67 protein-coding genes, 1 tRNA gene and 1 pseudogene (1 of these 69 running past the window's edge) are annotated in these 57671 nt (G+C 37.1%); 15 read left to right on the top strand and 54 right to left on the bottom strand.

Annotated features, from left to right (window positions below; translation table 11 throughout):
- The 5 genes from J5V48_RS03900 to pyrI all read left to right on the top strand — a co-directional run.
- Window positions 1-657: the final stretch of an ATP-binding cassette domain-containing protein gene (locus J5V48_RS03900; protein ID WP_219937251.1), read on the top strand. 1110 nt of this gene lie to the left of the window's left edge; 657 of the gene's 1767 nt are visible here — the last part of the coding sequence; its start codon lies off the left edge, out of view; the stop codon is at window positions 655-657.
- Window positions 644-1741: an ABC transporter permease gene (locus J5V48_RS03895; RefSeq protein WP_219937250.1), complete on the top strand. Its 1098-nt coding sequence runs from the start codon at window positions 644-646 to the stop codon at window positions 1739-1741. The genes J5V48_RS03900 and J5V48_RS03895 overlap by 14 nt, the downstream gene beginning before the upstream one ends.
- Window positions 1738-2823: an ABC transporter permease gene (locus J5V48_RS03890; protein WP_219937249.1), complete on the top strand. Its 1086-nt coding sequence runs from the start codon at window positions 1738-1740 to the stop codon at window positions 2821-2823. Before J5V48_RS03895 ends, J5V48_RS03890 begins: the two co-directional genes overlap by 4 nt.
- Before the next feature lie 175 nt (window positions 2824-2998).
- On the top strand, window positions 2999-3922 hold the full coding sequence (pyrB, locus tag J5V48_RS03885; protein ID WP_219937248.1) for an aspartate carbamoyltransferase: 924 nt from the start codon (window positions 2999-3001) through the stop codon (window positions 3920-3922).
- A gap of 1 nt (window position 3923) precedes the next feature.
- Window positions 3924-4424 (top strand): aspartate carbamoyltransferase regulatory subunit, encoded by a 501-nt coding sequence (gene pyrI, locus J5V48_RS03880; RefSeq protein ID WP_219937247.1) that lies wholly within the window; start codon window positions 3924-3926, stop codon window positions 4422-4424.
- 116 nt (window positions 4425-4540) lie between these two features.
- Here the strand turns inward: pyrI and J5V48_RS03875 are convergent, their stop codons facing one another.
- The 4 genes from J5V48_RS03875 to rlmD form a co-directional block, all read right to left on the bottom strand.
- Window positions 4541-6514, bottom strand: coding sequence for an EAL domain-containing protein (locus J5V48_RS03875; protein ID WP_219937246.1), 1974 nt, complete (start codon window positions 6512-6514; stop codon window positions 4541-4543).
- Between the two features lie 433 nt (window positions 6515-6947).
- On the bottom strand, window positions 6948-7355 hold the full coding sequence (locus J5V48_RS03870; RefSeq protein WP_219937245.1) for an HI0074 family nucleotidyltransferase substrate-binding subunit: 408 nt from the start codon (window positions 7353-7355) through the stop codon (window positions 6948-6950).
- Window positions 7342-7632 carry a nucleotidyltransferase family protein gene (locus tag J5V48_RS03865; protein ID WP_219937244.1) on the bottom strand — a complete coding sequence of 97 codons (291 nt, stop codon included), beginning with the start codon at window positions 7630-7632 and terminating at the stop codon, window positions 7342-7344. Before J5V48_RS03865 ends, J5V48_RS03870 begins: the two co-directional genes overlap by 14 nt.
- A gap of 16 nt (window positions 7633-7648) precedes the next feature.
- A complete protein-coding gene (gene rlmD, locus J5V48_RS03860) occupies window positions 7649-9046 on the bottom strand; it encodes a 23S rRNA (uracil(1939)-C(5))-methyltransferase RlmD (RefSeq protein WP_219937243.1) in 1398 nt (465 codons plus the stop codon).
- Between the two features lie 106 nt (window positions 9047-9152).
- On the opposite strand from rlmD, the gene J5V48_RS03855 reads away from it, so the two are divergent.
- Entirely contained in the window at window positions 9153-9665 is a 513-nt protein-coding gene (locus J5V48_RS03855; RefSeq protein WP_219937242.1) for a glycine zipper domain-containing protein, read from the top strand.
- A 207-nt stretch (window positions 9666-9872) separates the two neighbouring features.
- Here J5V48_RS03855 and J5V48_RS03850 read toward each other — a convergent pair.
- Together J5V48_RS03850 and dnaG are read right to left on the bottom strand one after the other, a co-directional pair.
- A tRNA-Ile gene (locus J5V48_RS03850) sits at window positions 9873-9949 on the bottom strand.
- 261 nt (window positions 9950-10210) lie between these two features.
- Entirely contained in the window at window positions 10211-12034 is a 1824-nt protein-coding gene (gene dnaG, locus J5V48_RS03845; RefSeq protein ID WP_219937241.1) for a DNA primase, read from the bottom strand.
- Between the two features lie 154 nt (window positions 12035-12188).
- On the opposite strand from dnaG, the gene J5V48_RS03840 reads away from it, so the two are divergent.
- On the top strand, window positions 12189-13070 hold the full coding sequence (locus J5V48_RS03840) for a symmetrical bis(5'-nucleosyl)-tetraphosphatase (RefSeq protein WP_219937240.1): 882 nt from the start codon (window positions 12189-12191) through the stop codon (window positions 13068-13070).
- A gap of 2 nt (window positions 13071-13072) precedes the next feature.
- Here the strand turns inward: J5V48_RS03840 and J5V48_RS03835 are convergent, their stop codons facing one another.
- From J5V48_RS03835 to rplU, 4 genes are all read right to left on the bottom strand, one after another.
- The gene (locus J5V48_RS03835; RefSeq protein WP_219937239.1) at window positions 13073-13555 is read right to left on the bottom strand and encodes a dihydrofolate reductase; all 483 of its coding nucleotides are present in this window, start codon (window positions 13553-13555) and stop codon (window positions 13073-13075) included.
- An 8-nt stretch (window positions 13556-13563) separates the two neighbouring features.
- Window positions 13564-14712 carry a GTPase ObgE gene (gene obgE, locus J5V48_RS03830; protein ID WP_219937238.1) on the bottom strand — a complete coding sequence of 383 codons (1149 nt, stop codon included), beginning with the start codon at window positions 14710-14712 and terminating at the stop codon, window positions 13564-13566.
- 104 nt (window positions 14713-14816) lie between these two features.
- Window positions 14817-15080 carry a 50S ribosomal protein L27 gene (gene rpmA, locus J5V48_RS03825; protein WP_219937237.1) on the bottom strand — a complete coding sequence of 88 codons (264 nt, stop codon included), beginning with the start codon at window positions 15078-15080 and terminating at the stop codon, window positions 14817-14819.
- Between the two features lie 18 nt (window positions 15081-15098).
- Window positions 15099-15410, bottom strand: a complete 312-nt coding sequence (rplU, locus tag J5V48_RS03820; protein WP_219937236.1) for a 50S ribosomal protein L21 — start codon at window positions 15408-15410, stop codon at window positions 15099-15101.
- Window positions 15411-15705: 295 nt separating this feature from the next.
- On the opposite strand from rplU, the gene J5V48_RS03815 reads away from it, so the two are divergent.
- Window positions 15706-16674, top strand: coding sequence for a polyprenyl synthetase family protein (locus J5V48_RS03815; protein ID WP_219937235.1), 969 nt, complete (start codon window positions 15706-15708; stop codon window positions 16672-16674).
- Window positions 16675-16767: 93 nt separating this feature from the next.
- Here the strand turns inward: J5V48_RS03815 and J5V48_RS03810 are convergent, their stop codons facing one another.
- From J5V48_RS03810 to J5V48_RS03785, 6 genes are all read right to left on the bottom strand, one after another.
- Complete coding sequence (locus J5V48_RS03810) at window positions 16768-18069, bottom strand: adenylosuccinate synthase (protein ID WP_219937234.1); 1302 nt, start codon at window positions 18067-18069, stop codon at window positions 16768-16770.
- Window positions 18070-18134: 65 nt separating this feature from the next.
- Window positions 18135-19112, bottom strand: a complete 978-nt coding sequence (hflC, locus tag J5V48_RS03805; RefSeq protein ID WP_219937233.1) for a protease modulator HflC — start codon at window positions 19110-19112, stop codon at window positions 18135-18137.
- Between the two features lies 1 nt (window position 19113).
- Entirely contained in the window at window positions 19114-20301 is a 1188-nt protein-coding gene (gene hflK, locus J5V48_RS03800; protein WP_219937256.1) for an FtsH protease activity modulator HflK, read from the bottom strand.
- Between the two features lie 25 nt (window positions 20302-20326).
- Window positions 20327-21670, bottom strand: a complete 1344-nt coding sequence (hflX, locus tag J5V48_RS03795) for a ribosome rescue GTPase HflX (protein ID WP_219937232.1) — start codon at window positions 21668-21670, stop codon at window positions 20327-20329.
- Between the two features lie 16 nt (window positions 21671-21686).
- On the bottom strand, window positions 21687-21947 hold the full coding sequence (gene hfq, locus J5V48_RS03790; protein WP_219937231.1) for an RNA chaperone Hfq: 261 nt from the start codon (window positions 21945-21947) through the stop codon (window positions 21687-21689).
- A gap of 192 nt (window positions 21948-22139) precedes the next feature.
- A complete protein-coding gene (locus tag J5V48_RS03785; RefSeq protein ID WP_219937230.1) occupies window positions 22140-23357 on the bottom strand; it encodes an extracellular solute-binding protein in 1218 nt (405 codons plus the stop codon).
- A 135-nt stretch (window positions 23358-23492) separates the two neighbouring features.
- Here J5V48_RS03785 and J5V48_RS03780 point away from each other — a divergent pair, with 135 nt between their 5' ends.
- Window positions 23493-23888: a lysozyme inhibitor LprI family protein gene (locus J5V48_RS03780; protein WP_219937229.1), complete on the top strand. Its 396-nt coding sequence runs from the start codon at window positions 23493-23495 to the stop codon at window positions 23886-23888.
- Here the strand turns inward: J5V48_RS03780 and J5V48_RS03775 are convergent.
- The 7 genes from J5V48_RS03775 to J5V48_RS03745 all read right to left on the bottom strand — a co-directional run bounded on the left by J5V48_RS03775 (window position 23883) and on the right by J5V48_RS03745 (window position 32440).
- The gene (locus J5V48_RS03775; RefSeq protein WP_219937228.1) at window positions 23883-25451 is read right to left on the bottom strand and encodes a carboxylesterase family protein; all 1569 of its coding nucleotides are present in this window, start codon (window positions 25449-25451) and stop codon (window positions 23883-23885) included. The two genes, J5V48_RS03780 and J5V48_RS03775, sit on opposite strands and share 6 nt — an antisense overlap.
- A gap of 23 nt (window positions 25452-25474) precedes the next feature.
- Entirely contained in the window at window positions 25475-26431 is a 957-nt protein-coding gene (gene miaA, locus J5V48_RS03770) for a tRNA (adenosine(37)-N6)-dimethylallyltransferase MiaA (RefSeq protein WP_219937227.1), read from the bottom strand.
- The gene (mutL, locus tag J5V48_RS03765) at window positions 26421-28304 is read right to left on the bottom strand and encodes a DNA mismatch repair endonuclease MutL (RefSeq protein ID WP_219937226.1); all 1884 of its coding nucleotides are present in this window, start codon (window positions 28302-28304) and stop codon (window positions 26421-26423) included. The genes miaA and mutL overlap by 11 nt, the downstream gene beginning before the upstream one ends.
- A gap of 4 nt (window positions 28305-28308) precedes the next feature.
- Window positions 28309-29844, bottom strand: a complete 1536-nt coding sequence (locus tag J5V48_RS03760) for an N-acetylmuramoyl-L-alanine amidase (RefSeq protein ID WP_219937225.1) — start codon at window positions 29842-29844, stop codon at window positions 28309-28311.
- Between the two features lie 127 nt (window positions 29845-29971).
- The gene (tsaE, locus tag J5V48_RS03755; RefSeq protein WP_219937224.1) at window positions 29972-30469 is read right to left on the bottom strand and encodes a tRNA (adenosine(37)-N6)-threonylcarbamoyltransferase complex ATPase subunit type 1 TsaE; all 498 of its coding nucleotides are present in this window, start codon (window positions 30467-30469) and stop codon (window positions 29972-29974) included.
- On the bottom strand, window positions 30456-31997 hold the full coding sequence (locus J5V48_RS03750) for an NAD(P)H-hydrate dehydratase (protein ID WP_219937223.1): 1542 nt from the start codon (window positions 31995-31997) through the stop codon (window positions 30456-30458). The genes tsaE and J5V48_RS03750 overlap by 14 nt, the downstream gene beginning before the upstream one ends.
- 2 nt (window positions 31998-31999) lie before the next feature.
- On the bottom strand, window positions 32000-32440 hold the full coding sequence (locus J5V48_RS03745) for a hypothetical protein (protein WP_219937222.1): 441 nt from the start codon (window positions 32438-32440) through the stop codon (window positions 32000-32002).
- A gap of 212 nt (window positions 32441-32652) precedes the next feature.
- Between J5V48_RS03745 and ppgK the strand changes: the two genes are divergently transcribed.
- Window positions 32653-33396: a polyphosphate--glucose phosphotransferase gene (ppgK, locus tag J5V48_RS03740; RefSeq protein ID WP_219937221.1), complete on the top strand. Its 744-nt coding sequence runs from the start codon at window positions 32653-32655 to the stop codon at window positions 33394-33396.
- A gap of 57 nt (window positions 33397-33453) precedes the next feature.
- Here ppgK and J5V48_RS03735 read toward each other — a convergent pair whose 3' ends face one another.
- The 30 genes and pseudogenes from J5V48_RS03735 to J5V48_RS03590 all read right to left on the bottom strand — a co-directional run bounded on the left by J5V48_RS03735 (window position 33454) and on the right by J5V48_RS03590 (window position 50844).
- Window positions 33454-34479, bottom strand: a complete 1026-nt coding sequence (locus tag J5V48_RS03735; RefSeq protein WP_219937220.1) for a DNA-directed RNA polymerase subunit alpha — start codon at window positions 34477-34479, stop codon at window positions 33454-33456.
- A 77-nt stretch (window positions 34480-34556) separates the two neighbouring features.
- Window positions 34557-34949, bottom strand: coding sequence for a 50S ribosomal protein L17 (gene rplQ, locus J5V48_RS03730; protein WP_219937219.1), 393 nt, complete (start codon window positions 34947-34949; stop codon window positions 34557-34559).
- 25 nt (window positions 34950-34974) lie between these two features.
- The gene (locus tag J5V48_RS03725; protein WP_219937218.1) at window positions 34975-35964 is read right to left on the bottom strand and encodes a DNA-directed RNA polymerase subunit alpha; all 990 of its coding nucleotides are present in this window, start codon (window positions 35962-35964) and stop codon (window positions 34975-34977) included.
- A gap of 47 nt (window positions 35965-36011) precedes the next feature.
- A complete protein-coding gene (rpsD, locus tag J5V48_RS03720; RefSeq protein ID WP_219937217.1) occupies window positions 36012-36635 on the bottom strand; it encodes a 30S ribosomal protein S4 in 624 nt (207 codons plus the stop codon).
- Between the two features lie 28 nt (window positions 36636-36663).
- Complete coding sequence (rpsK, locus tag J5V48_RS03715) at window positions 36664-37074, bottom strand: 30S ribosomal protein S11 (RefSeq protein WP_219937216.1); 411 nt, start codon at window positions 37072-37074, stop codon at window positions 36664-36666.
- Window positions 37075-37087: 13 nt separating this feature from the next.
- The gene (gene rpsM / locus J5V48_RS03710) at window positions 37088-37444 is read right to left on the bottom strand and encodes a 30S ribosomal protein S13 (RefSeq protein WP_219937215.1); all 357 of its coding nucleotides are present in this window, start codon (window positions 37442-37444) and stop codon (window positions 37088-37090) included.
- A 199-nt stretch (window positions 37445-37643) separates the two neighbouring features.
- The gene (gene rpmJ / locus J5V48_RS03705) at window positions 37644-37757 is read right to left on the bottom strand and encodes a 50S ribosomal protein L36 (protein ID WP_021890128.1); all 114 of its coding nucleotides are present in this window, start codon (window positions 37755-37757) and stop codon (window positions 37644-37646) included.
- Between the two features lie 24 nt (window positions 37758-37781).
- On the bottom strand, window positions 37782-39092 hold the full coding sequence (gene secY, locus J5V48_RS03700) for a preprotein translocase subunit SecY (protein WP_255557706.1): 1311 nt from the start codon (window positions 39090-39092) through the stop codon (window positions 37782-37784).
- A 243-nt stretch (window positions 39093-39335) separates the two neighbouring features.
- Window positions 39336-39764: pseudogene (rplO, locus tag J5V48_RS03695) on the bottom strand (50S ribosomal protein L15); the annotation flags it as partial.
- Window positions 39765-39767: 3 nt separating this feature from the next.
- Window positions 39768-39953, bottom strand: a complete 186-nt coding sequence (gene rpmD, locus J5V48_RS03690) for a 50S ribosomal protein L30 (protein WP_219937212.1) — start codon at window positions 39951-39953, stop codon at window positions 39768-39770.
- Between the two features lie 3 nt (window positions 39954-39956).
- Window positions 39957-40463: a 30S ribosomal protein S5 gene (rpsE, locus tag J5V48_RS03685; protein ID WP_219937211.1), complete on the bottom strand. Its 507-nt coding sequence runs from the start codon at window positions 40461-40463 to the stop codon at window positions 39957-39959.
- Between the two features lie 9 nt (window positions 40464-40472).
- Entirely contained in the window at window positions 40473-40826 is a 354-nt protein-coding gene (rplR, locus tag J5V48_RS03680) for a 50S ribosomal protein L18 (RefSeq protein ID WP_219937210.1), read from the bottom strand.
- Between the two features lie 14 nt (window positions 40827-40840).
- A complete protein-coding gene (gene rplF / locus J5V48_RS03675; RefSeq protein WP_219937209.1) occupies window positions 40841-41374 on the bottom strand; it encodes a 50S ribosomal protein L6 in 534 nt (177 codons plus the stop codon).
- A gap of 12 nt (window positions 41375-41386) precedes the next feature.
- On the bottom strand, window positions 41387-41773 hold the full coding sequence (rpsH, locus tag J5V48_RS03670; RefSeq protein WP_219937255.1) for a 30S ribosomal protein S8: 387 nt from the start codon (window positions 41771-41773) through the stop codon (window positions 41387-41389).
- A 17-nt stretch (window positions 41774-41790) separates the two neighbouring features.
- Window positions 41791-42096: a 30S ribosomal protein S14 gene (gene rpsN, locus J5V48_RS03665; protein ID WP_219937208.1), complete on the bottom strand. Its 306-nt coding sequence runs from the start codon at window positions 42094-42096 to the stop codon at window positions 41791-41793.
- Between the two features lie 14 nt (window positions 42097-42110).
- Window positions 42111-42662 carry a 50S ribosomal protein L5 gene (gene rplE, locus J5V48_RS03660; protein ID WP_219937207.1) on the bottom strand — a complete coding sequence of 184 codons (552 nt, stop codon included), beginning with the start codon at window positions 42660-42662 and terminating at the stop codon, window positions 42111-42113.
- Between the two features lie 25 nt (window positions 42663-42687).
- Complete coding sequence (rplX, locus tag J5V48_RS03655) at window positions 42688-43017, bottom strand: 50S ribosomal protein L24 (RefSeq protein WP_219937206.1); 330 nt, start codon at window positions 43015-43017, stop codon at window positions 42688-42690.
- Between the two features lie 20 nt (window positions 43018-43037).
- Window positions 43038-43406 carry a 50S ribosomal protein L14 gene (gene rplN, locus J5V48_RS03650; RefSeq protein ID WP_219937205.1) on the bottom strand — a complete coding sequence of 123 codons (369 nt, stop codon included), beginning with the start codon at window positions 43404-43406 and terminating at the stop codon, window positions 43038-43040.
- Between the two features lie 301 nt (window positions 43407-43707).
- Complete coding sequence (gene rpsQ / locus J5V48_RS03645; protein WP_219937204.1) at window positions 43708-43974, bottom strand: 30S ribosomal protein S17; 267 nt, start codon at window positions 43972-43974, stop codon at window positions 43708-43710.
- Window positions 43975-43986: 12 nt separating this feature from the next.
- Entirely contained in the window at window positions 43987-44187 is a 201-nt protein-coding gene (rpmC, locus tag J5V48_RS03640) for a 50S ribosomal protein L29 (RefSeq protein ID WP_219937203.1), read from the bottom strand.
- A complete protein-coding gene (rplP, locus tag J5V48_RS03635; protein WP_219937202.1) occupies window positions 44187-44600 on the bottom strand; it encodes a 50S ribosomal protein L16 in 414 nt (137 codons plus the stop codon). The genes rpmC and rplP overlap by 1 nt, the downstream gene beginning before the upstream one ends.
- A gap of 14 nt (window positions 44601-44614) precedes the next feature.
- Window positions 44615-45400, bottom strand: a complete 786-nt coding sequence (rpsC, locus tag J5V48_RS03630; RefSeq protein ID WP_219937201.1) for a 30S ribosomal protein S3 — start codon at window positions 45398-45400, stop codon at window positions 44615-44617.
- Between the two features lie 2 nt (window positions 45401-45402).
- Window positions 45403-45744 (bottom strand): 50S ribosomal protein L22, encoded by a 342-nt coding sequence (gene rplV, locus J5V48_RS03625; protein WP_219937200.1) that lies wholly within the window; start codon window positions 45742-45744, stop codon window positions 45403-45405.
- 14 nt (window positions 45745-45758) lie between these two features.
- Window positions 45759-46031 (bottom strand): 30S ribosomal protein S19, encoded by a 273-nt coding sequence (rpsS, locus tag J5V48_RS03620; protein WP_219937199.1) that lies wholly within the window; start codon window positions 46029-46031, stop codon window positions 45759-45761.
- 20 nt (window positions 46032-46051) lie between these two features.
- Window positions 46052-46867 (bottom strand): 50S ribosomal protein L2, encoded by an 816-nt coding sequence (gene rplB, locus J5V48_RS03615; RefSeq protein ID WP_219937198.1) that lies wholly within the window; start codon window positions 46865-46867, stop codon window positions 46052-46054.
- Entirely contained in the window at window positions 46867-47181 is a 315-nt protein-coding gene (rplW, locus tag J5V48_RS03610) for a 50S ribosomal protein L23 (protein ID WP_255557704.1), read from the bottom strand. The genes rplB and rplW overlap by 1 nt, the downstream gene beginning before the upstream one ends.
- Complete coding sequence (rplD, locus tag J5V48_RS03605) at window positions 47181-47792, bottom strand: 50S ribosomal protein L4 (RefSeq protein WP_219937197.1); 612 nt, start codon at window positions 47790-47792, stop codon at window positions 47181-47183. Before rplD ends, rplW begins: the two co-directional genes overlap by 1 nt.
- Before the next feature lie 16 nt (window positions 47793-47808).
- Window positions 47809-48447, bottom strand: a complete 639-nt coding sequence (gene rplC, locus J5V48_RS03600) for a 50S ribosomal protein L3 (RefSeq protein ID WP_219937196.1) — start codon at window positions 48445-48447, stop codon at window positions 47809-47811.
- Window positions 48448-48465: 18 nt separating this feature from the next.
- The gene (gene rpsJ, locus J5V48_RS03595) at window positions 48466-48777 is read right to left on the bottom strand and encodes a 30S ribosomal protein S10 (protein WP_219937195.1); all 312 of its coding nucleotides are present in this window, start codon (window positions 48775-48777) and stop codon (window positions 48466-48468) included.
- A gap of 282 nt (window positions 48778-49059) precedes the next feature.
- Window positions 49060-50844 carry a phosphoethanolamine transferase gene (locus J5V48_RS03590; RefSeq protein WP_219937194.1) on the bottom strand — a complete coding sequence of 595 codons (1785 nt, stop codon included), beginning with the start codon at window positions 50842-50844 and terminating at the stop codon, window positions 49060-49062.
- Between the two features lie 69 nt (window positions 50845-50913).
- Between J5V48_RS03590 and J5V48_RS03585 the strand changes: the two genes are divergently transcribed.
- A complete protein-coding gene (locus J5V48_RS03585) occupies window positions 50914-51540 on the top strand; it encodes an epoxyqueuosine reductase QueH (RefSeq protein WP_219937193.1) in 627 nt (208 codons plus the stop codon).
- A gap of 53 nt (window positions 51541-51593) precedes the next feature.
- Here the strand turns inward: J5V48_RS03585 and pyrE are convergent, their stop codons facing one another.
- The gene (gene pyrE / locus J5V48_RS03580) at window positions 51594-52235 is read right to left on the bottom strand and encodes an orotate phosphoribosyltransferase (protein ID WP_219937192.1); all 642 of its coding nucleotides are present in this window, start codon (window positions 52233-52235) and stop codon (window positions 51594-51596) included.
- 365 nt (window positions 52236-52600) lie between these two features.
- Between pyrE and J5V48_RS03575 the strand changes: the two genes are divergently transcribed.
- The 4 genes from J5V48_RS03575 to J5V48_RS03560 all read left to right on the top strand — a co-directional run.
- Window positions 52601-54163 (top strand): competence protein CoiA family protein, encoded by a 1563-nt coding sequence (locus tag J5V48_RS03575; RefSeq protein WP_219937191.1) that lies wholly within the window; start codon window positions 52601-52603, stop codon window positions 54161-54163.
- On the top strand, window positions 54138-56234 hold the full coding sequence (locus tag J5V48_RS03570) for a GumC domain-containing protein (RefSeq protein ID WP_219937190.1): 2097 nt from the start codon (window positions 54138-54140) through the stop codon (window positions 56232-56234). The genes J5V48_RS03575 and J5V48_RS03570 overlap by 26 nt, the downstream gene beginning before the upstream one ends.
- Complete coding sequence (locus J5V48_RS03565) at window positions 56221-57213, top strand: hypothetical protein (protein ID WP_219937189.1); 993 nt, start codon at window positions 56221-56223, stop codon at window positions 57211-57213. The genes J5V48_RS03570 and J5V48_RS03565 overlap by 14 nt, the downstream gene beginning before the upstream one ends.
- 180 nt (window positions 57214-57393) lie before the next feature.
- A partial coding sequence (locus J5V48_RS03560) for a hypothetical protein (RefSeq protein WP_219937188.1) occupies window positions 57394-57671 on the top strand: 278 nt, incomplete at its 3' end.

The raw sequence follows: 57671 nt of genomic DNA, 5'->3' as shown, positions 1-57671 counted from the left end.
CTTTTAGGACCAAACGGTGCTGGTAAGACAACTACCTTTAGAATGATCTGCGGTTTGCTCACTCAGACTGAAGGTGAAATTCTTGTAAATGGCTTTGACCTGTCTAAAGCTAAAAACGATGCTAGAAAAACCATAGGATATGTCTCTCAGAAATTCTCTTTATATCAGAATCTAAGTACAAAAGAGAATCTTGTATACTTTGCTAGAAGCTATGGTCTTAAAAGAGATGTTCAAAAGAAGAGAATTGAAAAAATCGTTAAGGATTTCTCTTTAGAAAAGTTTTTAAACACCAAAAGTGGAGAACTGCCTTTTGGTGTTCAAAGACAGCTTTCTATGGCTTGTGCTCTTTTACACCATCCCAAAATACTTTTTCTTGATGAAGCTACATCAGGAGCAGATCCTCTTGCAAGACGAAAATTCTTTGATAAAGTCCTTGAACTTTCATCTTATGGTACAAGTGTCATTGTAACTACACACTTTATGGAAGAGGCTGAATACTGTGACAACTTCCTGATTCAGGATAGAGGTAAGATCCTGATTTTAGGAACTCCTGATGAAACATGTACAAAGAATGGAAAGAGGATCAGTGTAAAGCAGGCATTTGTAGAGCTTATAGAGCACAACCGTGACAAGGAAGATGAAAATGAACAAGCTTAAATATCTTCCAATTCTGATTTACAAAGAGTATCTGCAGATCTTAAAGGATAAATCTGTATTCATACTCAGTTTTGCTCTTCCTTTGCTACTAGTATTAATCTACGGCAGTGCCATAAGAATGGAGATTAAACCTGTATCTGTATGCATTGTTACTCAAGAGCAGAACTCGCTTACTGACAGAATTGTAAAAGAGTTTTTACTCTCTGATTATTTTGTTACACAAAATACCCCTGATTTTATTAAAGCAAATGAAATGTTCAAAGATGAACACTTCAAGGTACTTATACATATCAGAGGTGGTAAAAAGAAAGATATTTCTCCTGGAATTGAAATTGAAGTTTATCTAAACGGGGTTGAATCACAGCTTGCATCAATTTCTCTTAACTATATCAACCAGACAATAAAAAGCGCCTTTACAAAGGCTGGTTTGAGTACTAGTGGATATAGCGTAAATATCAGGAATATGTTCAATGAGGCTAACGAATCAGTCTGGTTCTTAATGTCCGGCCACTATGTAAGTATTCTGACTCTTTTGTGCATGTTCCTTGGAAGCTTTGTAATATCAAGAGAGTGGGATAGAAAAACCATTGAAACACTGTGTGCCACAAATGCAAGTGCTACAGAAATTGTTCTATCAAAAATTATCGTTTACTATGTGCTAACTGTTTTTTCTATCTTCATACTTCTTGTAACAGGACAGTGGCTGTATAAAACACCTATAAGCGGAAGCATTATTCTGTCTTTTGTCTCACTGTTTGTATATGCCTTTGAAATGCTGTGCTTTGGTATATTTCTTTCTGCAAAAATAAAAAGTCAGTTCAACTGTGCTCAGATAGCAGTGGTAATCGGTTTTCTTCCTGCTGTTATGTTATCAGGTCTCATATTCGATCTAAGAGCAGTAACACCAATTATTTCTTTTATAGGCCATATTCTACCTCCAACCTATCAGGTAAAGGCAATGAGAATTCTGTTTCTCTCAGGAGGTCAAAGCCTATATATAATGTTTAATATTCTGTTGCAGTTTACTATTGCAGTTATTCTCATAGCACTTACTGTAAGACAGGTTAAAAAGGACTGCAAATGAAAGCTGTAATTGAAGAAAGCATACTGAGAATATATGCATTGATAGTTAAAGAATTCCTTACCATTCTCAAAGATAAGAGCTCAAGAGTGATCCTCTTTGCCCCAATCATTGTTCAGTGCTTTATTTTCGGTTACGGTGCATCATATCACCTTGAACATGTTCCTTATGCTCTATACTGCCAGGATAATTCAAAAGAGGCTTTTTCTCTTTTAATGAAGATCAAGCATACTCCTAAATTTGAGCAGATAGCTGTATGTGATGATATGCATTGTCTGACAGATAAAATAGATTCTCAGGAGGCATTATTAGGCATTTATATACCAGAAAACTTTTCTAAAACTAAAAATATAGATATTCTAACTGATGCAAGAAATACAGCTTCTGCTAATACGGCTGCATCCTATGTAACACAAATTATTGATGAGAATAACAGTAAAAACAGTATTCTAAACTTCAGATATCTGTTCAATCCAAACAACTATACAAGATATACTATCCTTATAGGAATGTGTCTTGGCTTATCCGTAATTCAGGTTCTTTTACTCTCAGCTTTAAGTGTCTGTAGAGAGAAGGAGGATGGAACATATGACATGATGCTTATGACTCCATCTAAAACATATGAACTTTTACTAGGAAAAGCTATTGCACCTGTAGCAATAGCAACCGTACAGTCAATTATTCTTATTCTGATATGTAATTTCTATTTTGCAATAGAAATAAAAGGAGATGTATTCTCTTTGCTCTGCCTGATTGTTCTTTTTGATCTTGCAATTGTAGGACTTGGACTTGCTATTTCCACACTGTGTAAAACCACCATGCAAGCTCTTATTTCTGGGTTCTCATGCTGCCTTGTGCTTATCCTTACATCTGGACTTTTAACCTCTATAGATGGAATGCCAGACTGGTTTAGAATAATTGCCAAGATGAATCCTGTTCACTATGGAATATATGCAATCTGGAATATTTATCTTGAAGGAAAAAGTATCTTCGATATTTTAGACTTGCTTATACCGCTTGCAGTTCTAGGTGTAATAACATTCTCAATTGCAGCATATTTATTCAGACATAGAATAGATAACTGAGAAAAGGATGCTCAAAGAGTGCTGTCAAGAGCACACATGAAAAATATAGATCGCCATTTTCTTTTTTTAAAGTGTATAATGCAGCTTTCAGGAACAGAATAAAAACGCAATATGCTCCTGAAAAGGCATCTGCGTCCCAGTTCTTATCGATATCAATCCGAGCAAGGGACAAAATATGACCAATCCACTTTTCCAAAAAGATATCATCTCAATATCTGAGTTTTCCAAAGAACACATCGAGCTTATTTTAAAAACAGCTTTCGATTTAAAGAAAAATCCAAGAAACGATTTATTAAAAGACAAACTTATCGGCGTTACCTTCTTTGAAGGTTCTACAAGAACAAGACTGTCTTTTGAAACAGCAATTCAGAGATTAGGCGGTAGAGTTATCGGTTTCTCTGATGCATCAAACACATCATTAGGAAAGAAAGGTGAAACATTCTGTGATTCAATGAGGATCATCACCTCATATGCAGATGCTCTTGTTATTAGACACAATAAAGAAGGTGCTGCAAGACTAGCAGCAGATATTTCACCTGTACCTGTTATCAACGCAGGTGACGGTTCAAATCAGCATCCATCACAGACCATGCTTGATTTATTCAGTATTAAAGAAACACAGGGCAGATTAGAGGATATTTCAATCGCTTTTGTTGGTGACTTGAAGTACGGAAGAACCGTTCATTCTCTTGCTGAGGCTTTATCTTTATACAATGCAAGAATTTATCTTGTATCCCCAGAGTCACTTGCAATGCCACAGTATATCCTTAACGATTTAACTGCAAGAGGCATTACCTTCTCTGTTCATGAGACTTTAGAAGAGGTTATTCCAAATGTGGATATCCTTTACATGACCCGTGTTCAGAAAGAACGATTTGATGAAACTGAATATCAGCATCTTAAATCAAAGTTTATTTTAACTCCTGATGTTTTAGTTAACGCACGAGAGAATATGAAGATCCTTCATCCTCTACCACGTATTGACGAAATCGTAACATCAGTTGACAAGACACCATATGCCTATTACTTCAATCAGGCAGCAAACGGTGTATTTGCTCGTGAAGCTATCCTATCATTAGTTCTTAATAAGGAGATTTAAGATGTCTAACGCACATATTGATAACAATAAGTCAAAGCTCCTAGTTGAGGCTATTGCAAACGGAACTGTTATTGATCATATTGCTCCTGGTCAGGCAATCAATATCATCAGAATGTTCAAATTCTTAGGAAAGAACAATCAGTTAACAGTTGGTTTCAATTTAAGATCAGGTGATCTTGGCAAGAAAGATATCATCAAGATTTCTGATGTTGAGTTTTCACCTGCTCAGACTGAGCAGATTGCTGTACTTGCTCCTAATGCCACTATCAATCACATTAAGGATTTCAAGGTAGTAGACAAGTACAAACTACGTCTTCCTCATGAATCTGTTGGTGTTTTCAAGTGCCCTAACAGCAACTGCATCACCAATGAAGAGGACGATGCAACTCCACGCTTTAAGATCACAACAGATGAAAACGGTAAGGTTCTTATGAAGTGCCGCTACTGTGAAAGAGTATTTGAAAGAGAGATCCTTCTTGAGAATAATGGTCTAGAGCCATAACAGTAGGTAGGAAAAGACTTTTACACTGATATTAAGACCTTGATTAAATCAAGGTCTTTTAGTCTATAGACTTTATACTCTTCTCTGCTATTTTCTACGCATATCTTCTGATTAGTTTAATTAGCAGGAGTAGGATTAATGTCTGTTGTAACATCAAGCAATGATACATACAGTTCATCAACAGTCTGATTGTGTCTTTCCACGAACTGTAAGAATTCATCTTCAGGAATAGGTTTCGAGTAGTAGTATCCTTGCAGGAATTCTACTCCATGGGCTCTTAGATCTTCTGCCTGAGAAGCAGTCTCAATACCTTCTGCCACAATTGATAAACCTAATGTATGCATCATCTTGATACAGCCAAATAGAATGGTCTGAGCCTGAATATTTCCTTCTTCAAAGGCTGGCCAAATCAATGATTTATCAATCTTAATCAGATCGTATTTGATAGAAGCAATCTGATGGAAATTAGAATATCCTGTACCAAAATCATCCATGGAAAACTTATAGCCAAAGCCTTTTAGCTTTTCCATATTATCAAGCACAATTTTACCTGACTGAACCATAGCAGTTTCAGTAATTTCAAGATTTATCATGCTTGGATCGATACCAAAACTCTTTACCTTCTGATGCAGGGTATATGGAATATCAGGATCAGAAATCTGAAGACCTGACAGGTTTACTTCAATATATTTAATACCGCGCTCTTTTAGATGAGAATCTCTTATATATCTGCATACTTTATAAAATACCTGGTCGCCTAATTTTCCAATTAAGCCCTGTTTTTCTGCTATGGGAATAAATACCTCAGGAGAGATAAATCCAAGAGTGGTTGAATCCTTGAGTCGAACCAATGCTTCAGCTGAGTCACACTTTCCTGTAGCAGTATTAATAATTGGCTGATATACAACATAGAAGCCATCTTCATATACAGCTTTCTGAACGAGCTTTTCAACAGACTGAAGATAATTCTTCTTATTTACTGTATCAAGATTTACCATCATTACAGAATGATCAGTCTGTGTATCTGACTGGTTTCTACAGAAGAACATAATAGGAATAAGCTCTTCTAGGTTTTTACATAATTTAGGACACTCAATTGCAAATACTGAGAATGATGGAGAAATAGGAACATTAGGAATAGCTAAACTCTTGTCTGATACCTTATATTTTGATGCCCACTCGTTGATTTCTGATTCGTCAAAAATAATGAAGCTGAATCCGTATTCAAAAGTTCTAAACAGGTTTCTGTTCTTAAAATCCGGAATTGTTTTAACAGCACCTTCGATACAATCTAGACATGTTTTTTGAGAAAAGTTATTTTTAATAGCATCCACATTCTGCAAAGCAAATGTTACTACATAAAACTGCTTCTTTTCGGCAAACAGATCTCTTACTGACATATCAAAAGAGTATCTTGAGAACATTCTCTGTATGTCCTTGTCAGTATATTCCTTTGAATTTTCAAATGCGATGTATATATATAGAACGGTAATCGCAACAACAAGGCAAACGAGAGTAACCTGAGGAATAAAGAACTTAATAATGATTAGAGAAAATACAGTGCAAAGAGCAAAGACCATATCAAATCTTATAGAAGTTTTCTGTCTACGCTCTGATCGTAAAACTGAAATAAGACAAAGTAAGAAATAGCTGATTATAACTGCATAAGTGCAGATCACCATTGAACCAAATGTATTTAGACCATCTCTACCTACATGGTAGAAGATATCTCCATAAAGAACTCCTACAAGGCCTAAAACAAGAGGTATTGCTCTTAGGGTAAACTGAATAACATTATAGTTTTTTGCAACTTTACATTTGATATCGATATAGACATATATATAAAAAGACAGCAACATCATTGTAAATATATACAACTGATGCAGGAACCTGGTCATTTTCATCGAGAAAACGTCTGCATGATAAACAGCATATATACAGACTATCTCAAGAATAATCTCTGCAATTGAGAAAACAACATATTCTTCAAATAGCTTCGTGGAGAGGATCCTTAAGCGTCTATACTGGAAGAATTCAATTGCAACAAAGAGAACCAAGATTAAGGCTACTATTTGAGCTCCATAGATCATTTAGTTCTCCTATTCTATTTATTTACACATACCCTCATTAAAGAATTTTACAGTATCAATCATAGAATAGAATTATACAAGCCTCACAATTTTTACATAAAATCCTTTGTCATATAAGGCATAAAGCCAATTTGACATATAACTCAACAAAAGGTTTAAAGGTTGATATCGTAGAGTATTAGAAAAACTTTTTAAAACTGCTCAAAAAGAATATATCAAGAACTGCTGCTTTTCTACTAACAAGTAGTGTGCTATTTAGGTAACTTCTAATAATGTTAACTACCAATATCCATGAGCATTCAAAACACTTCACAGATCAGTAGATTATGTAAGGTATAAGTTCTCAAATCTAAAGGACTATTTATCTTTAATCGATTAACAGCTATCTACATCCATTGAATTTTTAGATTCTTATGAATCTACAAAAAGAAAATCAGCTAAATTCTGCAATCTTTGCAATTTTTATTTTTAAGGTTTCTTCAAGATTATTAAATGCAGAAATAAATTTATCACGTATTAAAGATACTAACTCATCTGCATCATCTTCATTGTACACATGAACAGAGCTATTTCTTTTTTTCAACATCAGCAACCATGATTCAGAATCAGAAATAAACCCAACCTTGTATGCTAGTTGAAGGATCTCTCTTGGTGAACCGACATCTGCACCTTCAACACCGTGAATTCTTAATACTTCCTGAAGAGCCTTCCATGAAAGTTCAAAAGTCAGATTAAACTGTGCAATCACACCTGTTCTGTATATTTCATTTTCAAAAGTCAGCTCAAAATCAGCTTTTTTTAACACCTTTAAACAATTGGAGAAATTTTCAAACTTTTTCATAAATTACAACTCCGTCCTTTTCAATCTCCAATTTAAGTTTATCGGAAATATTACTACTTGCATCAATAATATCAAAAGTTATTAGAGAATCGACTTTATCCATTATGTTCCAATAAAATAAATCGAAGTTTCCTCCATATACAGCAAGATCAATATCACTTCTTTGAGAATTTGTTCCTCTTGCTCTAGAACCAAAAAGAATAACTTTATCTACCGAACTTATTTCAGCAAATTTTGTTATATCCTTTAATACAGATTCAGGAATATCTTTTTTCATAAAAATTTTAAACCATTTACATATTTTGTCGGTAAAGTAAGACAACAGTTTCTACATGTGATGTATATGGAAACATATCAAAGCCAATCACTTTTTCAATTGCATATCCGTTTTTGCAAAGTGTCTTTATATCTCTGCTAAGAGCTTTTAATGAGCAGAAAATATAGCTTAGTTTTACACCTGGTTTTAAAGAACATAAAGCAAGGCTAGCATCTTCACCTATACCTACTCTTGATGGATCACATATAAGTGCATCCACATTTTTATTTGTAAGATCTTTAATACACTTCTTTATATCTGAACATATAAAGGAAACATTGCGTACATTATTCTCCTGTGCATTGATCTTTGCAGCCTCTATTGATTCTTCAACAATCTCAACACCTGTAACATGAGAAAAATGGGAGCTTAACTGAAGAGTCATTGTTCCTACACCGCAGCACAGATCTAAAGCATTTGACTCTCTGCTTTTGCTGTCTTTTATAGCCGTTTTGCAGTAATCAACAGCACACTGATACAGCTTTTGTGCAACAGGATAGTTAACCTGTAAAAAGGTTCTTGAATCAGCTTTAAAGTTAAATCCAGACAGTGGCAGATCAATTTTCTGTTTTTGACCTAAAGAAATTACCTTACCATCGATAACCTTATTACTGTCATTATCATGCAGATTTACAAATATTGCCTCGATGTGGAATTTCTCACAAAGAGTCTTATATGCATCCATTATCTGCTGCTCTGGCAGCCTGCTGACACTTAAGGCACATAATCTTGCAACCTTTGTATCTCTTAACGTTAGGGAACGGACAAGACCTGATTTACGCGCCTCATCATAAGCTAGGATATTGTATGAATTGAATAGATCGCAAAGTTCACATGAAAACTTACTGAACCATTCTGGTTCAAACTGACATTCACGTACTTCCTCTACCTGATGGGAACGTGGTTTATAAAAGCCCTGAATAATCCTTCCTGACAGATTTGCAAAGTATCTTATACTTTTATATCTGCAAGGTTCATCAAATGAGGATGGAACAATCTTTATATCTTCCTTATAGTCAATATCAGCATCTTTAAGGGCATCTTTTATCATCTGAGCCTTACGTCTTAAAGTAGCTTCATATTTCATAGCACCAAAAGCATAAACACTAAGATTTGAAAGTTCACCTTCATGCTCTTCTCTGTCTGATGATTTGCTTATATATTCAAGAACTGTTGCAGGTCTTCTTTTTGAGCCGTTTGCAAATGGAGGCAAAATCTTAGCTTTTACAGTTTCTCCATCTAGTACATTATCAAGATAGATCTCATAGCTATCAATATATGCAATACCTACACCGTGCTCATCTATTTTCACAGCTGTAAGTTCTACAGGAGAGTCGTACTCTTTAAATGGGATCTGCTTTTGTTTTCTGCTCATAATATAAACTCTTTGCTTTTACTGAACACATATTAGCAAAACGTCAGTGCATTTAAAAAAAAATAAGCTAATATTACAAAAAATAATTACTGTTATTGAGGTTTCTATGAAATTCTATTCAGCACTTTTACTAAGTGGCTCTATATTAGCAATGTCACTTACTGGATGTACAAATCCAACATCAAAAGCTGGAACAAGAAGCACCTATTATGAAGGTGTGATTGAAGACATTGAGATTATAGATATTGATACAAATCAGATGGACAATGGCAATAACACCATTATAGGTGCAATTGCAGGCGCAATCATTGGCAATATGGTTAATAATCACTCAACAGGTACCATAGTAGGAGCAGGCCTTGGTGCTGTTGCTGGTAATGCTGTATCAAAGGCAACTAACAGAACTGATGGTGTAAGACTTACAGTTGAGACTGATAATGGCCCTATGATTATTGATATGCCATTCTCATGCAAATACAAGGTTGGCAAGAAGGTTCGTCTTGTATCAGATGGCGACAAGGGAACCATTATGGTTGAGACTAACGGAAAATACAAAACTGCAACACAAGACAGCTATAACACCTGTCCTACAGTTTACGAAGAAATCAAATCTAACTAACTTGCTCCTATCAGTACGCAGTATGAAAGTGCTGCGTTCTCTCCTAAAAAGAGCCTATCATAATCAATTCATATCAAAGTCAAATAAGCACATTAGTCTTTCTTGAATAGCATTCAGACAATAGAATATACGCAATTGGTATGCACTAAAAGCAATGCCTTAAAACTAGTGATTTGTGATTTTTAAATACAGATTTGAATTTGAAGGTGGTGGCCCATTCCTGATTTGAACAGGAGACCAAACGATTATGAGTCGTCTGCTCTGACCAACTGAGCTAATGGGCCTTAAACGCAAACATTTTACATTTAAGTATTTTTTTCGTCAAGCAAAAAACGCTTTAAATACAAAACTCTGCAACAATAAAGTTGAATTTAACAACAAGAATGTGTTGTTTATTGAAAAGCTTATGCTTTAGAAACATCCAAAACACACTCAATATGCTCTTGCCAGGATGACATTTATCTGATTTCTAATCGAGGCGGTAAAGAGCTGAAAGAGGCAAAGATTAAAGCCAAACATGTTCTTCTTTCAAAGTCTATTCTTCCTTATGAACGAAAGACCATTTTATTCTGTATTAATGAGTACTTTGCAAGTGCTTCATTATCACCCTGATTCATTTTTATTTTCAGCTCTTCAGCTTTATCTTTTAATGGTTTTGATATTACCTCAATTAAAAGCTGAACAAAATAATCCACTCTGTCATTAAATGGGATATCACTTCCATCTTGATGTGTAATAAGAAGAGGAGCACTAATCAGTTTGCGCACAGTAGAAGCATATTCGCTTTCTCTAGTATATTCTATAAGCTCTGATGGTGTTAAATCTCTCTTAGAACTTATAAGTTTTATAAGATACTCTAATTCTCTAGTTCCTCGTATTTGAAGAGAAGAGCACAGAGTTAAAAAAGACTCTAGTTTGAATTCATATAATACGGTGGAGACAATTGTTGGCTGCTGACAGATAAAAGCAATCAGTCGTCTCATTGGGGTATTCAGAATATTCTCCTGATCTTCATGTGATTTTACCTCATCCTTAAATATATTTGTATCAGATGTTTCACCATCAAGTGATGTTTTGAGCATATCATAAAGCTGATTCTCAGCAATTCCTGATGTTGCAGATAATAGCTTTAGAGCAACCGATCTTAAAGCTAGAACCGGGATCTTACTGATATATTTAATTGTTTCTGAAACAAATAGTGCAAGTCCATTCGGATCGGAAAGATTATATTCTGTTGACAGATGAGCAACTAAAAACTCAGGATAGGTAATAGCATTATCAAGATAAGAGACAAAAGCTGACAGTCCCTGCTCTTTTACTAATGAATCAGGATCATGTTCAACTGGCAGGAAAGAGAATCTTATTTCCTTATCATCCTGCAAAATTGGAGTAATTGTAACCAATGCATGCCAGGCGGCATTTCTACCTGCACTATCGCCATCATAACAGCAGATAATCTTATCGGTATATCTGAACATTTCTGTTATCTGTTCAATAGTTGTAGCTGTACCTAATGATGCTACAGCATAATTACAGCCAGCCTGTCTTACAGAAATTACATCCATATAACCTTCAACCACAACTATTCTTGGAGGACGGTTATTGTTTGCTTTTAATGTTTCATAAAGACCGAACAGTTCGTTTCTTTTCTTATAAATCGGTGTTTCTTTGGTGTTCATATACTTAGGCTTATCATCGCCCATAGTTCTTCCACCAAAAGAAATTACTCTACCCCTTTTATCAAAGATAGGGATCATTACACGATTACGATACATTCCGTGAATACCGTATTCGCCTTTAACTAGCAAGCCAAGATCGATTAAAATCTGCTCATCACCTTTGTTTCTGCATAAGGCTTCTTGCAGGAATCTTGGATTTTTAGGAGCATATCCTAGTCTTGCTTCAACAATTGTCTTATCAGATAAGCCTCTTTGATTTTTAAAATATGCCAACCCTTCAGCACCCTGAGCTGTATTTAAAGCTTTTGTAAACAAACTGGCTGCTCTATCCATAAAATCAAAGTAGTTTTTCTGTTTGTCTGCTGCCTCTTTTGACTGATGAGCACCTTTTTCATACTCAATTTCAATACCAGCAAAAGCAGCAACCTCTTCAACTGCTTCGACAAAGCTTAAATTCTTATATTTCATGGCAAAATCAATTACATTGCCATGTTCTTTGCATCCAAAGCAGTAGAACATCTGTTTTGATGGAGTTATGCTGCAAGATGGAGTCTTTTCATGATGAAAAGGACAGCAGCACATATAATTTGAGCCACTTTTTTTAAGATTAACAAACTGACCGATATATTTTTCAATCGGTACATTTGCAAGTAATCTGTCTGTAATAAAACTCTTTTTAATAAATGGCATAAACTATATCTCCTTAATGGTATTCTAGCCTAAGTAAAGATATTTTTCTTTAATTTGATCCTAGTTTTTAAAAGTCTATCCTTGTTATGTAATCAAATTTCTTCTGGTTGAACTTCAGCTGTGTTTTAAGGATAATTAGTTAAACGGAGGGACTATGGCCACATATATTATCGGTGATCTTCACGGCTGTTTTGATGAATTTGAAAAGCTGCTTGATAAAATCTCTTTTAATGGAAAAAAAGATCAGATTATTTTTACTGGTGATCTGATAGGTCGTGGACCAAAACCTCTAGAAACACTCAATCTTATACTCAAATTAAAAAAGGATTATACAAACTCTGTTTTTTCCGTTTTAGGAAATCATGATCTGAATTTTCTTGCTGTATATTACAAACTCAAAGAAGCAAAAAGAAAAGACAATCTTGATGTTGTTTTAAAAGCCTCCAACATAGAAAAAATCATTGACTTTTATAAAGGCTGTGAGCTTTTATATGTTGATCATGATAAAAAGCTTGCTGTTGCGCATGCAGGAATCTATCCTAAGTGGACAATTGATGAGGCACTAGAACACAGCATGGCTGTATCATCTGTGCTAAACGATGATATTAGATCACAGCTTCTGCTATCTAACATGTATGCTGACTTTCCTGATCACTATGATCCTTTGCTGTGTGAATCAGATATGTGTTACTGGAGATTTATTGTAAGCTCCTTTACAAGAATGAGACTTATAAGAACCAATCTTAAACTTGATTATGGTCACAAGGACTGCTCTGTTCAGGAGGCTGTAAAGGACGATATATATCCATGGTTTAATTTTGGCAAACCATTTATGTATAAGAAAGAGCCTTACACACTTTGTTTTGGACACTGGGCTGCACTTAAAGCACAGTGCGACAGAGAGAATATTATTGCACTTGATACAGGCTGTATCTGGGGAGACAGACTTACTGCATACTGCCTTGAGACAAACAGTAAAATCAGTGTGAAGTCCAAGGTAAATCTGGATAGCTTAAGAAAAAGCTATCCAGCTTAATGCTATTTGCGATGCCATGTCTGATACTCATAGTCAAAGTCGCATTCATCTGAATGTTTTAACTGAGTATCAGTAAGAACAAAGTCAGATTCGTTGAAATCTGGGAACTTTGTATCTCCGTCAAATGACTTGTGAATTCTTGTTAGATGAAGAGTAGATGCATAAGGAAGAGCCTCCTCATACATTCTTGCACCGCCTATAACCATAAGAACGCTATCACCTACAAGATCCATTGCATCTTTTAAAGAGCCTACAACTTCAAGACCTTCAATCTTCTTATCAAAGGTTTTACTTACCATTATGTTCCTTCTGTTTGGAAGAACTCGACCAATTGATTCAAATGTTCTTCTGCCCATAACGATAGGATAAGTTGAAGTAACCTGCTTAAAATGCTTTAGATCATCTGGCAGGTGCCATGGCATATCACCATTAACACCTATCATATTATTCTTAGCTAAAGCTACAATTATCTGTAAGTCGGCCATACCTATCCTTAAGCCCTATAAATAAACTCTGGACCTTCCTCATCGTCTTCATCATCGAAGAACTGCTCGGCCTCATACTTCTTTTCACCCTCGGTCCAAACGAACTCTTCAGCCTTAGGAGCCTTCTGCTCTGTAAGCTCTTTAGCCTTAACTTCATCAACCAGATCCTGAAGAGCATAAATAAGCTCGTTTACGCCAGTCTTATTTAAACCAGAGATAATAAATGTTCTTTCAGGTTTTACCTCAAGAGCATCTGAAATTCTCTGTAAAGTCTGCTCGGCTTCCTCAACAGAGCCAAGATCTACCTTGTTTGCAACAAGCCATCTTGGTTTGTTATAAAGCTCATGAGCATACTCTTTGATTTCATTTTCAATCACAAGAGCGTTATTTACAGGATCACTCTCATCTACAGGATGAACATCAACAAGATGAACTAAAACACGGCATCTTTCAAGATGCTTTAAGAATCTGTGACCTAAACCTGCACCTTCTGATGCTCCTTCGATAAGACCAGGAATATCCTCAATAACAAACGAACGGCCCTGTGATGTCTTAACTACACCTAAAGATGGAACTAGAGTGGTAAATGGGTAATCAGCAACTTTTGGTTTTGCAGCAGAAACTGCTCTTACAAAGGTTGACTTACCTGCATTCGGTAGACCTACAAGACCAACGTCTGAAACAAGCAGCATCTCAAGCTTTAACTGACGACGCTCACCAGGAGTTCCGTTTGTCTTCTGTCGTGGAGCCTGATTGGTAGCACTCTTGAAGTGGGTATTACCATAACCGTGTCTACCACCTCTTGCAACACATAAAACATCACCTTCCTTTCTTAAGTCGCCGATGATTTCACCTGTTGCAACGTCAGTTACTCTAGTGCCCACAGGAACAAGAAGTATCTTGTCTTCACCACGTGCTCCTGTACAGTCTGCAGTGCCGCCGTTTTGACCACGGTCTGCCTTATAGAATTTTGTAAAGCGATAATCAACCAGGGTATTCAGGTTTGTATCAGCTTTCATATAGACGTTACCACCGTCACCGCCGTCGCCGCCATCTGGGCCACCACGAGGGACGTATTTTTCACGTCTGAAACTTACTATGCCATTACCGCCATCACCGGCTTCAACACGTACTACGGCTTCATCAACGAATTTCACCTTGTATATCCTCCAATGAGATGGCTAAACAGCCATTAATACAAACCTACATACCAAAAGGGCTCGCATCAGCGAGCCCTGTATTTGTAATCCTTTTTAAAGAATTACTGCTGAGTCTCAACGATCTCAACAAACTTGCGGCCCTTAGGACCACGAGTTACGAAGGTAACCTTACCGTTTGACTTAGCAAATAAAGAATCATCTTTACCTAAACCAACGTTTGCACCTGCGTGGAAATGTGTGCCACGCTGACGAACAATGATGCTGCCAGCAGTAACAAATTCACCAGCGTAAGCTTTTACACCTAAGCGCTGAGCATTGGAGTCGCGTCCGTTACGAACGGAACCACCAGCTTTTTTATGTGCCATTTATTCCTACTCCTTCAATTACTGATTAATACCAGTAATCTGTAAATCGGTAAACCACTGACGGTGACCAGTAACCTTCTGGTGATGCTTACGACGACGGAATTTAACAATCTTAACCTTCTCGCCACCGTGTGCACCTAATACCTTAGCGGTAACCTTTGCACCTGCTAAGTATGGAGCACCAACCTTAACGTTAGTACCATCAGAAACTAAAAGAACCTTATCAAGTTCAATATCGCTGCCAGCTTCAGCATCTAGAAGCTCAACGCTTAATACGTCGCCTTCTGATACCTTGTGCTGCTTGCCGCCGCAAAAAATAACTGCGTACATGCTTTTACTCCGAGTACATGCAGAACAGAATTATTCTGCAATACATTAAATACTGAGCCCCTTGGGGCAATAATGGGTCATAATTTTACAGAAATAAATACAATAAAGCAAGTCTTTACAAAAGACTTACACCCTTTATTTCCACTATGCTTTTTTCTTAACGAGCTTTATAGTGTCGCACTGACCCTAAAAAAGCTGTGTAATTTTAAATTACATTAAAGAGAATTTCAAGATAAATATTTTTATCCTTCACTCATAAATGATACAATTAGGAAGTATTTCATGGATATATCAAATGATTAGTCAAAAAGAAATTATTAAAACATCGCTTGATAAAGTAGAAAAAATCCTCTCAAACCTTTTAACCGGAAGCGACATGGAAGAGCATGTTAATTCCATGTGTCTTTCTGTTGTTAAAGCAGGAGGAAAGAGAATACGTCCAAAACTGGCTCTTGCAAGTTTTTATGCACTAAATCAAAAACAAGAGCAAAATGAACTTGTTGAATATTTTGCAGCAGCATGCGAGCTTTTGCATACAGCATCTCTTGTTCATGATGACGTCATTGATAAGGCAACTATAAGACGAGGAGTAAAAACCCTCAATGAGACAGATGGAAACCATGCAGCTGTTTTAGCTGGCGATTATCTGTTTACTAAATGCTTCTTGTGCCTGAACAATATCAAAAAGCCTGAAATTTTCACAGAAATTAACAACACACTTGCAACCTTAGTAAGCGGTGAGTTAGCTCAGCTTAAGAATCAAAACAAGCTTAACATTTCTATTGATGACTATCTTCAGACTATCTACTCTAAGACTGGCGCTCTTTTTGAACTTGCAACATCAGGATCTGCTATTATCCTTGAGTGCGATGAGAATACAGTTAATGCCTTTAAAGAATACGGAAAGCAGCTTGGAATTGCCTTCCAGGTTGCCGATGATATTCTTGATTATTCATCAGACAATGAAATACTAGGAAAGAGTGTCGGTGAAGATCTGATTGACGGAAGAGTTACTCTTCCTCTTATTTATGCACTGCAGTCTGTAGATAATTCAGACAGATCTGATCTTGAAAATGCTATAAAAGATGGAAACTTTATGAAGGTTCTTGATTATATAGTTAAAACAGGATCACTTGAAAAATCACATCAGTTTGCACTTAATGCGGCAGAGAATGCTAAAAATGCTATCTGCTTTTTAGATGATTCTGAATATAAAGAACTGCTATTCTCTCTTGCAGATAAAGCTGTAAACAGAGACAAATAAAGAAAACTAAGATCGTAAAGAAGAACAAACGTTTCTTTAACAAAAATTTTGGGGGCTTTAAAAGCCCCCAAGTTTTTTATTCTCTGCTAACTACTAATCAGCAAAAGGATCATCTAAATAGATTGTCTGATCGCGCTCTGGACCAGTAGAGAGAATTGCAACCTTTGCACCAGATAACTCTTCAAGTCTTCTGATGTAGTTCTGAGCGTTTACAGGTAAATCTTCCCACTTGGTTACACCAAAGGTTGATTCCTTCCATCCTGGCATTGACTCATACACAGGAGTTATACCCTCATACTCATGAGCTGATAAAGGTGGTAACTGTCTTATTGAGCCGTCTGGCATCTTATAAGCAGTACAGATCTTAACCTCATCCATACCATCTAAAACGTCCATCTTCATTAAAGCTAAACCGGTTAATGAGTTAATGGTTACAGCTCTTCTCATTGCAACAGCATCATACCAACCTGTACGACGTGGTCTGCCTGTAACAGCACCAAATTCTGCACCACGCTTTCTGATACCCTCGCCAACTTCGTCGTTTAACTCTGTTGGGTATGGACCGCCACCTACGCGTGTTGTATAAACCTTAGCAATACCAAGAACATAATCGATATCAAGAGGTCCTGCACCTGAACCTGTTACACAGCCACCGGCAACAGTATTTGAAGAGGTTACATACGGATATGTACCATAATCTATATCAAGGAATGTACCCTGAGCACCCTCAAATAGGATCTTCTGTTTTTCGCGACGGCCTTTAGCAATGATTTCTGATACGTCTGCTACCATATTTAAAATGCGTTCACGCAATGACTCAATGTAGCTTAATACGCTCTCGTATGAAACTTCAGGCTCGCTGTAGAAGTTCTTTAACATAAAGTTACGGTAATCAAGTAAAGCCTTTAACTTCACCTTGAAGTTTTCCATATCATACAGATCACTTACGCGTACACCACGACGAGCGACCTTATCCTCATAGCAAGGACCAATACCTCTACCTGTTGTACCAATAGCATTCTTACCACGTAACTTCTCGGCACCCTTGTCAATTGCAGGATGAATTGGAAGAAGAAGTGAAGCCGCACCTGAAATTTTGATTCTGCTTTCAACAGATTCAACACCGGCACGGTTTAACTCTTCAATTTCTTCAAAAAGTGCACCTGGGTTTACAACTACGCCAGAGCCGATTAGACATAAGCACTCTTTGTGTAAAATTCCTGATGGAACTAGACGAACAACAACTTTCTTGTCGCCTACAACTAGAGTATGACCAGCATTGTTACCGCCCTGTGAACGAACGACGATATTTGCCTTTGTGGTTAATAAATCAGCGACTTTGCCTTTACCTTCGTCGCCCCATTGTGTGCCTAGCACAATTACATTATTAGGCATTGCTGTTTCCTCGTAGAAAATTTTCGTTATTTACAAAATTCCAAATGTGAGATTATACTCTTTTCTTATTTTAATGCACCATTTATGTCATTAAAGTATTTGAAAAATTCGCTGTTTGGATCAAGAACGAGTGTATCTTTACCTGATGTCATAGCGTTTTTGTATGCATCCATTGAACGTAAAAATTCAAACAGCTTAGGATTCTGCTTATATGCTGTTGCATAGATTCTAGTAGCCTCAGCATCACCCTCACCTCGAAGAGTTCTTGCCTGTCTTTCAGCTTCAGCTATCTTAACAACAACTTCTCTGTCTGCATGAGCCTTAATAGCTTCAGCTTCCTTGCGACCCTGAGAACGGTGGAGCTTTGCAACTGCATCACGCTCTGCTCTCATACGCTGATAAATTGAGTTTGAAACCTCAGGTGGAAGATTAATCTGCTTGATTCTAACATCGACAATCTTGATACCAAGGCTCTTTGCTGATGCACCTATATCTTTTAGAGCGTTCTGCATTACCTCATCACGCTTTGACTGACTTGCAACAGCTACATCAACTGAATCAAAATCATTATCTTCAACTGAAGCATCATCATTGTGATTATTTCTGCCAGATACAATCTCATGAATTGTCAGTCTACCAATCTGTGAACGTAAGGAGTTGTTGATACGGCGTCTTAACAGCTCTTCTGCCTGAGTCTTATTACCACCTGCCGTTGTCAGATAGTATGTTGCAGGATCAGAAATCTGCCACTTTACATATGAATCAATGATTACGTCCTTTTTCTCTGATGTAACGAATCTGTCAGCAGAAGAGCTGATAGTCTGAATTCTTACATCAAGAGATTTTACTCTATCAACAAATGGCATTTTAAAATGAAGGCCTGGGTTGACAATATTCAGATGAGCCTCAGAATCTCTTACAACCTTACCAAATCTTGTTACTATGCCCTTATTGCCTTCGGTTACGACATAAAGACTGTTGAATCCAAGAAAACCTAAGACAAAAACAAAAATTAATAAGAGGTTTAATGTATTGTTTTTCATATTATCTGCGACCTCTTGAGTATGAATTATTTGACTTGTTAGCGCTTGATAGTGGAGGATATGAATCGCTCTGAGACTGCTCACTTACAGTTGATGAGACACTCTTCTCAGGCTCTGATTGAACCTGTGGAGCAGTGCCATTACTCTGCTGTGGCATTGGCAGATATAAAACGGGTGATGATCCTTTCTGGACATCAAGAACAATCTTGTTAGACTTAGATAAAACCTCCTGCATTGTCTCAAGATAGATTCTTGTTCTTGTAATTTCAGGAGCTGCATTATACTCAGGCAGAACCTTTGTAAATCTTGCAACCTCACCTTCAGCCTTTAAAACAACCTGTGAGCGATAACCCTCAGCCTCCTGTCTGATACGCTGTACCCTACCTTCTGCCTTTGGTAATACCTCATTTGCATAAGCCTCAGCCTCACGCTTGAAACGCTGCTCATCTTCCTGAGCTGCAATTGCATCGTCAAAAGCTTCTTTAACCTGATCTGGAGCTCTTGCTGGCAGGAAGTTTACATCCACAATTGCAAGTCCAGTATTATAAGGCTCGATAATGGATGTTAATAATTCCCTTGTATTCTGTCTTACCATTTCACGACCGGATGTAAGAATATCATCCATCATGGTATGACCTACAACATAACGAAGAGCACTGTCTGTTGCCTCAAGAAGAGTATTGTCAGGATTTACTACTGAGTACAGATATTTAACAGGATCTGCAATTCTGTACTGTACGTCCATCTCAACTATAACAACATTCTCATCCTCTGTTAGCATAGTTCCTGAAGACTGAATTGCTCTTACCTGCTCAATGTCGATAACATTTACTGTATCAATTCCTGAAAACTTCCAGCGAAGACCTGAATCTACTACATCGTAAATCTTGCCAAAACGTAAAACTACACCTTTTTCAGCTTCCTTAACAGTATAAAAACCAGAAAAGATGTAGAAACCTAAAGCAACAATTGCAATTATTGGGATAAGACCGTACTGAGAATTTTTCTGAGAATTCTTGTTTGATCGACCTGATCCGCTAGCTCCAAATAAATCCTTTAAAGCCTTTATAAGTGCTGCTACAGGATCTGATTGGTTGTTATTTCTTGAAGTTCTGCCCCAAGGATCCTTTTCAGGTCCATTATTACTACCCTTATCATTGTTATCTGATCCAGGTGCATTCCAGCCCATAAAATCTTTATTGTTTTCCATATTCTCAGCTCACACTATCAAAATCAAATTCGTCATCTTTAATCCATGGAAGCTTCTGTACAAGTGCACACTCACTTAAAGCACCATTTGTTTTGCTATCTATAATTGCTGCATCTACTGCTTTAATTTTCAATGCAAGTATAGCATTTCCTGATTCATCATAACTTTCAGAATCAACGGCTTTCATGCTGTAAAGCATGCTTCTTAATTTTCCGTGTCTGTTACCTATTTTAACAGTAAATTCGCATAAATCATCAGAGAGTAACTCTGCAGTGGCTTTTATAAGATTATCTATTCCAAAACCTGTCTTTGCACTTACATATACTCTTACAGGTTTGCCCTGTTCATCTCTTATAATTTCATCAAAACTGTCTTCTACAAGATCGGCCTTATTGTAAACAATTAAGGTTTTTACATCCTGGGCTCCAACCTGCTTTAAAACTGAGTTTACAGCCTCTATGTTCAAATCCTTGTGTTCATCTGAAGAATCTACAACATGCAAAAGAAGATCTGCCTGAGCAGTTTCTTCTAGAGTTCCTTTAAAAGCAGCGACAAGATCATGAGGCAGGTGTCTTATAAAACCCACGGTATCTGCAAATACGGCTTTTCCAATTACAGGGATTTCAACTGTTCTTAAGGTAGGATCCAATGTTGCAAACAACTGATTTGCAGCATATACATCAGAATTTGTAAGCCTGTTGAAAAGAGTTGATTTGCCTGCGTTTGTGTAACCTACAAAAGAAACTACATTTATTGAGTTTTTCTTTCTAAGTGATCGGTTCTGCTCACGTCTTGAAGCTACAATTTCAAGATCCTGCTTGATTGCGGAAATTCTTTCTCTAAGTGCTCGTCTATCAAGCTCAATCTGAGTTTCACCAGGACCTCCTCTTAAACCGAAACCACCTTTCTGTCTTTCAAGATGAGTCCATCCACGAACAAGTCTTGCCTGCTCATACTGCAACTGTGCTAATTCAACCTGAAGTTTACCTTCATATGTTCTTGCTCTTTGAGCGAAAATTGTCAGGATAAGCGCAACTCTATCCATAACTCTAACGGAGAAGGCTTTTTCGAGGTTTCGCTCCTGAGCAGGAGTGAGTTTGTTGTTGAAGATTACTGTCTGAACATCATAAAGCTTAACTGCATCAGCGATTTCAAGAACCTTACCAGATCCAACAAATGTACTTGGATCTGGACTTTCTCGCTTGCAAACAACAGTATAAGCTACACTACCTCCTGCAGTATCTGCAAGAAGCTCTAGCTCTTTTAAATCTTCTTGTGATTGAAGCTGAGGTAACTCAACGTGCACAAGTAGAGTTGATCCGAGTGTCTCAAACTCCGACTTTGACATTATCTACTTTTGAAAATTATTCTGAATCTGATGCTTCCTCAGAATCGTCCTTAACGTCTGCTAGTGGAATATTTACAGCGCGTGCTGGAACTATTGTTGAGATAGCATGCTTGTAAACCATCTGACTTACCTGATTCTTTAATAAAATCACGAACTGGTCAAATGATTCTACCTGTCCTTGTAGCTTAATACCATTAACAAGATAAATAGATACTACAATATGTTCCTTACGTAGTGCGTTTAAGAAAGGATCCTGTAAAGACTGAACTTTAGCCATATTAAAACCTTAAAAAATTATAATTATTATCAATGCAGAGATCTCAAAGAGTCTACATACTTCTGCGAGCATTTCTTGTCTCTGCAAACTCACATAACAATATAGCAAAAAATCAATTAAGTTGCTAAAAAAAGATAAAAAAAAGCATCAATATGTAAATTCGATCAGAAAAATATCAGCTTTTGCTCTATTTTAGAATTTTTTTCTTGGCAGTCGTCTTAACTTTGATTTGTACTCTTTTTCTGCTGTACTCAAACCAAATTCAACAGTATCTCTTCCTGAGAAAATATGAAACAGTTTTGTGGCATATATAGGCCAGACAAAGCTTATTTCAGGAGAATCAGGCATAAGATATCCGAATCTAATCTGTTCTAGAAAAGGTTTTGCATAAAAATCTTTATTTATTTCTTTATTTTTAAGTGTTGATAGAGTTGTTGGAAGCTCTTTTGTTTCTTTATATCTTTGTAAAAGGTATTTATCCTTATTTAAAAACTTTGCAAATTTCAAAGCTTCATCATAGTGTTCTGACCACTGAGATATGGCGTATCCTCTGACACCTATAAAACTGGACATGTGTATTCCGTTTTCAAGAATAGGAAGCTGTGCTATTCCAAAATGTACTTTTCTTTTCAGGAGGATAGGAATATTCCAAGAGCCTGCAATAATTGCTGTTACTTTGTTTTTTACAAAAAGATCCAATATATTGTTTACAGCTCCTGGCCCCATGGTTGCAGTAGGAATAAGATTCAAATCATAAAAACGTTTGATGCTATAAACAGCACTCACTGTTTCTTGATTGTTAAGTCCAAGTTTTGAAACGTCATATTTTCCATTCTCATCTTGCAAGAAGATGTATCCACCATAAGGTTCAATTGCACAATGCAGAAAATACAGATCATCAAATTTTGCAACAAATCCGTATTTATTCTTTTTTTGCATGTCTAAATCATATTTGATCCAATCATCAATTTTTTTAAACGGTTGATCAATAAAATCCTTATTGTAGAAAATCGCCAATGTTTCCAATGTTCTTGGTACAAAATAGTAAACATCCTTATATAGGGCAGCCTCTTTTGCTAGAGGAAGATACTTAATCTCCTCATCATCTTCAAATTCAACAGGAACAATCATTCCTTCCTTAACAGCCAGTCCTATCTGATCATTTGGCAAAAGAATAATGTCAGGGCCAACCCCGGCAGGTCCGTCTAAACGAAGCTTTTCAAGAGCATAAATGTAATTACCTGTTTCAAATTTAACCTTCGTGCCAGTAAGCTTATAGAAATCTTCAGCAGCCTGTTTTATAGAAGATGAAACGTAGGTATCTTCCCAGACGGTTATTTCAACAGCCTGTGAATTTGTTATAAAATTAGCTAGTAAGAATGTACTAAAAAGTTTTATGATGTTTTTCATTGATTATTTCTTTAACTGATAATCCTAATAATTCTAATCAGAGTATATTCTTGAATTTGCAGTATTCTGAAAAATTGTTTTCAAGATTGTGATCATTACCGATAGTTCTGAAACCATACTGTAAAGAGGTTTATTATGAAAACAAAATTATCCTGGATTTTTATTCTCTGTTTTCTATTCCAATCATATGCACTTGCAGACACAGATGATGATTTTAAACAGTGCTCTTTATTAGCAGAGGACGATTTTGCATTAAGCGAATGCTATAACAGTGCGATAAGCGCCTACGAAAAGAGAGTAATGAGTGCACTTAACGACATTCTCAACGCCGATATTGAAGACAGTTACAAAATGGATCTTAAAAATTCTCACAGAGCTTGGATAAACTACAAGGAAATGACATCAAAGGTCATATATTCTGCACAGGATGGTATTGCAGCATCTGTGATCTCATCAGATTTCATTTTGAAAACAACAAAACAGCATGCCCTAATCCTTGAAGATCTGAAAAAAACGCTTGGTCTATTATAATTCACCTTCGTAAATTATCTTTTCAAGCTTTTCTAATCTATCTTTTATCTTCAGCTCTTCAATGCCGGAAATCTTGTCAAGTCTGAATACATTTGGCGAATTTTTTGTATATTTTGGCCAGTCAATTGGATAGGATTTTTGATCTTCCTTATTTGGGTCACCGCTTTTAATGAAATTAACAAGCTTTTTATGGAAAACTGAAGCGACCATTTTTTGTTTTTGGCTAGGTGATGTAAAGGTGTTGAAAACAGCACGATGATCTATGCCGTGATAAACACCAAAACCATATGCAAGATCTTCTTTTTCAGCAAATGCATAATGGTACATATAAACTTTTGTACTCTTGCTTAAATTATCAGCAAAGATCTTCATTCCTAAAGTAAACATAATGTCTGAAAGAAAAGTGCTCTGCTTTACATAAGCGCTGTTTGGTATTGTCTCTGAGTACAAATCATATATATCCTGAAACTTTTGTTCTCCAAAATTGTTTTTTATACCATTTATAAAATTCTTTTCGGTCATGTTTCTGTCAGAGAACAAGGTTCCCTCATCGCTTACATAACCTAACATAAGCTCAATATTAGAGAAGTTTCCTCTTTTTAATGACAGATATGGCTCTATTGGAAGAAAATAACCATCAAAAAGAGGATTTATATAAGAGGTCTTTCCTGAGTGAAAACTAAAATCAAAAGGAGAACAGTAGGATAATAGCATTGGATCAATATCTCTTAAGGTATTCAAACCATCATAATTGTCACTAACACCAAAAGTATTCAAGACTTTCTCAGTCTGACTAAAAGCTCTTCTTTTGCTGCGCTTATGTGTAAAATCTGAAAAAGGATAATTTAAAATTGTGCCACTTTGTAAAAATGCTCTTTTAAACAATCCATCAGAAAGCGGGGATAAAATAAGTGCCGATGCCGCCATAGCTCCTGCAGAATGTCCAGCAATTGTGATATTAGCAGGATCACCACCAAAGCTTTCAATATTCTGGTTAACCCATTTTAAAGCTTCGAGAATATCAAGATGTCCGAAATTACCTGTTGTACCGTACTGACTGTATGTCTGAACAGTTGACATGAATCCCTGAAACTGCAGTCTGTAATTGAGAGTTACAACAATTACACCATTTTCAACAAAAGAATCAGCAGAGCTTACAGATGTTGCAGAAGATCCCTGAACATAGGCTCCACCATGGATCCAGAAGAGTACAGGAAGTTTATCTGATTTTGATAGATTTTTTGGTCTAAAGATATTAAGGCACAGACTGTCATCTCCCATGCCATATTTCTGCACTAATGTATCTGAAACACTCTGATAGGACATTTTGCAGTATCTGTCTGCTCTGTATATGTTTGCAAAAGGCTCAATTTTTGATGGAGGAGCATATCTTAGATTACCTACAGGAGTCTTTGCATAAGGAATACCTAAAAACTGCTCTGTTAAGATTGTCTCTCTGCCTTCAATATAGCCTACAGGTGTTTTTACAATAGGTCTTGCATAGGATACATTAAATACAAACACTAAGGAGAGAAGCAATGTCAGCAATACACGATGTATCATATGAAAACCTTCACTCAAATAAATTAAAAATCAAAATGCTCTTTTAATACCTTAAGAACAGTTTCAAGATTGTTTTTATCACCAATATCCAGTCTGAATTTATTCTTTGATACATTATCCTTTGATAAAGAGCCTCTAAGCCAAGTCATCTGATGCTTTGCAAGATGTGCTGTAGCATTTACACTAAGCTCCACCATCTTGTCATAATCATACTGACCTTCAAGATATTCAAATACCTGTCTGTATCCTACCGATCTCATTGAAGGCATATCAAGATTCAGATCACCCCTTGCTCTTAGCAATTCAACCTCATGAACAAAACCGTCATCGAGCATTTTTAAAAATCGTTTCTTTATTAAAGCCCTTAATTGAGTTCTGTCATCATCTTTTGGAAGCAGAATAAATTCAACTCTATCAAAAGGACACTTGTCACCTGATTTTTCAAAAAAAGAACTCATAGGCTTTCCTGTCATGTAATAGACTTCAATTGCCCTTGAAATTCTCTGTTTGTCATTTGGATTTAATCTTTTATATGCATCCTCATCAAACTGCTTTAATAGAGAATGCATATATGGCCAGCCATTCTCATTCGCCTCAGATAGTACGCGCTCGCGTACTTCCTTTGTTGAAGGAGGTACAGGTGATAAACCATCTACAAGAGCCTTGTAGTACATCATTGTTCCACCGCAGATTATAGGAACATGACCTCTTTTACAAATCTCATCAACTAATCTAATGCAGTCTTCTCTAAAATCGGCCGCACTGTAACTTTCTTTAGGATCGCAGATGTTGATAAGATGATGAGGTGCAATTGCCATCTCTTCTTTTGTAGGTTTTGCAGAGCCTATATCCATCTGAGTATATACAAGTGCAGAATCAAGACTGATTATTTCTGCTTTCAGGAATTTGCAAAGATCCAATGCAAGTGCGGTTTTTCCAGATGCTGTTGGTCCTAAGATCACTATTGCTTTATTTTTCATTACCGTACCGCTGTATTCTTATTATCTTTTCAAAATTCAATTCTGCCATAACCTCAGGATCTTTTGATGATGGTTCAAAAGAATCAACTGATTCAAGAACAGAATTGACATCAATTAAGGAAGAATCTGTAAGTGCCATCAAATCTGATAACTGTGCAGGGATCTGATTATCCTCAATACTCTTAAATGATGCACATATCAGTTTTAATGCCTTAGCTGCATATTCAGCAAGCTGACAGCCTTTCATCATTTCAGGGATCTGAATGATTTCTACCTTTGTTTTATAAAGTTTTAGCACAAATCCGCATTTTTTTACTGCATTTTCTGCGTTTTTAAGAGCTTTTACAAAAATTTCATCTGTAACAAGTGTAAAAGGCAGTGTAAGTTTGACTGTTTTAAGTTCAGATGAGATTACACTTTTTGAAAATTCCAAAGAAAGATTTTTCCTTTTAAGATTATTAATATTCAAAAGGAAGAATTTTCCTCTATATCTTACTAGTAGTGTATCGTCTGCAACAGAATCTAAAACTGCTAAATTATCAGCATAAACTGTCTTTAAATTAGAAAATGACTCAGATACGAAGCTCTTGTTAGCAAGAGAAGTGCTTTTAACTGAATCCTGATAAAAAGCTGATCTTTCTATTACTTTATCAAGGTAATCAGAATAGTTCTTTACATTGTCAGATGTATTATTCTTAATTCCACTTTCTCTATTTGGAAAATTACTGTTTTTCAGAACTAGTGAGTCTGATCTGTTAAATGAAGATACGCCTTTTGGAAAAGCAGGAAGATCTTTTGAATCAATATCAAAAGAAGAAACATGAGAAACTGCACTGACATCATTTAACTGATTATCAGGGCCAATGCCATATTTTCTTAGAGCAAGAACAATATTGTCTACTATAAGATCATGAATTAGTGACGAATTGTGAAAGCGAACCTCATCCTTTCTTGGATGAACATTCACATCAACCTCACTAGGATCTACCGAGAAATAAAGAACACATCTTATAGGTAGAGTTTTACCAAGAACCTCAAAGAATGCTTCTTTAAGAGCATGAGTCACAAGCTTATCTGCAATAGGTCTGCCATTCAAGAATAAATATATCTGCTCTGATACTGCATCAGTCTCTTTTGGAGGTTCAAGTACCATGCCTTCAATCTGTATTGCAGGATCCTCGCATATAACACTGATTCCACCAGACGAAAAATCCGCACCTAATAAGGTTGAGGTGCGTCTTAAATCGATGCCATTTTTAACTTTTGATGGAGACACTCGAACTACGCTTTTAGAATCGCTTATAAGTTCAAAGCCAATATCAGGATGAGCAAGAGCAACTCTTGTAAAGATATCTTTAATTCTGAGAAATTCAGTTCTGTCTGATTTTAAAAATCTGCGTCTTGCAGGTGTATTGAAAAATAGCTCTGCTACATCTACTGTTGTTCCTTCAGGATGTGCAACAGGCTCTACAACAGGATCCTGCTCAAGACCTTCAACTCTTACACAGTATCCATGTTCCTGTTCTTTTGTTTTTGAGCTTAAAGTCAGTTTTGACACTGAAGCTATAGATGCAAGAGCTTCTCCTCTGAAACCTAATGTAACAATGGCATTTAGATCTTCGACTGTTGAGATTTTTGAAGTAGCATGAGGCGCAAGAGCTAATGGAAGTTCATTCTTTACAATACCTATTCCGTTATCTCTTATTCTTATCAACTGCTTACCTGCATTTTTGATTTCACACAGGATATGAGTACCTTTTGCATCAACAGCATTTTCCAAAAGCTCTTTTACGACAGAAGAGGGTCTTTCAACAACCTCACCTGCTGCAATCTGGTTGGCTAACTGTTTTGGAAGAACTTTAATAGATGGCATATTTTTACGGAATATATAAAACCTGACCAATCTTAAGAATATCAGATTTTAATGAATTGATTCGCTTTATTTCGCTGACAGTTGTCTTGTTTCTCTTTGCAATAAGAGAAAGACTGTCGCCTTTCTTAACTGTTACGCTCTTATAACCTGATAACTTCTGATTTCTTGTATATGACTCAACTCTTGATTTGATCTTCTGAGCAGGATACTTTTCGTAGTAGGACTTAATACCAAGATATATACGGTAAGCTATCTGCTTTTGATAATTAGGCTGATTGAGCTGAATTTCTTCATATCTGTTTGATAAATATCCTGTTTCAATCAGCAATGAAGGAATATCAGGAGCTTTTAAAACTGCAAGTGATGCCTTTATAGGACTTGTTTTTCTGACATGAGTGAATTTTGCTAAAGAAGAGAGAATTTCCTTTGCAAGTAAGTTACCCTCTGATCTTGAATTTGTTGATGACATATCAAGAATTGCAGTTGCAAGATATGGATTGCCTACGCTCTGATCCATAACCTCACCTGCACCACCAATTAGTTTTTTAGAATCTTTCTTGTTCTTAAGTAACTTTCCATTCTCTCTTTGAGCTCTGTTTTCTGACAGTACAAGTACGCTTGCACCTCTTGCTGTAGAGCTGCCTGATTCTACAGAATCTGCGTGAATAGAAATAAGAAGATCAGCTTTTCTCTTTCTTGCAATATCAGAACGCTTATCAAGATCGATAAAGATATCCCTACTTCTTACAAGATTACCTCTAAACTTAGGATTTGAATTGATGTAATTAACTAAAGCCTTACTGATAGCAAGTGTTACATTCTTTTCCTTAACTCCTCTTTTTCCTATTGCACCTGGATCTTTTCCACCATGTCCTGCATCAACAGAAATAACAAAAGGTCTTGATATAGGAGTTGCTTTCACTGGAACAGGAGGTGCTATAGTTTCTTTAACCTCTTCTTCCACATCTGCATTCTTTTTAGAATCATCAACTTTTGCTACTGTTTCTTTCTTGCTTTTATTTTTCTGATTTGCAGCAAGCTCATAATCATTTCTTAATGCGTTAATTTTCTGATTATAGATAACAGCATTTTTTGCATTCATTGAACGAATGCCGTCTTTACTTACTGTTGAATACTCAATAAACAGTTTTCTTTCGTATTCTTTTAGAGGAATTGCTGTATCAATTTTATCGTTTTGACTGCTATTTACCTTTTTTATATCGTTACTGTTCTGATTTTTATTACTCTTTGCAACTGCAGCAGAAGCTTTTTCATTGTGTATATAATCTAGAACAAGTCTGTAAGCTGTGCCTTTTGCAGGAGCTAGAGTAAAAGGTCTTGCAACTTTACAGTCCTTAATTGTAAAAATATAGCGAACATCACTATTGTTATTCTTTTTTGCCAGACTCTTTACACAAGATACAGGTGATATATCTACTTTGGATGGAGCTGAGGAGCTATTATCAACATTTCTTATTCTGATGATAAAAACATCTCCACTCTTAGATAAGCTGTATGAGTAGTTAGGATTATCTTTCAAATCTATAACCACTCTGCTTTTCTGAGTATTGTGATATGCTCTTAGTGATTTAATCTGTTGTGCATTCGATGAAAAAGCAAACAGACAACTTGTTATTACAAAAAATACTGAAAATAACTTTATTAACTTAAACACGTTTGATGAACTTTTCTGATAAATTATTTAGTTGTTCTTCCTTTAATAGTTCTGATTTTATCACAACCTCTCTGTGCTTATCCTTATATGATAGATTTACTGTTACATCAGGCTCTGGTAACAACCCCTGTGCTTTATTAGGCCATTCAATCAGGCAGATACCAGTTTTTGAAAAATAGTCTCTTATGCCCATGTACTCTAATTCTTCAGGATCAAGTAGTCGATATAAATCAAAATGATAGATAGCAAAATCAGGAAACTCATATGGCTCTACAAGAGTATAGGTAGGAGATCTGACCACTCCATCATAAGAGCACTCAGTAATAAAACCTCTTGAGAAGGTTGTTTTACCAGCTCCAAGATCACCTTCAAGATTTACACTTATGCACTTATTCAACTGTTTTGCCAATGGAACAAGGATTTTTGACATCTGTTTTCCAAATTCAACAGTATCGGCTTCACCTGCTAACAAAAAATTACAACTTGCCATTTATCAATCCCTGAATATTAGATAATAAATCCATTGGTAGAGTGCCAATAATACCATGTTCCCTTGCATACACGGTTGCAGCTTTTCCATGAATGCATGCAGCTGTAACACTTGCATCCTTTAGTGATAAGCCCTGACCTAACAGTGAAACTATTATACCCGTTAATAGATCACCTGAGCCTCCTGTTGCTAGAGCAGGAGAACCTTCTCTGATTATACTAAAACTCTGACCGTCACATATAATAGTTCCTGCTCCCTTTAAAAGAACCACACCACCATATTTCTGCCAGAGTTTATATGCTCCTGCTAGTCTATCCTGACTTAAGTCATCTATTGAACAGCCTAAAAGTCTTGCCGCTTCGCCTAAATGAGGAGTTATTACCCTGTTTTCGTTATAGTAATTCTGTTCAAATGTAGAAAGAACATTCAATGCATCAGCATCATAGATAACAGGTGTATCTTCTAGATTGGATATATAATCTAGAATTTTATAAGTTCTCTCATTTACACCAAGTCCTGGACCTACAGCTATTACATCAGCCCATTTTATAGCCCTAACAAGCTCTTCTTCATTGTTCAGATCTACACTCATTAGTTCTGGTCTATTTGCAAGCATTGGAGAGATATTTGTATCATCCAAAGCTACCTTTGCAAGACCAGCACCAGCTCTTAATGCTGCACTTGCGCAGATAATAGCAGCACCGCCCATGCCTTTAGCTCCTGCTATTATCAGAACCTTTCCAGAATCACCTTTGTTAAATGATTTATATCTTACAGGAAGATTACATTTAACCCCCTCATAGCTTATATTCTGTATAGGTAAAGAATATTTTGTTAAGTCCTTATCTATTACAGATGCATAGTCCTGAGTATTTACACCTAAAGATGAGAAAAGTATTTTACCTGTATAATCAACAGCATCTCCTGTTAACAGACCTGGCTTTAAAGCAAGCATACAAACTGTTATGTCTGCTCTGATACATGCTCCTGGAACATATCCTGTATCAGCTACCACACCAGATGGAATATCCACTGAAAATACATATGAATGCAACTGATTGATGTACATTATCCATTTTGCATATACACCTGCAGGAGCGCTTTCTATTCCTGTGCCTAAGAGTGCGTCAACAATAACAGAAGGAGCTGTGTATTCAACTATTCCATCATTTGGCAATAGACCTTTGTTCGGAAGATCGTACTCAATATGTCCACCGGCTTTTATATAGTTTTCAAACGCAATTTCAGCCTCTGTCTGTGGATGAGGATTATCAATGGCAAATACTCTATGGGAAACTCCACTCTCCAAAAGCATTTTTGCCAATACATAACCATCACCGCCATTATTTCCTTTTCCGCAGAAGATCCATACGTCTTTTGCACTTGGAGCATATTCTGCTATTGCTTCATAAACTGATTTACCTGCTTTTAACATTAAATCATAGCAATCAGAGTTGTGCTCTGAAGCGTAGGCCTTTTCAATTAGTTTTACTTCATCTGCAGGATATACATCTATTGGAAAAGCCATCTTTATACTCCTTGTGCACGTTGTACTAGAGATATGTCATTAAGTTCTATTCCATTTGATGCTAACAGAACCAGATCTTCTGCTAGATTCTCTTGATCCACACTTTCGCATGGTATTTCATCTTCATCCATTTTCACAAAACCTAAAGGATCTGGTTTTATGTTCTTTGCTATTTCTGTAAATTTATAAGAATCGATTACTTTAACTTTTATGCCCATGTATTTCATTGAAAATCTTTCAGTATCATCAGTCAGCAGAGGCTCTGAATGATCATCATCAAAAAGTCTAGGAACATTTACAAATCTTCTTCTAATCTCAATTTCACCGCTTATAAGAATATTTTCAAAAAGAATATCAGTAAGCTGAACAGTCTTAATTAAAAATTCAGTCTGAGTTAAAAGATAACCATAGTCAGAATATGATATGCAGAATATTTTGGACATTGAATTACCAATATGTGATTTACCTACTGTAATTTTAAGAAAATATCTATTCAAATCAAGAAGATTGAGTCAATCTGAAGCTATATAGAAATTATTAATTATTTATTTTGTGTGCATGTTAGTATTTTTACGAATTTTATTGTTTTGCGGTAGATAATAAATGAAAGTTTTGCATATACTTAAAGAACAAACTTTAATATAAGGAATTGTCTATGGATATATTAGGCGTTGATATTGGTGGAAGTGGTATCAAAGGTGCTATTGTAGATACCATCACAGGTGAACTTAAATCTGAAAGAATTCGTATTCAGACACCTCAACCGGCTACACCAGAAGCTGTTGCAAAAACACTCAAAGAATTAGTTGATCAGATTGGTTACAAAGGTCCAGTTGGTTGTGGTTTTCCTGCAAGAATTATTAATGGTGAAGTTCTTACTGCAGCAAATATAGATTCAAGCTGGATCAATATTAAGGTAGAAGAGTTATTCTCAAAAACTTTGAACACTGACGTATTTGTTGCTAATGATGCTGATGTTGCAGGCTTAGCAGAATTATCTTTTGGTGCAGTAAAAGACTATAAAGGTCCAGTCCTTTTCTTAACAATCGGTACTGGTATTGGTTCAGCTTTATTCATAAATGGACAAATGTATCCTAACACGGAATTTGGTCATTTAAAGTTTAAAGGTGATATCGCAGAACACTATTGCGCTGACTCTGTAAGAGAAAAGGAAGATCTAAGCTTCAAAGAATGGGGCGAGAGATTAAACAAATTCCTCGAGTACATTTCATTTTTAACACAGCCTGACTTCATTGTTTTAGGTGGCGGTGTTTCTAAGAAATTTGATAAATATGAATCAAAACTTACTCTTAAGACAAAGGTTGTTCCTGCAAAGACATTAAATCTTGCTGGTATTATTGGTGCAGCTTGTTACGCAAAAACAAAACTTGAAAAATAGAATCGGTTGGAAACAAATAAGAAAAAGGGCTGAAAATTCAGCCCTTATTTTTGTTAATTAGAATGACTCTAACTCTGCAGGAGGCCAGTTCTCAAGGCGCATACCTAAAGTTAAGCCACGCTCAGCAAGAACGTCTTTAATTTCAGTTAATGACTTCTTACCAAGATTTGGTGTCTTTAATAATTCAACTTCAGTCTTCTGAACAAGATCACCAATATACTTAATGCCCTCAGTTTTCAAGCAGTTAGCTGAACGAACAGTTAACTCTAAGTCCTCAACCGGGCTGATTAATTTAGGATCGATTGATGGCTTGAATGTAGCATCCTCAGTAGGAGCAACTGAATTTCTGATGTCAACAAATGAACCTAACTGATCAGCAAAGATTGTTGCGCCAATGCTTACTGCTGTCTCTGGGTCAATAGTACCATTTGTTTCAATATTTAAAATTAAGCGTTCCTGCTTGTCTGCAACTTTGCATGTAGCATTTGAGTTATCTGCGTCGGTGTCAGACTTCTCAGTAAAAATAGCTACATTTAAAACTGGGCAATATGATGCATCAATTAAAAGACGTCCGATAAACTTGTCTGATGAAGAATCTGCATCTGGACGATACACTGAAGGAACATATCCTCTACCACGAGATACATGTAAAGACATGTTTAGCTCTTTGTTCTCATCGGTTAAATGGCAAATAATCTGATCAGGATTTCTGATTTCAAATCCATGAGGGCAGACAATGTCACCTGCAGTAACTGGACCTACACCCTTCTTATTGATGTGTAGAACAGGATCTTCAATTGAAGAACCTACTGAAGCAACTGCAACTTCCTTCAGGTTTAATAAGATGAGGAGAACATCCTCTTGAATACCTTCTACTGCACTGTATTCATGCACTACACCATCAATTTCAACAGCGGTGATGGCATATCCAGGAATAGAGGACAGCATAATACGACGAAGAGCTGTACCAACTATCTGAGCATAATTAGGCTCAAATGGTCCAAGAACTACTCGGCTTACATTTTTCTCAAGCTCAGTAATTTCAATAATGTTTGGCTTGATAGAATCGATGATCTGATCCAAGGTTTCACCCTCGTTTTGTACAGTAAATAGCAAAAAAAAATTCGGTAATGGGCGCTTACACGCCCATTTGATTCGTATTATTCAGCTTTTGAATCTGAAGACTCAGTAGCTTCTGGACGGTCAGTTAACATGATGTAAGCAACAGGTGCCTTATCAGTTGAACGTAAACCAGCCTTTAAAATACGAGTGTAACCACCCTTACGGTCAGCAGATAACTTGCCGATAACGTTGAATAACTTAGCAACAACAGCCTCGTCGTTTAAACGAGAATATGCTAAGCGACGGTTAGCAACAGTATCTACCTTAGCTAAGGTGATTAAAGGCTCAACAAAGCGACGAAGTTCCTTAGCCTTTGGCAAAGTAGTCTTGATAACTTCGAAGGTGATTAAAGCCTTTGCTAAATTGCGGTATAAAGCAGCACGATGTGCAGCTGTACGACCTAAATGACGGCCACTTGTACGATGACGCATTTTTAATTCCTTCTAAAACAGTTAGTTATTTGGTACCTTTGATACTTGCAGGTGGCCAATTAGCCACACGCATACCTAAAGACAATCCCTTCTGAGCAAGAACGTCCTTTATTTCATTTAAAGACTTCTTACCTAAATTAGGTGTCTTTAGAAGCTCTACTTCAGTTCTCTGTACCAAATCGCCGATGTAAATGATTGACTCCGCCTTTAAGCAGTTTGCAGAACGCACAGTTAACTCTAAATCGTCAACCAACTGCATTAAAACAGGATCTGGCATAGGAGGAGCTACAGGAGCGCTTACATGCTCGCTAATCTCATCCTTATCAACAATATTAACAATACTGTCGCAGATTAAATTTGATGCATTCATTAAAGCAACTTCAGGAGCAATAGTTCCATCAGTTTCTAAATCAATAACTAATCTGTCTAAATCAGTACGCTGCTCAACACGTGCAGATTCAACCTCATACACATATCTGCGTACTGGACAGTAGTTTGCATCAATTAAAATGACATCTTCAGACTCTGCAGGAACATGCAGATCAGTAGTTGCCATAACATAGCCCTGTCCAGAAGTAATACGGAGTTTCATAGACAACGAAGCCTTCGCGCCCTTGAGGGTGCATATACGGGCTTCAGGGTCAACAAAAGAAATATTCTCAGGACAAACGATGTCAGAAGCGTGAACTTCACCTTCTCCACGTCTATCAATTGTCAACCAAACAGGCTCAGTTAAAGGCTCCTTAGTTGAAACTGCTAGTGATTTTAAATTCATAACCACGTCAAACAGTGACTCAACAAGATCATCCTTTGAGCTGTTAACATCCTTTACGCCCGCAATCTGGAATGCATCAACTGCAGAACCAGAAAGGGTCTTTAGTAAAATTCCGCTTAAGGCGACACCGAGAGTATAGCCGAAACCACGCTCTAAAGGCTCAAGCACTAAATGTGCATGATTAGCACTGATTTCAGTATAGTCAACTGGCTTTGGCTTTAGCAGTTCAACAACAGACACTAGAGATACCCCACAATATAAAAGCGGTGCTGGCAATGTTGCCGTTATTACTTAGAATACAATTCGACGATGAGCTGTTCCTTAATATCTGCAGGAAGCTCAGAACGTTCTGGATTGTTCTTATAAGTACCCTTCATATGATCGTGATCAACTTCGATCCAGGTTGGCTTAGTACCGCGCTTACCTGATAAATCGATAGCTGCCTTGATACGTAGCTGCTTCTTAGCTTTTTCACGAACAGCAATCACATCTGAAGGCTGAACCTGATAAGAAGGAATATTAACAACGCGATCGTTAACAGTGATAGCCTTGTGGCTAACAAGCTGACGAGCTTCCATACGAGTTGAACCAAAACCCATACGGTAAACAACGTTGTCAAGACGAGCCTCAAGAAGCTGTAACAGGTTTTCACCGGTGTTACCATTCATTCTTGATGCTTTCTTATAGTAGTTACTGAACTGACGCTCTAGAACGCCGTAAATACGACGAACCTTCTGCTTCTCACGTAACTGCATGCCGTAATCTGAAAGGCGTGGCTGGTTTGCACCATGCTGACCAGGTGCAGTATTTAATTTGCACTTGGTGTCAATTGCACGAACGCCAGACTTTAAGAATAAGTCAACACCCTCACGGCGGCTTAATTTCAGGGCTGGACCTGTATATTTTGCCATTTATCTTTCTCCAGAAATTGAACTTAGGTTATACGCGACGCTTCTTAGGAGGGCGACAACCATTATGAGGGATTGGGGTAACATCAGTGATGTTAGTGATCTTGTAACCCTGAGCATTTAATGCACGAATTGAAGACTCACGACCAGGACCTGGACCCTTAACTAAAACCTCTAAGTTCTTAACACCAAATTCCTTAGCAGCTTCACCAGCACGCTCTGCAGCAACCTGAGCTGCATAAGGTGTTGACTTACGTGAACCACGGAAACCTGAACCACCAGCGGTTGCCCATGAAAGAACATTACCCTGACGATCAGAAATAGTTACAATGGTGTTGTTGAAAGATGCATGGATATGAGCTACACCATCAGCAACCTGCTTCTTTGAACGCTTACCGCGTGAAGCCTTAGCTGACTGCTCTTTCTTGATTTCTTCTGCCATCTAAGCTCTCCTACTACTTCTTGATGCTCTTACGTGGACCCTTACGAGTACGTGCATTAGTCTTTGTACGCTGACCGCGAACAGGTAAACCTCTGCGGTGACGTAAACCACGATAAGTACCAAGGTCAATAAGACGCTTGATGTTCATTGAAATTTCACGACGAAGATCACCTTCAACGGTGAACTTTGCAACTTCGGCACGAATCTTGTCGATAATAGACTCATCTAAGTCCTTTAATCTAGCAGACTCTTCTACACCAGCGTTTGCGAGGATCTCACTTGCGCGGGTTGGGCCGATGCCATAGATTGACTGTAATGCAATCACGGCGATCTTTTGATCAGGCACATTAATGCCAGCAATACGGGCCACTATTGATCTCCTAAAAAATAAATAGGTCGGTTTAAACAACGGCTGTCGCAAAGCCCGTTAGGATACGCGACAACCACTCATAGTGCACTTTGGCATGTCTAAAAAGCACCAAGAGAACACTCTTAGTGCTTTTAAGCTGTATGATTATACAGAATTCGAGATAAAAGTGCAAATATTTTTGCACTTTTATGAAAGCATATTAGCCCTGACGCTGCTTATGCTTAGGATTTTCACAGATGATGCGAACTACGCCGTGGCGACGAACAACTTTGCAGTTGCGGCACATTTTCTTAACTGAAGCACCAACTTTCATCTTTTTTCTCCAATTACTTAAAAATTAGCGACCATAATTTCTTAAGTTAGCTTTTCTCATGATATCGCCATATTGCTGATTCATCATATGACTCTGAAGCTGAGCAACAAAGTCCATGCATACTACAACAATAATCAGTAATGAAGTACCACCGAAATAGAACTGAACATTGAACCAGTTCATAAGTAACTGAGGTACTAAACATACTAATACCATGTATAAAGAACCACTCAAGGTTAAGCGAGTCATAACTTTATCGATGAATCTTGCTGTCTGCTCACCAGGACGAATACCTGGAATAAATGCATTACCTTTCTTAAGGTTTTCTGCTATTTCACGTGGATTGAATACCAGCGCTGTATAGAAGAATGTGAAGAAGATAATAGCAGCAGCGTACAGCAGTTCATATAAAGGCTGACCTGGCTGTAAGAATAAACTAATGCTACCCAAAACATTGGAAACAGCATTATCTCCTTGGCCGAACCAAGATACAACGGTACCAGGGAACAGAATAATTGACGAAGCAAAAATTGCTGGAATAACACCTGATAAGTTGATCTTTAATGGTAAATTAGAGCGAGGCTGAGAGTAAATTCGATTACCCATCTGGCGTTTAGCGTATTCGATAACGATCTTACGCTGACCGCGCTCAACGAAAACCACAAATAGTGTCACTAAGACAACAACTACACCGATAATTAGTAATGCGATAGTTGATAAATCACCCTGACGTGACTGCTCAAAGGTTCTTGCTAATGCTGAAGGTAATCCAGCAACAATACCAGCGAAAATGATAAGAGAAATACCATTTCCGATGCCACGCTCAGTAATCTGCTCACCTAACCACATCAGTAACATAGTACCAGTTACTAAAGAAACAGTAGTTACAAAATAAAAACCGAATCCTGGGTTATCAACTAAACCAGGCATCATGTTTGGTATACCTGTTGCCATACCAAAAGCTTGGAAAGCAGCAAGGAATACAGTTGCAACGCGGGTATACTGAGTAATCTTACGACGACCAGATTCCCCCTCTTTCTTTAGTTCAGCTAAATTCTTGTTAAGAACTGCTAATAACTGAATAATAATAGATGCAGAAATATAAGGCATGATACCTAATGCTAAAACTGATGCACGCTCAAGAGCACCACCAGAAAACATGTTGAACATGCCAATAATGGTTCCGCTTTGCGAATCAAAAATACGCTCTAAGACGTCTGCATTCACACCTGGAACAGGAATATAAGAGCCCAGTCTGAATATAATTAGCGCAAAAACAACAAATAAGAGACGCTGACGTAATTCGCCTGTTCCCTTTTGATGTTGAGCCGCCATTTCACGACTTCTCTCGAAAAGCGATTTTTTTGCCATGCAAAACCTCAATTAGGGGGAATTGCTTCCCCCATTAAATTATTTACCAGCAGCAGCTTTCTTAGCAGCTTTCTGCTCTGCAGTCTTCTTAGCAGGTCTTAGCTTTGGAGCAGCATTTAAAGCATCGATACGAGCCTGCTGTTTAGCAGCTGACTTCTTGTTTGATGCTTCTAAACGCTCAGCTGCATCAGTAATATACTTAGCAACTTCTACTGAGCCACCTGCAGCTTCGATAGCAGCCTTAGCACCCTTAGTAACACCAAGACCCTTTACAGTGATCTTCTTGTTGAAGTTAGGTACGCGAGATAAAACAATCTTAACGTATTTGATCTTCTTGGTGATTAAACGGTTTGCTACTAAAGCAGCCATATCAACTACATCACCTTCGATACGATTTAAATCGTTTAAGGTAACTTCTGCAGTTACGTCAGACTTTGGAGACCAGAAACCAAACTTTGGTAAACGGATCTTTAATGGCATCTGACCGCCTTCGAAACCTGGACGCTTGTGAGCACTCTTACGAGCACCTGCACCTTTAACACCACGACCACAGGTCTTGCCTAAGCCAGAACCAATACCACGACCAACGCGTACTGACTTCTTGTTATTTGAGCCTTCAAAGGTATTTAGACGCATGTTTTACTCCTCTACCTTTAGTAAGTAGCTAACCTTATTGATCATACCACGAACTGAAGGAGTATCCTCTAGCTCTACAGTGTGACCAATGCGACGTAAACCTAAACCCTTAACAGTGTCTTTGTGCTTAGGTAAACGACCAATAGTGCTCTTAATTAGAGTAACTTTAACGGTTTTCTTATCTGCCATTTTTTACTCCATTATTTCCTTCACTGAAAGGCCACGCTTAGCAGCTACTGCTTCAGGAGTACGCATTGAAGCTAATGCAGCAACAGTAGCACGAACTACGTTGATTGGGTTTGTTGAACCATATGCCTTAGCTAAAACATTGCGAACGCCAGCAACCTCTAATACAGCACGCATAGCACCACCAGCAATAATACCGGTACCTTCTGATGCAGGCTGCATATAAACCATAGAACCTGAGTGCTCACCCTTTACAGAGTGGAATAAGGTACCATTGTTTAAGTGAATGTTGTTGTTAATGTTACGACGAGCCTGTTCAATTGCCTTCTGAATAGCAGCAGGAACTTCACCAGCCTTACCATAACCAAAACCTACACGGCCGTTACCATCACCAACTACTGTTAAAGCGGTGAAAGAGAAAATACGACCACCCTTTACTACTTTAGCTACACGATTTACAGCTACTAGCTTCTCTTGTAATTCGCCTGCTTGAGTTTCGTCTTTGTGTTGCATTTCACACTCCTAGAACTTAAGGCCGGCTTCACGAGCTGCGTCAGCTAATGCTGCAACACGACCGTGATACTGATAGCCTGATCTGTCGAAAGCTACAGTTGTAACTGAAGCTGCAAGTGCACGCTCGGCAACAGCCTTACCAACAACCTTGGCAGCTTCTACGTTACCGGTGTACTTTAGACCCTTAACAAGGTCCTTATCTAAAGTGCTAGCTGAAGCTAAAACACGGTTATCATTGCTGATAATCTGAGCATAGATGTGACGTGGAGTACGTGTAACAACTAAACGGGTTACGCCTAACTCAGCCATCTTTGCGCGAGATTTAGTAGCGCGGCGAATGCGTGCTTCTTTCTTTTCAAACATGTTATGCCACCCTATTATTTCTTCTTAGCTTCTTTGATGTGAATGATTTCATCAGCATAGCGAACACCTTTGCCCTTGTATGGCTCTGGAGCACGGAATGCGCGAACCTTAGCTGCAACCTGACCTAATAAAGCCTTATCGAAGCTCTTTAGAACGATATCAGTCTGAGATGGACACTCAGCGGTGATACCTTCAGGTAACTCATAGTCGATTGGGTGAGAGTAACCTAAAATTAGGTTTAAAACCTTACCCTTAACTGCAGCACGATAACCAACACCAACTAACTTTAATGCCTTCTCGAAGCCCTTGTCTAAACCGATAACCATGTTATTCAGTAAAGCACGAACTGTACCAGACTGCATGTTAGCGTCAGCAGAATCATCAGCTGGAGCTACTTTAATTACGTTATTCTCGAAAGAAACTGTAACTAAAGGATGAACATTTAACTGTAAATTGCCTTTTTTTGACTTTACAGTTACTAACTGACCGTCGAGAGAAACTTCGACGCCCTGAGGAACTACAACAGGTTCCTTAGCAATACGTGACATGTTGCCTCCCTATTATGCGACGTAACAAATAACTTCGCCGCCTAAGCCGTCCTTACGGGCAGCGCGATCGGTCATTAAGCCTTTAGAAGTTGAAATAACAGCAATACCTAAACCGTTCATGATACGTGGTAACTCGCTGCTCTTCTTGTAGATACGTAGGCCAGGACGAGATACTCTCTTGATTAACTCGATAACTGGTGCGCCTTCGTAGTACTTAAGGCCAATTTCTAATACTTTCTTAACGTCGCCGTTTTCTGCAACTGAAGAGATATAACCCTCTTTTAGTAACAGATTAGCAATAGCAACCTTCAGCTTTGAAGATGGCATTGAAACGGTAACTTTGCCAGATGCCTGGCCGTTGCGAATGCGGGTTAATAAATCCGCAATAGGATCTTGCATCATTTGTATCTCTCCTCTTACCAGCTAGCCTTGTGTAGACCAGGGATCTCGCCACGCATCATGTGCTCACGTAACTTAATACGGCATAAACCGAACTTACGTAAATAGCCATGTGGACGACCAGTCTCAGAACAGCGGTTACGCTGACGTGAAGGGCTTGAATCGCGTGGTAGTGCTGCTAATGCCTGCACTGCAGCGAAGCGCTCTTCATCTGAAGATGATACGCTTGAAATAACTTTTTTGAGATCCTGACGCTTTGCAAAATACTTATCTGCAAGACGCTGTCTCTTAAGATCTCTATTAATCATTGAAGTCTTAGCCATTTGTTCGTCCTCGATTACTTGCTTGCGTGAGTACGGAATGGGAAGTTGAATGACTCAAGAAGAGCTTTACCTTCTTCATCAGTCCTTGCAGTAGTGGTGATAGTAATATCTAAACCACGAACTGTATCAACCTTATCAAAATCGATCTCAGGGAAGATGATCTGCTCGCGTACACCCATTGAGTAATTTCCTCTACCATCAAATGACTTTGATGATAAACCACGGAAATCACGGATACGTGGAATTGCAATCACAATTAAACGCTCGAGGAACTCCCACATACGCTCACCGCGTAGTGTAACCTTACAGCCGATTGGATAGCCCTCACGAATATGGAAGCCCGCTACGGATTTGCGAACCTTGGTGATTAATGGCTTCTGACCAGCAATAGCTGCCATGTCACGTGCTGCGTTCTCAAGAACTTTCTTATCAGCAACAGCCTCACCAACACCCATATTCAGGGTGATTTTCTCAATCCGAGGGACTTGCATGATTGTTTTGTAACCAAATTTTTCAGTTAAGGCTTTGATTACTTCCTGCTTGTAAAGATCATGCAGTTTCGCCATCGTTATTCTCCTATAAAATTAACGCTTACTTGGCAGTTGAAGGAATGATGTTACCGTTTGACTTAAAGAAACGAACCTTTTTACCGTCTTCGAACTTAAAGCCTACACGATCAGCCTTCTTTGTTTCAGGATTGTAAATTGCAACGTTTGAAACATCTACTGGTGCTACAACGTCAACAATACCGCCCTGAATACCAAGATTTGGGTTAGCCTTCTGGTGTTTCTTCTTGACATTAATGCCTTCAACAAACACCTTATTTTCACGAGGTAATACACGGGTAACCTTACCAGTCTTGCCCTTGTCCTTACCAGTGATAACGATTACTTCATCGTTGGTGCGAATTTTCGCTGCCATGTTTAATACTCCCGCTTAAATTAGAGTACTTCTGGAGCTAAAGATACAATCTTCATAAACTGCTCTGAACGTAGTTCACGAGTAACAGGTCCGAAGATACGAGTACCAATAGGCTCATGCTGTGCAGTTAATAAAACTGCTGCGTTTGAATCAAAGCGAATTACTGAACCGTCCTGTCTGCGAACACCATACTTGGTGCGAACAACAACAGCGTCTAGTACGTCGCCCTTCTTAACTTTGCCGCGTGGGATAGCGTCTTTTACAGACACTTTAATAATGTCGCCGATGCCAGCGTAACGGCGGTGAGAACCACCTAAAACCTTAATACACTGAACTGCACGTGCGCCAGAATTATCAGCAACGTTAAGCATGCTCTGCATCTGGATCATTTCAAATGCTCCGTTTAAAAAACAAAATAACTACCTTTTCTAAAGACATTTTTAGAAAGGCGCTAAACTATACCATAAAAAAAATTAGACCGCAAGCACAAAAATGCCGGTCCAAGGTATAGTCATTCAATTATATACAGATTCTTTCAAAAAACAAATCGTTTCTAGGTTTCTAGCCATTTTTTTATTAGAAAAAATATGGTCATGAGAAATTTTTTCAATTTATTTTTACATTTTCTGCATTATGTAAATAAAAAGACCGCAGTATTACCTGCGGCCTTTGCTTAACTAATCAGAAAGATTAGTCCTGAGACTTCTCGATTACGCTTACTAGCTTCCAAGCGATAGTCTTAGAAACTGGTCTGCACTCGCAAATCTCAACGATATCACCAACGTGAGCTGTGTTCTCAGCGTCTGCTACGTGGAACTTGGTAGTACGGGTAACAATCTTACCATATACAGGATGAGCAACACGGCGCTCAACTGCTACTACACATGCCTTCTGCATCTTATCGCTTACTACACGACCGCGTAGGGTACGAGCTACTTTTGCATTTGATTCTGACATTTAACTCTTCCTCTACTTAGACTCTGAAGCTAACTTCTCAGAGATGATTGTGTTAATACGTGCGATATCGCGACGTACCTTACGAACGTTGTTAGTCTGCTGTAATGCACCAGACTTTAACTGGAAACGTAAGTTGAACTGCTCGCGCTGAAGATTTGACAATTCAGTCTTTAACTCTTCAACTGACTTATTACGTAAATCGTTTGCTTGCATTAGATCACCTGCTTACGAACGAAGGTAGTTGTTACAGATAACTTTGCTGAAGCAAGACGGAAAGCCTCACGAGCAACTTCTTCGGTAATACCACCAATCTCGAAAAGTACACGACCAGGCTGAATTGGAGCAACCCAGTACTCAACTGTACCTTTACCTTTACCCATACGAACACCAAGAGCTTTCTGAGTGATAGGCTTATCTGGGAACACACGGATCCAAACTTTACCTTCACGCTTCATCTCACGAGTGAACGCACGACGTGCAGCTTCGATCTCACGAGCAGTAATCTGACCACGAGATGTAGCTTTTAGACCAAACTCACCGAAAGATACGGTTGAACCAGCAAATGCTAAGCCCTCATTACGACCTTTCTGAGTCTTACGATATTTTGTACGTTTAGGTTGTAACACTTATACTTCCTCCGTTACTCTGCAGCCTTTGGAGCTGGAGCCTCTTCGGTCTTCTTAGCGCCACGACGACCACGACCAGGACGAGCCTGATTATCGTCACGACGACCACGACGGCCTGCAGGAGCAGCTGCATTGTTACGGTCTTCTGTCTCTTCCTGGGTTAGTGGTAAACCACCTAAAACTTCACCCTTGAAGATCCATACCTTAACACCGATAACACCATAGGTTGTTACTGCCTCTGATAAAGCGTAATCAATATCAGCACGTAAAGTGTGTAGAGGTACACGACCTTCACGTAACCACTCTGAACGAGCGATTTCTGCGCCGCCTAAACGGCCTGATACTTCAACCTTGATACCCTTAGCACCAGCACGCATTGCACTCTGGATTGCCTTCTTCATAGCGCGACGGAACATTACACGACGCTCTAACTGTGAAGCAATTGAGTCAGCAACTAGCTTAGCATCTAAGTCTGGCTTACGAATCTCAGAAATATTAACCTGAGCTGGAACACCAGCGATTGCAGAGATCTTCTGACGTAACTTCTCTACATCTTCGCCCTTCTTACCGATAACGATACCAGGACGTGCAGTGCAGATGGTTACGCGAATGCTCTTTGCAGGACGATCGATAACAATCTTAGATACAGATGCATTCTTAAGCTCGTTAGTTAAATACTTACGAACTGCAGAGTCGCTCTTAATGTTAGCTGGGAAATTTGCAGTAGATGCATACCAAACTGATGAATAAGCTTTGGTAATACCAAGTCTGATTCCGTTTGGATTAATTTTCTGGCCCATAATTACTCCCTAACGCTATCTGCAACAACTACGGTAATATGAGAGGTACGCTTTACGATACGATCAGCACGGCCTTTAGCACGTGGCATGATACGCTTTAATGAAGGACCCTCATCAACCATAATCTTAGATACAACTAAATCGTCGATATCTAATGACTGATTGTGCTCTGCATTTGCAATTGCGCTGAGCAATACCTTACGGATTAGTGCAGCAGCCTTTCTTGGGCTGAACTGTAATAAATCCAGTGCTTTCTGAACAGGTAAACCGCGAACTTGGTCAGCAACCAAGCGAGCTTTCTGAGCAGAAGAGCGAGCATAACGATGTATAGCTTTAACTTCCATTACATTAAACTCCTTTAACCTTTTGCATCAGAAGCGGTGTGACCCTTAAAGGTACGAGTAGGTGCAAACTCACCTAACTTGTGACCAACCATTTCATCTAAGATGAATACAGGTACGTGATTACGACCGTTATGTACAGCGATTGTCATTCCAATCATCTGTGGAATGATAACTGAACGGCGTGACCAGGTCTTGATAGGCTTTTTATCGCCTTTCTCAGAAGCCTGAAGTACCTTCTTTAGTAAGGACTCATCAATAAATGGACCTTTCTTTAAAGAACGTGGCATGTTAAATCCTCGCTAAACAATTAACGGTGGTGAACAATGTACTTATCAGTACGCTTGTTCTTACGTGTCTTGTAACCCTTACTTGGAGTACCCCAAGGTGAGCATGGCTGAATGCCCTTGTTACGGCCTTCACCACCACCATGTGGGTGATCGATAGGGTTCATAGACATACCACGAACGGTTGGGCGTACGCCTCTCCAGCGCTTAGCACCAGCCTTACCAAACTGAGCTAACATGTGCTCACCGTTGCCGATTTCACCAATGGTAGCACGGCAGTCAGCTAGTACCTTACGCATTTCGCCTGAACGCATACGTAAAGTTACATAAGCACCTTCACGAGCAACTAATTCGCAGTAGCAGCCTGCTGAACGAGCAAATACTGCACCAGCACCTGGGTTTAACTCAACAGCATGAATGGTTGAACCAAGTGGAATGTTGCGCATTGGTAAAGTGTTACCAACTTTGATAGCAGCATCTGGACCTGATACAACTACATCACCAACTTTTAAGCCCTTAGGAGCTAAGATATAGCTGCGGGTACCATCAGCGTAGCAGATTAATGCGATGTGAGCAGAACGGTTTGGATCATACTCTAAACGCTCTACGCGTGCCTCAACACCATCTTTCTGACGCTTGAAGTCAACTAAACGATAGCGCTGCTTGTGGCCACCACCGATGTGACGGGTTGAAATGTGACCATAATTGTCACGACCACCAGTCTTACGCTTCTCAACAGTTAGAGAACGCTCTGGACCACCCTTCCATAAGCCATCAGTCTTGATCATTACAACATGACGACGAGCTGGGGAGGTTGGCTTTGCTTTAATGATTGCCATTAGTTGCTCTCCTTGTTACCCTGAGCTGCCTGCTCAATCTCAGCTAATGAGTTCTCTGGAACGGTGATATAAGCCTTTTTCCAATCTGAACGCTTGCCGAAACCGCGAGCTGTACGACGAACCTTACCCTGGAAGTTTAAGGTACGAACTGCTAAAGCGTCGATGTTAAATACAGCCTTAACTGCAGCCTTGATCTCATCTTTAGTTGCATCTTTAGCAACTTTTAATACGATAACGTTCTTTTCGTTTGCAGCAGTGCTCTTCTCTGAAACTACTGGTGCACGTAAAACGTCAAATAAACGAGCCTGTGACATTATTTAAACATCTCCTCTACTTTCTTAACAGCAGCAGAAGTGATAAGAACCTTATCAAAACCAACTAAGTTTACTGGGTTGAACTCAGATGACAGTGGCTGGCATACTTCAACTCTGTATAGATTACGGGATGCTAAGAATAAATTGTCATCGATAGCATCAGTAACGATCAGAACCTGCTTTAAGCCTAAATCCTTTAGCTTTGATACTAAGGTCTTTGTCTTGTGGTCTTCGATCTTGAAATCTTCAACTACAACTAAGCGATCCTGACGAACTAACTCAGATAAGATGCTGCTCATTGCAGCGCGGTACATCTTACGATTTACCTTCTGAGTCCAATCCTGTGGCTTTGCAGCGAAGGTGGTACCACCTGCACGCCAAATAGGTGAGCGAGATGAACCAGCACGTGCACGACCAGTGCCCTTCTGACGGAAAGGCTTCTTACCGCCACCTGAAACCTCAGAACGGGTCTTCTGAGCTTTAGTACCGCGGCGAGCAGTGCTTAGGTATGATACAACTACCTGGTGCACTAATGGCTCGTTGAACTCGCGACCAAAGGTGCTCTCAGCTACCTCTAGTTGCTTGTCTGCGCCAACTAACTTTAATTCCATTTCCTATTACCTCGGGTTAAGCTTTTAGACTTGGTCTTACGATTACGTCACCGTTATTAGCACCTGGTACGGCACCCTTAACGAGAAGTAAGTTACGCTCTGCGTCAATGCGAACTAAATCAAGGCTTAAAACTGTAACCTTCTCAGAACCCATATGACCAACCATCTTCTTGCCCTTGAATACTCTACCTGGGGTCTGATTCTGACCGGTAGAACCTGGAACACGATGTGAACGTGAGTTACCGTGAGTATAATCCTGGTGTAAGAAGTTATAACGCTTAATAGTACCAGCAGTACCTTTACCTTTTGACTGACCGGTTACGTCAACTTTCTTAACGTCCTGGAATGCATCAACCTTGATCTCGTCGCCAACATTATAAGATGCTAGCTCAGACTCGGTTAGACGGAACTCCCATAAGCCACGGCCTGCCTGTACGCCGGACTTTGCGAAATGACCAATTTCTGGCTTGGTCATGCGACTTGCTTTGCGATCACCAGTAGTAACCTGGATTGCGGTATAACCGTCAGATTCCATGTTCTTGATCTGGGTAACGCGGTTTGCTTCTACCTGGATGACTGTTACTGGAACAGATTTGCCGTTCTCGTTGAAAACACGGGTCATACCAAGCTTGCGGCCAATTAAACCGATTGACATTGTATTTATCCCCTATTGTTAGCGAAGGCTGATCTGAACATCCACACCAGCTGCAAGATCTAAACGCATTAAAGCATCAACAGTCTTCTCAGTTGGCTCCACGATGTCAATTAAACGCTTGTGGGTACGGATTTCGTACTGGTCACGAGCATCTTTGTTTACATGTGGGGAAATAAGGATGGTGTAACGCTCCTTACGAGTAGGGAGCGGGATCGGACCACGAACTTGAGCACCGGTACGTTTTGCGGTTTCAACGATTTCAGCTGTTGAGTGATCAATCAATCTGTGATCGTATGCCTTAAGACGGATCCTAATTTTCTGATTCTGCATTGCAGACTCCATTATTAAATAAAAAGAACATACAGACACCTGCCTTCTTGCTCAGCTTAGATAAAAATCTAATTACAAGAGGAAGTGCTGTTACTTAACAATTTCTCCCAAAATTAGGGAGGGTATCATCAGCCGCATCATAAAGAAGTAGGGCTGGTTTTGTAGTCGATGTCACAAAACATGCTACAAAGCGTTCGAATATTTTACACAATTTGCGAAAAATATCAACTATTTTTTAGTATGCAATAAAATTTACTTTTATCTTATTGTTTTATATTGTTTTTATTTTTGTTTTTTTATGTTTTCTAATGTATTTTTTCCATACATCAGTTTTAAAGAATCAGCATTTATATCGTATTCTTTGTGTAAAAGGTCTAATCTATTTTCACTATCTGGCACACCTTCTATACCAAGCATCGAAATTACAAGATTGAATATCAGATCATTTGAAAAATAAGCATTCTGTCTTTCTTTGAACATTTCTGCCTTTATTGGCTGTAACTTTTTATAACTATCCGACAAATAAACAACTAATGGTACATGCAGCATATCAATTGTTACATTTTCAGGATCATGCCCTCCCATAAGGTATGGATCTTCGCCATGATCAGAAAAATATACCATTGCTCTGAAGTTTTTGTTTTTTAAAGCTTCCTTGTATATAGAATCTACTACATAATCTGTATAGAACAGAGTGTCATCATATGAATCTATTACACTATCCTCTGTTTTAAATGTTTTGAATTCATTTGGAACTCTTCTGTCATATTTCTGATGAGATCCCATTAGATGTATGATAATCAGAGCTTTTTTGTCTACTTTTATTTTTTTAAACCTCTTTACGAGCTCATAATCATAGTAAACTCCTTCCATCTTTGCAGATCCATTAGTCCATATTTCATGATCTGCTGTGGATGCTATTACAGTAATAGGAGTTTCATACATTCCAAATTTTCTCTGATTAGAAAGCCAGTATGTTTCAAATCCTAAGCTTTTTGCAATTTCTATTAGTGAATAGGACTCGACCACATCAATGCTCTGATACTGATTTGCCTGAGTTAAGGCATATGACAAGGCCTGTACTGTTTGAGGCCAAGATGAATATACATTTTTGTATATAAAGGCTTCATTATTCAAAACTCTCTTTTTAAGCAATGGGAAGGTGTTTCTTACTGCTCCGAAAACGGACATCCTTGATGCATTATTTGATTCCCCTACTACAACTACATAAAGGCCAGGATCGTCTGCTAATTCATTATTCTGAGTTAAACCTTTAAGCTTTGATAGTTTCTGCGCTCTAATGTTTTTGAGCTCCTTATATTTATTGAAATTATCTAGCTGCTTTGAGGTAACGTTAACTACTGAAAAAGGAAGATAATCCATTCTTGGAAGTGCAAGAACAATTGCTCCTATAAGGCATAAAAGTAAGGAAAATGCACTTGATTTACTGACTCTTAAAGACATCTGAACTCTTTTTAGAGCAAATATGTTTAAAAGCATAACAAAAACCAGAAAAAGAAAAGCCACGCCCCAGCTTAAACTTACATTACTTAAAAAGAACTCCTTTCCTTCCTGAGGATTTGTCTGAGCAAGTGCAATAATTATGTCTGATGAAAGAAGAGATCCTGTTGCTACAAAATATGATTCAAAAATAAGAGGCAACAATAAAGATAGAATAACAATAATTACAAATACTAAACCTTTAACAAAAGATAAATGGCAGTTTTTCTGACCAAGCAGTGCAATTGATGTTATAACAAAGCTCAATGATATAAGCGAAAAATCTAGACCTTTTACTACATCTATTAGATTTGTGTTCAGATTAAGACCTAAAGCTATGAGATAAACACTCATATAGGTAAAAAGATATATAAAAAATGCAGCTAGTGTCCTTATATCCTTCTTTATGCCAGAAAAGTACAGTGCAGCAATAAAAATCGTCAGAGATGACAAGGTATAAACACTGAATGATACATAACTTCTTAATGACAAGCCGTAAATAGAATAATACAGCAATGAGAGTAATACCGGACAAGCTGCCTTTAAAGAAAATCTGATAAAATCCATCAACATGCCCCCGTCAGAAAAAATTTTTTATATAATACGTCAACTATTATTTCTATTCAAAATATAAGCATGAATTATACTTTTACTCTTCCAGAAAATTACTTAGAAGACTCACCTAAAAAAGATCTTGTTCTTCCTGAAGGTGCAAATGGCGTTGTACTTCACTGTTGCTGTGCCCCTTGCTCTATTGGACAGGTTCAGTGTCTGTTAGTAAACCATATAAAGCCTTTGATGTTTTTTTATAATCCTAATATCTATCCTGAGGATGAATATATAAAAAGACGCGATGAATGGATCTGTCTTTGCAAGCAGGTTGGACTTGAATACATCATCGGTGATTATAACCATCAAGAATATCTTGATTCGGTAAGAGGTTTAGAAGATGAACCTGAAAGAGGAAACAGATGTCTTATGTGTTTCAAACACCGCCTACTTGTCACAGCACAGATAGCAAAACAAAGAAACATCAATCTCTTTGCTACAACTTTATGTACATCAAGATGGAAAAGTAAAAAACAGGTTGATGCTGCAGGTTTTTATGCTCAGGAAAAAACAAGAATAAAGTACTGGGATCAAGACTGGAGAAAAGAAGGTCTTGTTGAAAGAAGATATCAGCTTGTTAAGGAAATTGATTTTTATAATCAGCAGTACTGCGGCTGCGAATTTTCAATAAATAAAGACAGCTACAGAAAGTAAAACCTATAAATACTATGTGAATATTTATAGGTTTCAGATAGGAATAATAAAACTTAAGCACCATACTGCTCGCGATAAGCTAACATTGCAGGAAGATGCTCTTTTAGTGAATCATCCTGTTCAATATACTTGATAAGATCGTCTAAGGTAACAATAGAAATGATCTTGATTCCGATATCTCTTTCAGCTTCTGCAATTGCACTTAACTGAGTTTTGCCCTTTTCCTGACGATTTAAAGCAATAATCGCATACTTGAAATTAGCACCGTTTGCCTTAATGATCTCTTCTGATTCACGAATTGCAGTTCCAGCTGTGATAACATCATCAACAAGAAGAACATCACCAGCTAATGGTGCACCAACAAGATTTCCACCTTCGCCATGATCCTTCTTCTCTTTTCTGTTAAAACACCATGGTGTATTTTTGTTATGTTCGGTTGCAAGAGCAATGGATGCTGCACAAGCTAATGGAATACCCTTGTATGCAGGGCCAAATAAAACATCAAATTTAATTCCAGCTTCTACAATAGCATGTGCATAGCATGAACCTAGGATCTGAAGATCCTCACCAGTATTAAATCCACCTGCATTGAAAAAATAAGGGCTTGTTCTACCTGATTTCAGAACAAATGATCCGAATTTTAAAACGCCTTTTTTTAAAGCAAGTTCAATAAATTTTTTTTGATAGTTCTGCATAGTAATTCCTCAAAATTCTTTGTGAAATTCTATCTTATTTCGTATCATTTGTCTTAATTCTTTTATAACTATTCTGAATCACAATCATTTATAAATCATGAAAGATACAAAATCATCTAGAAGAAATATGAAATTCAACAATTGAGAAATGACATTATTGTGTGAGTACAAAGGATAAAAATGTGTCAATAAGAAAGAAAACGGCAGCAGGAACCACAATATTATTCATACATGTTATGTGTTTTTATTATTATCACTGATCACAAGATCTTTCTTACATCATGCATAATAATATCTTGTTCAGTATAGAATAATGCTAATCGTCGTTTTGCAGTGAATAACCGATTGGAGAATTACATTCTGTTATGGGATTAGAATGTGCAGAATATTGTAGAGAAAACTGGAACAAAGTAACAGCAAAAGATATGGCTTTAAAATTCAAAAAAACAATTAAAGCCAACACACATTTGTTCAGATGCCCTAACTGCAAACAGTACCTTGTATTTATCCATTCTAATAATCAAAGACCACATTTTAGGCATAAGAATGGAAGTCTTTCTTGTGAGTACAAAATTGAAGAAACAAATCTAAACAATTCTTATGTTATTTCTTCATCAATTAAGCGTATAACAGAATTTAAGGAATACCCAATATTCCTTTATATTGAAAATTTATACATTTTTTCTTTTAATATTGGACTACCAGCACTTTCTGATGAATTAATATCTTTTTTACCAGATCATATTCAGTTCAATCATAATAGGTACTATGGGAAAACAGTGATTTTATCTCAAGGCGAAGATGTAATTCCAAATAGGATTACAAAGTTGCCTTTTGCCCCATATAAAAAAGGTGAATTTCCTCTTGAATATTATTCAGTTATCTATGACTCTCCTAGTATTGAAGATTTCTGGCCCAAACATGTTAAAGGAATAAATGATAATGGTGCTATTTTTATTATAAGCTCAGACGATCAAAAGAATGACTATAAAAAAATGGTATATGATAGTTCCCCTTCAAAAGGAAGCGAATATCTTTTTATGATAAAAGATGAGCTCGTGACAAGTGGAAAATACTCTGAATTATCATCATTATCAAAAATATCTCAATGTAATGGATATTCAATATATAAAGGAAAGCTTACAGACAACTTATCAAGTCTTATAGTAGCGCTAGGTTACTCAGCCCCAGAAGAAAAAGAACAGTATATTCCTCTTCTTCCTGTCCATAATGAAGAAATAGAAGAAAACAAAAATAAAAAAAATATCATATTTAATTCTGATGAATTCTATTTATTTAAAGATTCTATTGAAAAATCAATAGATAAATATAATTGCAAAAAGGATTCAATCAATTCTAAAAAACTTACTTTTGAATGCAATTCTGAATTTCAAAATTCATTTTTTATAAATAACAGCGACCGTTACATTCTTCTAAGGGATAGCAAAGATCGCATTATAGAAGAAGGTGTATGCAATAATCTTCCAAAAGATAAATTGAAACTTGAAATTAAATATAATGCTTTTGTAGAAATTATAAGAAATAGTTTTACCTTAGAAAAGATATCTTTTTCAACAAAATCAACTGAAGAATTTATATTTGATTCTAGTTTCATTCAATATGGCGATGAATTAAAGGTTTATTATGGTATCGATTGTGTTTTTTCAGTAAAATTCATAAAAATAATAAAACAGCTCAATCACAAATTAGATTTTATTGAAAAGTTATTGTCTAATTCCTTAGAAGACAAAATTCCCATCAACCATACGAGTGGATATATCTTAAAATATTTTGACTGTAAATCTAGGATTTATACATTGTTGCTTAAAACCTTCAAAGAAGGAAACATATCTAAAAAAGCATGGTCAGAAATTAATGAATTGATAATACAAAGGAATTCACATGGCAGTAGAAGAAAAAAAATTTGAAATTAAGTCATTGAAAATAGGGGATTCAGGTCTAATTCTTGGAATGACTGATGATGAAATAAATACTCATTACAAAACTCCTTGTATAGTGCCTTTAGCATACATCGATGCTAACTATAGCATCTCAGGCATAATTAACATAAGTGATGGCAAAAAAAATAAATTATCCATAGATAGACAAGAACAGGATAATTTTAATAAAGGACTAGTTGGCGTTTGGAGATATGAGGTACAAGAGAATTATAATGATCATACTAAAATATGGACGAAAGTTACTTTTGTTTCTGATTGGATAAAAGTTGTATCTTTTCCCTATAGTGATGTAAAAGATATATTAAAAAACTTAAAAGATGGAATTGAGGAAATTTTTTTTAATCAGAATTCTAATAAAGAGACATCAGTATTACTTGGAACTAATTCACTTAATGGGCAATCGGTGACATGTATAGAAATAAAAAAAGAACATTTCAAGAGAGAATCCAATAAACTTTTTTTAGAAGGAATTGAAGAACTATCAGTATTTAATTTATCTTGTGATTCAATAATAGAACTCAAAGATCCTCAAAATGATAATTCACCATTTTTTGTTTATATAAATAAATCCTTACCATCTTCATCAGGTACAGTATCACTCTTAAATGATGATCAAAAAAAGTATATAAAAACCATAAAAACCATAAACAGCATTATAAATTTCAATTTAAAAGCAGACAAATATAGCAAAATTGAGCCTTTGCTAAACGATTTGAAGAATGAAATTATCTCAAATAATATAGAGTTTTTAACAATCGATAAATCAGCACTAAACGATATATTCGATTACTTGTCTCATAATCCAGAGCAAATTACTTTTGAAACGAATGTTATTCAAGAAATTCTTAAAAATAATCATGAAATAAAACAGAACTTTATTACCGAAGCAAAAGATATAATTCAAGATCAAATAAAAGAAATAGAATCAGAAAAATACAATACAGAAAAAGAATTAAATGACAAAAAACAAGAACTAAAAAATTTAGAACAATCCATAGAAAAAAAACAAACAGAACTAGACAATCTAAGCATAAAAGAAAATGAACTTAAATCTTTTGAAGAAAATTTTATAGACGCACTTAGAGAAAAGGTTGATGCACTAAAAAACAAAATTCCTTCATCATTAGCAGATTACTATTTTTATACACAACAAAATAATAACTGCGAAACAAAAAATGGAATGACAACACATACTAATTCAGAAATTGCATACTTAAAGAATTATGGAATAATTGAAGATAGTAAAGATGTTATTACTAAAGATGAATTATTGTCACTTGTAGAACAATATTTTAAAAAAAATGGTATCAATAATAATGAAAATTCCATTTTTCTATTTCTATCTCTACTTTGGTGCCAAAAACGCAATCAAAACGTACTATTAATTGGTACTGAAGCAGAAAAAATAGCTCTTTTGTATGCTAGATTCGTTATGGGTAAAAACCCTCTTAAATTAGATTGTGCAAATAAATACAGCCCATCCATAGAAAATGAATTACTAACTGCAGATTCTGACATTATTATCGTAAGACACCCTTTTGATGGTAAGTGGGTAGATAAATTATCAGAATTTTCATCTATTTCAGATAAGTTCATAATTATCACTTATCCTTTTGTTGAAGATCTAATAGTTGAACCAAGGAGCTTTTTTAAAAATTTTTTTCCTATACTAACTACTTACATCACTATAAACGATGAAACAATTAATCGAGACTATAATAAAATTCCTGCTATAAGCTATGAAAAAGAAGACATTCTATCAACGCTTTTTAACGATAATGCATCCTCCTATAGAACATCCGATATCAATTATATAAGCACAATAGGATTACCTCAGACAGAAAAAAATAAATACAATGAACTATTCGTTGCTATTAATGGATTAAATTTAGAAATAACATCAATTAAAGAGTACTTTTTCTTGGTACTTATTTTTCCATTATTAATTGTATTTAATAAACTAAAAGAGATAGAGAAAATAGATATTCAAGAAAATATTAAGGATCTTATCAGAGACTATATCGATGAAGAATACTGATTTTTTAATTTTTTTGTCTTCTGTTTTCAACAAATATATATCTGTAGAAGATATAACTAATAACTCATTATTTGAAGACAAATCAATAATTAGACAAACAATATATAGTCTAGGAGCGTTACATGGGCTTTATGCATTATTTGATAAGTTAGTTGATAACTATGACTCTCAAAATAATGACTATGAATATAATCCCTGCACTGTTAATCATTTAAAAAGTAGAATAAACAAAGTTTTTTCAGCACTTGATTTATTTTGCAAGGAGAATACTAATTATGATTCTAATTCAATCAACTATGAATCAGATGACCAGCAAAAAGGCTTAGCTGATTATATATTCACTCTGTACAAATCAACGGGCTTTTTCTACAGTATACCAAAATATCTATTCCATTCATCATTTAAATCAGCATCAATAGCCGGAATAAAATTTATACGAGGAAATTATTTTTCGCAAAATCTAAAGATGTGTGGAGCAGGACCATATGAAATAGATCTAACCCCCGAGATAAATAGTATAGAATCTGTTAAGGAATTTTTTCATTTACCACTTCTAAGTTGCAAAGATGCTTTCGAACAATTTCTTTATACTTTAGATTTCAGAACTTCAGCTCCAATAAATTCAAATACTGAGTATTTGAATGCATCTGTAATAAAGAACAATACTTTTAACAGCTATTGGGGGCATAAGAAAAGTATCAATAAATATACTCTAGCACGAATTAAAAATAGCACAGAAAATAATTTTGATTATTATTTGATTAGAAATCTTTGTGGAAATGAAGAATATGCAAAACTAAAGTCAACGCATTGCAAAAATAAAAATTATATATTTATAGCTAGAGCTATTCATGAGATGAATAATCAATTACCACCTATTGAATATAAAACAGACGAAGTTTTTACTTATATCAATATTGGATATCTTCTTCCAACTGAAATTCAAAATTTCTTTGAACTATTATGGCGAAATTATTAAAGCACACTAAGATCACAATTTGATTATGTTTATGCCTTAATACTTGCAATCAAATCACTCAACTAGCTTGAAGGTGTTCTTTTAACAGCTATTGTATTATACGTATATTATTTAGATCTATTAATTGCCTATTAATTCCTTTATCATTTAATTTGAAAATAAAGCATTAAGGGTAATCAAATGGGATTTATAGCAAAAATAGAAAAGGAGCTAGATTTGTCAATGCACAAATCTAGATTCTCTCGTTCTAAAGCTGCAGATCCTCAATATACCATTGATGATGCAATCAGTGATTACTCTAAATTTGCTGTATTTGCTTCAAAAGATGTTGAAGAAGAGTATTACTCTTATATCCGAAGACTATATGAGCGTCAGGATAGAACAGCTACTGGACTAATATATGCTGTAATTGAAGATATCAGAAGCAAAGTAAGTGACTATAGAAAATCTCCTGATAA

Origin of the sequence: Succinivibrio faecicola (assembly GCF_019448115.1) — a bacterium.
Classification (GTDB): Bacteria; Pseudomonadota; Gammaproteobacteria; order Enterobacterales; family Succinivibrionaceae; genus Succinivibrio; species Succinivibrio faecicola.
This window is presented reverse-complemented; position numbering and strand designations above follow the sequence as displayed.

Coding starts and splice junctions, on each gene's coding strand:
- J5V48_RS03895 (WP_219937250.1), top strand. CDS start 644: ATGAACAAGCTTAAATATCTTCCAATTCTGATTTACAAAGAGTATCTG.
- J5V48_RS03890 (WP_219937249.1), top strand. CDS start 1,738: ATGAAAGCTGTAATTGAAGAAAGCATACTGAGAATATATGCATTGATA.
- pyrB (WP_219937248.1), top strand. CDS start 2,999: ATGACCAATCCACTTTTCCAAAAAGATATCATCTCAATATCTGAGTTT.
- pyrI (WP_219937247.1), top strand. CDS start 3,924: ATGTCTAACGCACATATTGATAACAATAAGTCAAAGCTCCTAGTTGAG.
- J5V48_RS03875 (WP_219937246.1), bottom strand. CDS start 6,514: ATGATCTATGGAGCTCAAATAGTAGCCTTAATCTTGGTTCTCTTTGTT.
- J5V48_RS03870 (WP_219937245.1), bottom strand. CDS start 7,355: ATGAAAAAGTTTGAAAATTTCTCCAATTGTTTAAAGGTGTTAAAAAAA.
- J5V48_RS03865 (WP_219937244.1), bottom strand. CDS start 7,632: ATGAAAAAAGATATTCCTGAATCTGTATTAAAGGATATAACAAAATTT.
- rlmD (WP_219937243.1), bottom strand. CDS start 9,046: ATGAGCAGAAAACAAAAGCAGATCCCATTTAAAGAGTACGACTCTCCT.
- J5V48_RS03855 (WP_219937242.1), top strand. CDS start 9,153: ATGAAATTCTATTCAGCACTTTTACTAAGTGGCTCTATATTAGCAATG.
- dnaG (WP_219937241.1), bottom strand. CDS start 12,034: ATGCCATTTATTAAAAAGAGTTTTATTACAGACAGATTACTTGCAAAT.
- J5V48_RS03840 (WP_219937240.1), top strand. CDS start 12,189: ATGGCCACATATATTATCGGTGATCTTCACGGCTGTTTTGATGAATTT.
- J5V48_RS03835 (WP_219937239.1), bottom strand. CDS start 13,555: ATGGCCGACTTACAGATAATTGTAGCTTTAGCTAAGAATAATATGATA.
- rpmA (WP_219937237.1), bottom strand. CDS start 15,080: ATGGCACATAAAAAAGCTGGTGGTTCCGTTCGTAACGGACGCGACTCC.
- rplU (WP_219937236.1), bottom strand. CDS start 15,410: ATGTACGCAGTTATTTTTTGCGGCGGCAAGCAGCACAAGGTATCAGAA.
- J5V48_RS03815 (WP_219937235.1), top strand. CDS start 15,706: ATGATTAGTCAAAAAGAAATTATTAAAACATCGCTTGATAAAGTAGAA.
- J5V48_RS03810 (WP_219937234.1), bottom strand. CDS start 18,069: ATGCCTAATAATGTAATTGTGCTAGGCACACAATGGGGCGACGAAGGT.
- hflC (WP_219937233.1), bottom strand. CDS start 19,112: ATGAAAAACAATACATTAAACCTCTTATTAATTTTTGTTTTTGTCTTA.
- hflK (WP_219937256.1), bottom strand. CDS start 20,301: ATGGGCTGGAATGCACCTGGATCAGATAACAATGATAAGGGTAGTAAT.
- hflX (WP_219937232.1), bottom strand. CDS start 21,670: ATGTCAAAGTCGGAGTTTGAGACACTCGGATCAACTCTACTTGTGCAC.
- hfq (WP_219937231.1), bottom strand. CDS start 21,947: ATGGCTAAAGTTCAGTCTTTACAGGATCCTTTCTTAAACGCACTACGT.
- J5V48_RS03785 (WP_219937230.1), bottom strand. CDS start 23,357: ATGAAAAACATCATAAAACTTTTTAGTACATTCTTACTAGCTAATTTT.
- J5V48_RS03780 (WP_219937229.1), top strand. CDS start 23,493: ATGAAAACAAAATTATCCTGGATTTTTATTCTCTGTTTTCTATTCCAA.
- J5V48_RS03775 (WP_219937228.1), bottom strand. CDS start 25,451: ATGATACATCGTGTATTGCTGACATTGCTTCTCTCCTTAGTGTTTGTA.
- miaA (WP_219937227.1), bottom strand. CDS start 26,431: ATGAAAAATAAAGCAATAGTGATCTTAGGACCAACAGCATCTGGAAAA.
- mutL (WP_219937226.1), bottom strand. CDS start 28,304: ATGCCATCTATTAAAGTTCTTCCAAAACAGTTAGCCAACCAGATTGCA.
- tsaE (WP_219937224.1), bottom strand. CDS start 30,469: ATGGCAAGTTGTAATTTTTTGTTAGCAGGTGAAGCCGATACTGTTGAA.
- J5V48_RS03750 (WP_219937223.1), bottom strand. CDS start 31,997: ATGGCTTTTCCAATAGATGTATATCCTGCAGATGAAGTAAAACTAATT.
- J5V48_RS03745 (WP_219937222.1), bottom strand. CDS start 32,440: ATGTCCAAAATATTCTGCATATCATATTCTGACTATGGTTATCTTTTA.
- ppgK (WP_219937221.1), top strand. CDS start 32,653: ATGGATATATTAGGCGTTGATATTGGTGGAAGTGGTATCAAAGGTGCT.
- rplQ (WP_219937219.1), bottom strand. CDS start 34,949: ATGCGTCATCGTACAAGTGGCCGTCATTTAGGTCGTACAGCTGCACAT.
- rpsD (WP_219937217.1), bottom strand. CDS start 36,635: ATGGCAAAATATACAGGTCCAGCCCTGAAATTAAGCCGCCGTGAGGGT.
- rpsK (WP_219937216.1), bottom strand. CDS start 37,074: ATGGCAGAAGAAATCAAGAAAGAGCAGTCAGCTAAGGCTTCACGCGGT.
- rpmJ (WP_021890128.1), bottom strand. CDS start 37,757: ATGAAAGTTGGTGCTTCAGTTAAGAAAATGTGCCGCAACTGCAAAGTT.
- secY (WP_255557706.1), bottom strand. CDS start 39,092: ATGGCGGCTCAACATCAAAAGGGAACAGGCGAATTACGTCAGCGTCTC.
- rpmD (WP_219937212.1), bottom strand. CDS start 39,953: ATGGCAGATAAGAAAACCGTTAAAGTTACTCTAATTAAGAGCACTATT.
- rpsE (WP_219937211.1), bottom strand. CDS start 40,463: ATGCAACACAAAGACGAAACTCAAGCAGGCGAATTACAAGAGAAGCTA.
- rplR (WP_219937210.1), bottom strand. CDS start 40,826: ATGTTTGAAAAGAAAGAAGCACGCATTCGCCGCGCTACTAAATCTCGC.
- rplF (WP_219937209.1), bottom strand. CDS start 41,374: ATGTCACGTATTGCTAAGGAACCTGTTGTAGTTCCTCAGGGCGTCGAA.
- rpsH (WP_219937255.1), bottom strand. CDS start 41,773: ATGCAAGATCCTATTGCGGATTTATTAACCCGCATTCGCAACGGCCAG.
- rpsN (WP_219937208.1), bottom strand. CDS start 42,096: ATGGCTAAGACTTCAATGATTAATAGAGATCTTAAGAGACAGCGTCTT.
- rplE (WP_219937207.1), bottom strand. CDS start 42,662: ATGGCGAAACTGCATGATCTTTACAAGCAGGAAGTAATCAAAGCCTTA.
- rplX (WP_219937206.1), bottom strand. CDS start 43,017: ATGGCAGCGAAAATTCGCACCAACGATGAAGTAATCGTTATCACTGGT.
- rplN (WP_219937205.1), bottom strand. CDS start 43,406: ATGATCCAGATGCAGAGCATGCTTAACGTTGCTGATAATTCTGGCGCA.
- rpsQ (WP_219937204.1), bottom strand. CDS start 43,974: ATGTCAGAATCAAATGCAAAAGTAGCTCGTACCCTACGCGGTCGTGTA.
- rpmC (WP_219937203.1), bottom strand. CDS start 44,187: ATGCAAGCAAACGATTTACGTAATAAGTCAGTTGAAGAGTTAAAGACT.
- rpsC (WP_219937201.1), bottom strand. CDS start 45,400: ATGGGCCAGAAAATTAATCCAAACGGAATCAGACTTGGTATTACCAAA.
- rplV (WP_219937200.1), bottom strand. CDS start 45,744: ATGGAAGTTAAAGCTATACATCGTTATGCTCGCTCTTCTGCTCAGAAA.
- rpsS (WP_219937199.1), bottom strand. CDS start 46,031: ATGCCACGTTCTTTAAAGAAAGGTCCATTTATTGATGAGTCCTTACTA.
- rplB (WP_219937198.1), bottom strand. CDS start 46,867: ATGGCAATCATTAAAGCAAAGCCAACCTCCCCAGCTCGTCGTCATGTT.
- rplW (WP_255557704.1), bottom strand. CDS start 47,181: ATGTCACAGGCTCGTTTATTTGACGTTTTACGTGCACCAGTAGTTTCA.
- rplD (WP_219937197.1), bottom strand. CDS start 47,792: ATGGAATTAAAGTTAGTTGGCGCAGACAAGCAACTAGAGGTAGCTGAG.
- rplC (WP_219937196.1), bottom strand. CDS start 48,447: ATGTCAATCGGTTTAATTGGCCGCAAGCTTGGTATGACCCGTGTTTTC.
- rpsJ (WP_219937195.1), bottom strand. CDS start 48,777: ATGCAGAATCAGAAAATTAGGATCCGTCTTAAGGCATACGATCACAGA.
- J5V48_RS03590 (WP_219937194.1), bottom strand. CDS start 50,844: ATGGATTTTATCAGATTTTCTTTAAAGGCAGCTTGTCCGGTATTACTC.
- J5V48_RS03585 (WP_219937193.1), top strand. CDS start 50,914: ATGAATTATACTTTTACTCTTCCAGAAAATTACTTAGAAGACTCACCT.
- pyrE (WP_219937192.1), bottom strand. CDS start 52,235: ATGCAGAACTATCAAAAAAAATTTATTGAACTTGCTTTAAAAAAAGGC.
- J5V48_RS03575 (WP_219937191.1), top strand. CDS start 52,601: ATGGGATTAGAATGTGCAGAATATTGTAGAGAAAACTGGAACAAAGTA.
- J5V48_RS03570 (WP_219937190.1), top strand. CDS start 54,138: ATGGCAGTAGAAGAAAAAAAATTTGAAATTAAGTCATTGAAAATAGGG.
- J5V48_RS03565 (WP_219937189.1), top strand. CDS start 56,221: ATGAAGAATACTGATTTTTTAATTTTTTTGTCTTCTGTTTTCAACAAA.